46 protein-coding genes, 7 pseudogenes and 1 riboswitch are annotated in these 57671 nt (G+C 58.3%); of the genes and pseudogenes, 15 read left to right on the plus strand and 38 right to left on the minus strand.

Translation table 11 applies throughout. The features are described 5' to 3' along the window. The 3 genes and pseudogenes from NKH54_RS26260 to NKH54_RS26265 all read right to left on the minus strand — a co-directional run. Window positions 1-411 (minus strand): TlpA disulfide reductase family protein (locus tag NKH54_RS26260; protein ID WP_353029286.1); only part of this gene is annotated, 411 nt, incomplete at its 3' end. 629 nt (window positions 412-1040) lie between these two features. Further along, window positions 1041-1170: pseudogene (locus NKH54_RS32550) on the minus strand (IS91 family transposase); the annotation flags it as partial. 377 nt (window positions 1171-1547) lie between these two features. Further along, complete coding sequence (locus tag NKH54_RS26265) at window positions 1548-2084, minus strand: SET domain-containing protein-lysine N-methyltransferase (RefSeq protein WP_353029287.1); 537 nt, start codon at window positions 2082-2084, stop codon at window positions 1548-1550. Window positions 2085-2670: 586 nt separating this feature from the next. Between NKH54_RS26265 and NKH54_RS26270 the strand changes: the two are divergent. Together NKH54_RS26270 and NKH54_RS26275 are read left to right on the plus strand one after the other, a co-directional pair. Next, window positions 2671-3352 (plus strand): annotated as a pseudogene (locus NKH54_RS26270) (IS3 family transposase); the annotation flags it as partial. An 805-nt stretch (window positions 3353-4157) separates the two neighbouring features. After that, window positions 4158-4460 (plus strand): hypothetical protein, encoded by a 303-nt coding sequence (locus tag NKH54_RS26275; RefSeq protein ID WP_353029288.1) that lies wholly within the window; start codon window positions 4158-4160, stop codon window positions 4458-4460. Between the two features lie 387 nt (window positions 4461-4847). On the opposite strand, the gene NKH54_RS26280 is transcribed toward NKH54_RS26275, so the two are convergent. Both NKH54_RS26280 and NKH54_RS26285 read right to left on the minus strand, forming a co-directional pair. After that, entirely contained in the window at window positions 4848-5435 is a 588-nt protein-coding gene (locus tag NKH54_RS26280; RefSeq protein ID WP_353029289.1) for a 4'-phosphopantetheinyl transferase family protein, read from the minus strand. Between the two features lie 997 nt (window positions 5436-6432). Then, a pseudogene (locus NKH54_RS26285) lies at window positions 6433-6577 on the minus strand (transposase domain-containing protein); the annotation flags it as partial. A gap of 124 nt (window positions 6578-6701) precedes the next feature. On the opposite strand from NKH54_RS26285, the gene NKH54_RS26290 reads away from it, so the two are divergent. The 4 genes from NKH54_RS26290 (at window position 6702) to NKH54_RS26305 (ending at window position 10218) form a co-directional block, all read left to right on the plus strand. Beyond that, entirely contained in the window at window positions 6702-7943 is a 1242-nt protein-coding gene (locus NKH54_RS26290) for a site-specific integrase (RefSeq protein WP_353029290.1), read from the plus strand. Beyond that, complete coding sequence (locus NKH54_RS26295; protein WP_353029291.1) at window positions 7940-8857, plus strand: tyrosine-type recombinase/integrase; 918 nt, start codon at window positions 7940-7942, stop codon at window positions 8855-8857. Before NKH54_RS26290 ends, NKH54_RS26295 begins: the two co-directional genes overlap by 4 nt. Beyond that, window positions 8854-9630, plus strand: a complete 777-nt coding sequence (locus NKH54_RS26300) for a tyrosine-type recombinase/integrase (RefSeq protein WP_353029292.1) — start codon at window positions 8854-8856, stop codon at window positions 9628-9630. The genes NKH54_RS26295 and NKH54_RS26300 overlap by 4 nt, the downstream gene beginning before the upstream one ends. A 117-nt stretch (window positions 9631-9747) precedes the next feature. After that, a complete protein-coding gene (locus tag NKH54_RS26305; RefSeq protein ID WP_353029293.1) occupies window positions 9748-10218 on the plus strand; it encodes a hypothetical protein in 471 nt (156 codons plus the stop codon). An 18-nt stretch (window positions 10219-10236) separates the two neighbouring features. On the opposite strand, the pseudogene tnpB reads toward NKH54_RS26305, so the two are convergent. From tnpB to NKH54_RS26320, 3 genes and pseudogenes are all read right to left on the minus strand, one after another. Next, window positions 10237-10404: pseudogene (gene tnpB / locus NKH54_RS26310) on the minus strand (IS66 family insertion sequence element accessory protein TnpB); the annotation flags it as partial. Window positions 10405-10430: 26 nt separating this feature from the next. Further along, window positions 10431-10877: an IS66-like element accessory protein TnpA gene (tnpA, locus tag NKH54_RS26315; RefSeq protein WP_353029295.1), complete on the minus strand. Its 447-nt coding sequence runs from the start codon at window positions 10875-10877 to the stop codon at window positions 10431-10433. A gap of 362 nt (window positions 10878-11239) precedes the next feature. Next, window positions 11240-11920, minus strand: a complete 681-nt coding sequence (locus NKH54_RS26320; protein WP_353029296.1) for an OmpW/AlkL family protein — start codon at window positions 11918-11920, stop codon at window positions 11240-11242. Between the two features lie 1719 nt (window positions 11921-13639). On the opposite strand from NKH54_RS26320, the gene NKH54_RS26325 reads away from it, so the two are divergent. After that, window positions 13640-13762, plus strand: a complete 123-nt coding sequence (locus NKH54_RS26325) for a hypothetical protein (protein WP_352498940.1) — start codon at window positions 13640-13642, stop codon at window positions 13760-13762. A gap of 269 nt (window positions 13763-14031) precedes the next feature. Further along, window positions 14032-15336 (plus strand): lysine N(6)-hydroxylase/L-ornithine N(5)-oxygenase family protein, encoded by a 1305-nt coding sequence (locus NKH54_RS26330; protein ID WP_352498941.1) that lies wholly within the window; start codon window positions 14032-14034, stop codon window positions 15334-15336. A 245-nt stretch (window positions 15337-15581) separates the two neighbouring features. Here the strand turns inward: NKH54_RS26330 and NKH54_RS26335 are convergent, their stop codons facing one another. Continuing rightward, window positions 15582-15740: a hypothetical protein gene (locus NKH54_RS26335; protein ID WP_353029297.1), complete on the minus strand. Its 159-nt coding sequence runs from the start codon at window positions 15738-15740 to the stop codon at window positions 15582-15584. 94 nt (window positions 15741-15834) lie between these two features. Here NKH54_RS26335 and NKH54_RS26340 point away from each other — a divergent pair, with 94 nt between their 5' ends. Next, a complete protein-coding gene (locus NKH54_RS26340; protein WP_353029298.1) occupies window positions 15835-16614 on the plus strand; it encodes a phytanoyl-CoA dioxygenase family protein in 780 nt (259 codons plus the stop codon). Window positions 16615-16938: 324 nt separating this feature from the next. Then, on the plus strand, window positions 16939-18942 hold the full coding sequence (locus NKH54_RS26345; protein WP_353029299.1) for a class I tRNA ligase family protein: 2004 nt from the start codon (window positions 16939-16941) through the stop codon (window positions 18940-18942). 799 nt (window positions 18943-19741) lie between these two features. On the opposite strand, the gene NKH54_RS26350 is transcribed toward NKH54_RS26345, so the two are convergent. The 4 genes from NKH54_RS26350 to NKH54_RS26365 form a co-directional block, all read right to left on the minus strand. Beyond that, entirely contained in the window at window positions 19742-21199 is a 1458-nt protein-coding gene (locus tag NKH54_RS26350; protein WP_023709474.1) for an NAD-dependent succinate-semialdehyde dehydrogenase, read from the minus strand. Between the two features lie 171 nt (window positions 21200-21370). After that, entirely contained in the window at window positions 21371-21664 is a 294-nt protein-coding gene (locus tag NKH54_RS26355) for an insulinase family protein (RefSeq protein WP_245264066.1), read from the minus strand. 87 nt (window positions 21665-21751) lie between these two features. Continuing rightward, window positions 21752-22321, minus strand: coding sequence for a hypothetical protein (locus tag NKH54_RS26360; protein ID WP_023820151.1), 570 nt, complete (start codon window positions 22319-22321; stop codon window positions 21752-21754). 708 nt (window positions 22322-23029) lie between these two features. Continuing rightward, complete coding sequence (locus NKH54_RS26365; protein ID WP_353029300.1) at window positions 23030-23284, minus strand: hypothetical protein; 255 nt, start codon at window positions 23282-23284, stop codon at window positions 23030-23032. 338 nt (window positions 23285-23622) lie between these two features. Here NKH54_RS26365 and NKH54_RS26370 point away from each other — a divergent pair, with 338 nt between their 5' ends. Further along, a complete protein-coding gene (locus NKH54_RS26370; RefSeq protein WP_023679670.1) occupies window positions 23623-23835 on the plus strand; it encodes a cold-shock protein in 213 nt (70 codons plus the stop codon). Between the two features lie 226 nt (window positions 23836-24061). Here the strand turns inward: NKH54_RS26370 and NKH54_RS26375 are convergent, their stop codons facing one another. Both NKH54_RS26375 and NKH54_RS26380 read right to left on the minus strand, forming a co-directional pair. Beyond that, entirely contained in the window at window positions 24062-24535 is a 474-nt protein-coding gene (locus NKH54_RS26375; RefSeq protein WP_023702968.1) for a Ros/MucR family transcriptional regulator, read from the minus strand. A 419-nt stretch (window positions 24536-24954) separates the two neighbouring features. Beyond that, window positions 24955-25143 carry a hypothetical protein gene (locus NKH54_RS26380; protein ID WP_023707827.1) on the minus strand — a complete coding sequence of 63 codons (189 nt, stop codon included), beginning with the start codon at window positions 25141-25143 and terminating at the stop codon, window positions 24955-24957. A 552-nt stretch (window positions 25144-25695) separates the two neighbouring features. On the opposite strand from NKH54_RS26380, the gene NKH54_RS26385 reads away from it, so the two are divergent. Continuing rightward, a complete protein-coding gene (locus tag NKH54_RS26385) occupies window positions 25696-26700 on the plus strand; it encodes a glycosyltransferase family 10 domain-containing protein (protein ID WP_196815046.1) in 1005 nt (334 codons plus the stop codon). A gap of 137 nt (window positions 26701-26837) precedes the next feature. On the opposite strand, the gene NKH54_RS26390 is transcribed toward NKH54_RS26385, so the two are convergent. Further along, on the minus strand, window positions 26838-27191 hold the full coding sequence (locus NKH54_RS26390; RefSeq protein ID WP_353029301.1) for a hypothetical protein: 354 nt from the start codon (window positions 27189-27191) through the stop codon (window positions 26838-26840). A gap of 956 nt (window positions 27192-28147) precedes the next feature. Here NKH54_RS26390 and NKH54_RS26395 point away from each other — a divergent pair. Next, window positions 28148-29203: a cytochrome-c peroxidase gene (locus NKH54_RS26395; RefSeq protein WP_353029302.1), complete on the plus strand. Its 1056-nt coding sequence runs from the start codon at window positions 28148-28150 to the stop codon at window positions 29201-29203. 437 nt (window positions 29204-29640) lie between these two features. Here the strand turns inward: NKH54_RS26395 and metE are convergent. The 17 genes and pseudogenes from metE to NKH54_RS26480 all read right to left on the minus strand — a co-directional run bounded on the left by metE (window position 29641) and on the right by NKH54_RS26480 (window position 51431). Beyond that, window positions 29641-31987, minus strand: a pseudogene (gene metE / locus NKH54_RS26400) (5-methyltetrahydropteroyltriglutamate--homocysteine S-methyltransferase). Between the two features lie 93 nt (window positions 31988-32080). After that, window positions 32081-32282, minus strand: a riboswitch (cobalamin riboswitch). Window positions 32283-32676: 394 nt separating this feature from the next. Continuing rightward, a complete protein-coding gene (locus NKH54_RS26405; protein ID WP_353029303.1) occupies window positions 32677-34587 on the minus strand; it encodes a hypothetical protein in 1911 nt (636 codons plus the stop codon). Beyond that, window positions 34588-36243: a VPA1262 family N-terminal domain-containing protein gene (locus NKH54_RS26410; RefSeq protein WP_353029304.1), complete on the minus strand. Its 1656-nt coding sequence runs from the start codon at window positions 36241-36243 to the stop codon at window positions 34588-34590. A 242-nt stretch (window positions 36244-36485) separates the two neighbouring features. Continuing rightward, window positions 36486-37397, minus strand: coding sequence for a hypothetical protein (locus NKH54_RS26415; RefSeq protein ID WP_353029305.1), 912 nt, complete (start codon window positions 37395-37397; stop codon window positions 36486-36488). A gap of 3 nt (window positions 37398-37400) precedes the next feature. Beyond that, the gene (locus NKH54_RS26420) at window positions 37401-38036 is read right to left on the minus strand and encodes a glucosaminidase domain-containing protein (protein WP_023690628.1); all 636 of its coding nucleotides are present in this window, start codon (window positions 38034-38036) and stop codon (window positions 37401-37403) included. Window positions 38037-38121: 85 nt separating this feature from the next. Next, the gene (locus NKH54_RS26425) at window positions 38122-38697 is read right to left on the minus strand and encodes a hypothetical protein (protein ID WP_353029306.1); all 576 of its coding nucleotides are present in this window, start codon (window positions 38695-38697) and stop codon (window positions 38122-38124) included. 9 nt (window positions 38698-38706) lie between these two features. Continuing rightward, window positions 38707-39342: an A24 family peptidase gene (locus tag NKH54_RS26430; protein WP_353029307.1), complete on the minus strand. Its 636-nt coding sequence runs from the start codon at window positions 39340-39342 to the stop codon at window positions 38707-38709. Next, window positions 39339-40595 (minus strand): glucosaminidase domain-containing protein, encoded by a 1257-nt coding sequence (locus NKH54_RS26435; protein ID WP_353029308.1) that lies wholly within the window; start codon window positions 40593-40595, stop codon window positions 39339-39341. The genes NKH54_RS26430 and NKH54_RS26435 overlap by 4 nt, the downstream gene beginning before the upstream one ends. Window positions 40596-40666: 71 nt before the next feature. Then, window positions 40667-41443: a hypothetical protein gene (locus NKH54_RS26440; protein ID WP_353029309.1), complete on the minus strand. Its 777-nt coding sequence runs from the start codon at window positions 41441-41443 to the stop codon at window positions 40667-40669. A gap of 930 nt (window positions 41444-42373) precedes the next feature. Then, window positions 42374-42685 carry a MucR family transcriptional regulator gene (locus NKH54_RS26445; RefSeq protein WP_353029355.1) on the minus strand — a complete coding sequence of 104 codons (312 nt, stop codon included), beginning with the start codon at window positions 42683-42685 and terminating at the stop codon, window positions 42374-42376. A gap of 188 nt (window positions 42686-42873) precedes the next feature. After that, complete coding sequence (locus tag NKH54_RS26450; RefSeq protein WP_353029310.1) at window positions 42874-43407, minus strand: HEPN domain-containing protein; 534 nt, start codon at window positions 43405-43407, stop codon at window positions 42874-42876. Window positions 43408-43940: 533 nt separating this feature from the next. Then, window positions 43941-46148, minus strand: a complete 2208-nt coding sequence (locus NKH54_RS26455) for a KAP family P-loop NTPase fold protein (RefSeq protein ID WP_353029311.1) — start codon at window positions 46146-46148, stop codon at window positions 43941-43943. 661 nt (window positions 46149-46809) lie between these two features. Further along, window positions 46810-47802: an adenosine kinase gene (locus tag NKH54_RS26460; RefSeq protein WP_353029312.1), complete on the minus strand. Its 993-nt coding sequence runs from the start codon at window positions 47800-47802 to the stop codon at window positions 46810-46812. Between the two features lie 108 nt (window positions 47803-47910). Next, window positions 47911-49086 (minus strand): methionine adenosyltransferase, encoded by a 1176-nt coding sequence (gene metK / locus NKH54_RS26465; RefSeq protein ID WP_353029313.1) that lies wholly within the window; start codon window positions 49084-49086, stop codon window positions 47911-47913. 52 nt (window positions 49087-49138) lie between these two features. After that, window positions 49139-50476, minus strand: coding sequence for a serine hydroxymethyltransferase (gene glyA / locus NKH54_RS26470; protein ID WP_353029314.1), 1338 nt, complete (start codon window positions 50474-50476; stop codon window positions 49139-49141). Window positions 50477-50504: 28 nt separating this feature from the next. After that, complete coding sequence (locus NKH54_RS26475) at window positions 50505-50861, minus strand: ArsR/SmtB family transcription factor (protein WP_084026290.1); 357 nt, start codon at window positions 50859-50861, stop codon at window positions 50505-50507. 237 nt (window positions 50862-51098) lie between these two features. Beyond that, window positions 51099-51431 (minus strand): recombinase family protein, encoded by a 333-nt coding sequence (locus NKH54_RS26480; protein ID WP_353029315.1) that lies wholly within the window; start codon window positions 51429-51431, stop codon window positions 51099-51101. Window positions 51432-51839: 408 nt separating this feature from the next. On the opposite strand from NKH54_RS26480, the gene NKH54_RS26485 reads away from it, so the two are divergent. Together NKH54_RS26485 and NKH54_RS26490 are read left to right on the plus strand one after the other, a co-directional pair. Next, window positions 51840-52142, plus strand: coding sequence for a hypothetical protein (locus NKH54_RS26485; protein ID WP_353029316.1), 303 nt, complete (start codon window positions 51840-51842; stop codon window positions 52140-52142). Beyond that, window positions 52139-52615: a type II toxin-antitoxin system VapC family toxin gene (locus NKH54_RS26490; protein WP_353029317.1), complete on the plus strand. Its 477-nt coding sequence runs from the start codon at window positions 52139-52141 to the stop codon at window positions 52613-52615. The genes NKH54_RS26485 and NKH54_RS26490 overlap by 4 nt, the downstream gene beginning before the upstream one ends. Window positions 52616-53417: 802 nt before the next feature. On the opposite strand, the gene NKH54_RS26495 is transcribed toward NKH54_RS26490, so the two are convergent. From NKH54_RS26495 to NKH54_RS26515, 5 genes and pseudogenes are all read right to left on the minus strand, one after another. Next, window positions 53418-53912, minus strand: coding sequence for a MaoC family dehydratase (locus NKH54_RS26495; RefSeq protein WP_353029318.1), 495 nt, complete (start codon window positions 53910-53912; stop codon window positions 53418-53420). A gap of 474 nt (window positions 53913-54386) precedes the next feature. Beyond that, on the minus strand, window positions 54387-54725 hold the full coding sequence (locus NKH54_RS26500; RefSeq protein ID WP_353029319.1) for a bifunctional hydroxymethylpyrimidine kinase/phosphomethylpyrimidine kinase: 339 nt from the start codon (window positions 54723-54725) through the stop codon (window positions 54387-54389). 64 nt (window positions 54726-54789) lie between these two features. After that, window positions 54790-55359: pseudogene (locus NKH54_RS26505) on the minus strand (thiamine phosphate synthase); the annotation flags it as partial. After that, a pseudogene (locus NKH54_RS26510) lies at window positions 55356-55602 on the minus strand (thiazole synthase); the annotation flags it as partial. The pseudogenes NKH54_RS26505 and NKH54_RS26510, both read right to left, overlap by 4 nt. Window positions 55603-55635: 33 nt before the next feature. Further along, on the minus strand, window positions 55636-56793 hold the full coding sequence (locus tag NKH54_RS26515) for a porin (RefSeq protein WP_353029320.1): 1158 nt from the start codon (window positions 56791-56793) through the stop codon (window positions 55636-55638). Window positions 56794-57671: the final 878 nt, after the last annotated feature.

Raw genomic sequence — 57671 nt, forward strand, 5'->3', positions numbered from 1 at the left:
ATGACCGATAAAGGCGATGTGGCCGTCTCGGTCGACCACGAACGAGGTCGGAAGCCCGGCGGAAAAGCTGGGTTTCATCCAAAGCTTGTTCATTTCGCCTGTGAAGTCGAACGCGATCCGATAGTTCAGGTCAGAGCATTTTTCGGTCAACCACGCCTCCAACCTGGTTCGGGCCTGAACGGCGGTTGGAGCGTCTTCATCAGCCGCGATCCCGACGACCTCAAGTCCGCTGTCGTTGTATGTCTCCTGCAGTTGCACCAGATGGAGCATCTCCGCCACACATCGTCCGCACCAAGTTGCCCAAAATTCGACGATATAGACTTTGCCGGGCTGGAAGTTCGCAAGGGGCTCGCCACGCGGCCAGTGCTCCACTTTGATCGAAGGAGCCGGTGACCCCATCTGCAATACCATGTTGCTCTCCAAAGCTATTGCCAAAGGTTGCGCGACTTTACGCGCGAGCTTGTTTTCCCCCTTAAGACGAGGTACCCGGTTCAAGGAAAGGAGAACATCGCTCGTCTGCGCGTGTGCCTGAGCCCTAACTGGGTATTGCCGAGTTTCGAAAAAGCAAGAGCCGTGCCAAGCGCGCTCGGCGCAGTAGCATGCATTGATTACGCGTCTAAAAACTTCACAGTGCCCCAAGATGGCCGGTCGTAGAACCTGACATTTTTTGCCAATGTGCGTTACGAGCAGATGGCTATCATGATCGGTTGCGTTATCGCCATCCTCGTCGTTATTGTCCTCTCCACGCCACCTGGCTTGACCCTGTTTCCGTTCCGGTCCGTCAGGCAGCGGCGGACTCGCCGCCATCGTCAGTTGATGAGGGTGGCGAAAAGGCCGGGACGAGCCCGGCATGTGCCGGGTAGCAAACTCTCCGGATTCCTGCGTTGCGTTATTTCTCTGTCCCCTGTGCTCAGGCGTGGTTGATCCGCTCCATGATGACGCAGGAAGCGGCTCCAGCAATCGCTTGCGATGCCCGCCCATCCTGGCCAGCGCAACCAAACTCGTCCGATGGCGTTCGCCCGCGCGCTCCGACGCTTGGCGGCAGTCCGGCAGAGTTTGATCGCGCGGACATGACGCGGCGCTCGAGGCGGCCAAGATGGCCATCATGGGCAGCACGATGGGCATGATCATGCGACGGAAGATATAGCCCACCTCCAGCACGGGGCGCATCGCTGGGCTCAGGCGGTTGGCGCCGCCTCCGCGTCAGGCGGTCCAGCGGGCTCTGCGGCCTGGCGATCCTGGTTGTTGCAACATTGTGTGGCGCGCCGTCGTCGAGAGGTTGTTGTGTCCCCGGCAGCACGCTGGATTATTCGGATATCCGTACCTCACTCAAGCATGTGGGTCGCAAACCGTGGCGCAGCGTATGCACGCTCGTCCGCTTGACGGCCTTGGACGCGGAGCGGCAGAGACGGGATTCACGAAACTGTCTGCATCCTTTGAGTCGACAATATCGTGCAAAACGGTGACATTGCTAGCCCGCCCTTTTGGTCCTTCGGTATGGACGGGACAATTCTAAGTCTATGAACCGACAAACTTTGAAAACACCTCTACCTTTCTTGGAAACCCAAGGTTTTCTTCAGGTATGGTGCGTAGAAACCCGACACGAGCATCGGATGATCGCGAGGCAATTTGGAGAAGCCTCCGGCCGAACCCTGGCAATTTTCCGATGAACAAAGACATACCGATACCCCAATGCACTCGAACTCCGAGGTAGCGTAGTTCCAGGTTACTTCGACACCAGAAGATATCTGCTCAATACAAACAAAGTCATAGGCTCCGAAGCGATTGGGCACAATCGCTAAATTTGGATCACAAGAATGATTCACAATGACAGCCGGCTCCTGAAAGAGAGCATGGACATTCCAGTCCAATTGAAACGAGTTCGTCGTTCGACCCTTTTCCATGCGGTCAATCAGCCCAATGACAACAATCTCCCCCGGGAGGAAATCGCGAGCAGCGAAAACGCCACGCCCCCTATCGCCACCCGTGTTGAGCACCCTTACGTTGCGGGCATTGAGTTGCTTTGCGCAGGTGACATCGTCTGTCAGAATAGATAGACTCTTGTTTATGTGTGGAGTCGACATGGCCGGTTTCTTCCTTAAAGGCTGAGTACTGCAGAGCGATGCTTTACTTTGGGAGTGATATACAAAATTTTTTTTTCGCTTTTTTGGAGTTCTCTAAATCCCAAACGGCTCCAAGGCTATTTGCGAGGTGGTGTATTTGCCGATGCTCCCGTGCTGCAGAAAGCGAGCTGCACAAAGCGAGCTGCACAGACATGACATGTAGATTTCCTTCCTTCCCTCGCCGCTGCCGGTCAGCAGTTCTACCCCCTCACACCAAAGGGTTTCAAAAATCGTGCCCATTTCACTGATCGAGCCGAGGAAGAAATTTGTGATTGCGTTTCAGCTATTTGGTCGGAGGCCAAACAGGAGATTGGATAAACAAAGCGTAAGTAGCGGACCCGACAAACCCTACACGGATGTCGAATGGCGCTGCTCGAGACTGTGCGCCATTCGGAGGCTGGAGATGTGGGGGCAACGAGTCTGAGGCGAGTTAATCGGGAGACGCTGCAGGGACGTGGGTCTATGCTCTTTCCAGCCTTCCATTGATCTGGGCGGTTCGCTGTTGGGGGTGGCCGTTGACGATCCTAGTGAGTCGTCGGGGATCAACCGCATCTATCGGCCCTATCGCGAGGAAGGGCTGACGGTTCGCAAGCGACGGTCACGACGACGCGCGGTTGGCACCCGCGCACCGATCCTGGTCGAGGCAAGGCCGAACGCCCGCTGGTCGCTGGATTTCGTCCACGACCAGTTCGCCTGCGGCCGGCGCTTCCGCGTGCTCAACATCGTCGACGACGTGACACGCGAATGCCTGGCGGCGATCCCAGACACCTCGATCTCAGGCCGGCGTGTCGCGCGCGAACTGACGGAACTGGTCGCCCGCCGCGGCAAGCCGGCACGATCGTCTCCGACCATGGCACCGAGTTCACCTCGAACGCCATCTTCGCCTGGCGAAGGATCAGAAGGTGGAATGGCATTACATCGCGCCGGGCAAGCCGATGCAGAACGGCTTCTGCGAGAGCTTCAACGGCCGGATGCGCGACGAACTCTTGAACGAAACCTTGTTCTTCGGCCTCGACCCTGCCCGGACGACGATCGCCGAATGGGCGGACGACTACAACCGATCGCGCCCACATTCGGCGCTCGGCTACATCACGCCCGCGGCTTATTCCGCCAATCTCACCGCAACGGGCGATCAGCTGCACAACCCCGACCAGCTCCGCCGATCGCCCGTTGCTCAACCCGCGCCATACCGCGTACAACCCGCCGAGGCTCTAATTGCCGCTGGATGAAATTCCGTGGCAGGTCACCACAGCTTGCCGAGGGAGGAGTTGTAGTGGGGCAGGATCTATATGCCGTACCCGCCGTAGGCGGTGAGGTGAACCGGGGCATCCCCGTTCCCGTTCGCCGGACCGACCTGCGTATAGGGGATCATCTCCCCATCGGTCGAGACTGCCTCGTGGTGCGTGACCACCAGCCGGGACGCGTCGAAATTCTCCGGGTTGCGCTTCACGATTACTGGAGCGCCGAGAGGCGGCCGGCATTGAGGTCTAATAGGAAAAGCTGCGGCGGCGTGATCGGGTCCTGATCCGAAATGAGAACCTCTCCATTGGTCTCGTGATGTTCCGCATCGAGCGACCGGAGTGAACAGTCACCTCGGTGGGCACGCTGTACAGCGCTCGGCGCGTCCATTCCTGGCGGTCGGGGGTGAACGTCTCGAAACGCGGAACGAGTTGACGAGATAGGAGATAATGAGCTTCCCGTTATTCCAGAAGAATGACTGCAGGGAGCGCCTGTCGCCTGGTTCAAAGAGGGTAGCAAAACTGCGCTCGCCGGCGATGAAGGAGGAAAGCGAGATGCCGATCAGCGCGTCCGCGGGGTGGGGCACCAACCGGGAAATCGTTTCAGAACAACCGATCAGAGCGCTGGGTCTCATGTCCGACATCGTCGATGATCTCACAATGAGAGCAACTGTAGGGCCGCCAAGGCGCCAGATGGCGCACAACCACCGGATTATATGGCGCCGATTTCCGCGGACCAGTCGAGCTGCCAACTCGAGGAATGACTCGAGTTCAAGTTGTGGGGGGCCGGCCGTTGATGCGCGAGGAAGACTTTGAACCGAAGCCCCGCAAAAATGCGCGTCACCCGCGGCCGGAAATACCTCGATCGCTGCCGTCAGCCAATCTTGCTCGTGGTTGGGAAAGTCGCGGCAAGGGAACCTTCCATGGCACCGGGATCGGGCGCGGTGCCGGCGTCTGCAGCGAGCTTGCGTCGCGTGACCGCTTCGCCGCCTTCCAGCCGCGCCTCGTCATCAAGTCCCGTGTCGTCAAGCTGGATGGAAAGGGACTTCAGTCAGCGCGCGCTCATCTGCGCTATATCCAGCGCGCTGGCATTCGATAGCAAGCCAGGGGAACTTTATGATCCGGAAGGATGGCACGACCAGCGACGGTCATCAGTTCAGCTTCATCTTTTCGGCCGAGGGACGGTGACCGATACCGGGATCTGGTCGTTTCGAGCCGAGGCCGGTCGCGACAGCCTCGTCCGCCCGGGCATGGAAATGTTCGAGCAAGTGGCGTGTGTGTCTGAGCAGCGCAGGCGCTGACGACGCGCATAGTCTGCAAAAGCTGACGCCTCACGAGCGCGCGACGAGGATCCGCCGGACGGAACCGGCTGTGAAAGGGCAGACCGCTATATTTTATATGCGGCTCGGGTAATCAGGCTTGCCTCCGTAACCGATGCACGGCTAGCCAAGTCAATACCCAGTCGGCGGTGGTATTAAAGCGGATGTCATAGGATTCGCCCGCAGGTAATTCCCTGCAAAGGGTTTGTGTTAGGTGCAGCCGCAAGCATCCGTTCGCAGGGGCGTCCGTAGTTCAGCACAGTCGAATCCAAAAAGCGCCGCACCACCGGGTAGAGTCCTTTGAAAAGTGTCTCCTTTGCCGAAAAGAGCAGCGTTGCCAGCCGATCCGGAGGGAGCGCCGTCTGTCGTGCAATCAAGGCACGTTCACGCTGGTTAGCCGTCATGCTCAGGATCGATTCCAGCGGGTGGCCGCTGGCTATTGCCTCGATGTCGACACCGGCTTGCCAGCCTGGATCGCCTTTGGCGAAACAGGCGCAATGCCCCCGCGCATGGGTGATTGAACCAACTGAGCCTTTTGGCCAGACTGGGGCGCGGTCGGGACCGATGGGAATCTCAGTAGTAAGTTGGCCCAGCGCCTGCCACGCCGCGTCATCGCGCGACCGGTCAGAAATTCGGCACGGCGTAACGGTAGTGCCGTGCACAAGCTGGGGGGAAGGCCAAGGCGAGCTTATGAAACAGATCTTCCGTGTAGCACTCGAAATCGAACCGGCCATGCACAAGAACCGCATCGACATATCCCGTGTCGTGCAAGGTCACGTCTTAAGAAATCCAAGCGAACGGGCAGAAAGAGCAATAAGGTGCCTGACGGCTGAGGCGCGCATCCTGGAGGCCGCGCTCACCGACACAGGGCCCAGCCTAGACCCCATAGCCGTAGACAAACGCAAGGTTCTCCTTCGGCTCGGGAAAGCTCAGTTTTCGCGGTGGCGACCGCATGTTTGGGGAGCGTGATCATGGATGATTTCTCTTCAGTCTGTGCCGCAGCGCGTTTGGGGATAGCCCGAGCATGGGTCGTGCCAACTAGGACCTTTCAGAACAGTGCGATCATTCCGATGGCACTGTATCATCCGACATCGTCGAAGATCCGACACCGAGTCCTACCGTGACCGCCTGTCGGTTCCCTGTGCGAACTCGGTGTGCGCCGCGGAAAACTCAACTCACCGCGGACTGGTCGAGTTGCATCCGAGGAATGACTCGATTTCAAGGTGTGGGCCGACCGTTGATGTGCGACGACGACTTTGAACCGAAGCCCCTGAAACATGCGCGCCACCCGCAGCCGCAGATACTTGGATCGGGCGCTGCCGTCAGTCAATCTTGCTCGTAAGAGGGCGGTGAGAAAGTCGCGGTACAAGCAACCTTCCATGCATCTGGATTTGGCCCGGCGCCGGCATGTCCGAGTGCGTGCGACCGCCGTTGCGGTCGTGTCGTTCTCGTTGATATACGGCGCTAACCTTGAGAAGTCATTGAAGGGTTGAAACCGCATTGAGGCGGCGATGCTGATCATCTATATCTTCGCGGGTCAATAGTATTTGCTCCAAACGCCAAAACTATGGCGTTTTAAACTCTGTTCATAGGCACGCATGAGTTGAACCTGACCGATAGCGCCGGCCGTTTGTTTCTCCTCAACTCGCAGAGATCTGTCCAGATGGTTGAAGTGACTTGAGCCGACCGCGACAGCACCAGACGTGACGATGATCACCTGCTGCCCGCGTGCGAAAAATGTAAGCGCTGTTCTCAGGCCAGGGCCTTGAGCTCGAGCTTGTCGATGTAGGCCCAGGGCAGGAGATCGTCGATCTGGCTGTTTAGGATGGCCGTTGACGATCCTGGTGAGGACATCGGCGACATAGCCGAGCGGCTCAACGCTGTTGAGCTTGCAGGTTTATGCCGACCGCCAAACTATGCCGAGTGAGCAAGTTTTTACCAACACTTTCCTCAACGTAGCGGTAGCTCAATCGGCATCGCGTAGGCTCTCTCCGTCGCAATTGACGCGAAGGAGAGGACACATGAATGCAAGTGACTACCTGCAACGCAGCACACTGTTTCGGAAGCTGATCCACGGGCCGTATGGCGAGTTTGCACGCGTTTATGCGGGCAGATTGTCGGATGAAGGCTTCGGTCAGCAATGCACATGGCGATCGCTAAGCCTATTTCGTGAGCTGAGAGACTGGCATCTCGGCAACGGGCACGATCTCCAGGATTTAAACGAAGATCATGTCGAGCGGTTTCTTGGGCACCGTTCCAAACACTGGAGCATCGATTCGGGCGACCGCGCTGCGCTCCGGCGCTTGCTTGCCGCGTTACGGCAAGAAGGCTTGATACCAGCCGCCCTTCCGATTGAGCGCACGGAGCACGAGCGGATTGTTGATGTGTTCGCGGCTTACCTCACGAGTGAGAGAGGGCTCGCCGTCTCGACGGTGGAAAGTCACAAGCTGCTCTCACACCGATTTCTGCAGGAGGTCTGTCCGGCTGGCGCAGATGGGTTTGCAGCGCTCACCCCGGAGATCGTCATCGGCTATGTCGAGCGACATGCTCTCGATGGCTCCGCCGACAGCGGCAAAGCGATGTGCGGGGTGGTGCGCACCTTCCTGCGCTATTTGCATCTGAAGGGCTTCACTTCGGTAGCCTTGGCCGATTGTGTGCCGTCGATCCGTCGCTGGCGGCTTGCTGGCCTGCCAACCTTCCTGCCACCACAGAAGGTTCAGTTGGTTCTCGATGCCTGCGATCGGACCACGGCAATGGGGCTTCGCGACTATGCGGTTCTGACGGCGCTGGCCAAGCTGGGCTTGCGCGCCAGCGAGGTTGCGGCACTCAGTCTTGACGATATCGATTGGCAGTCGGGCAGTGTCCTCGTCCATGGCAAGGGACGGCGGCAAGCGATGATGCCACTACGCCACGACGTCGGTGCAGCTGTCGTCGCCTACATCCGGCATGGGCGACCCGCTTCAGCGTGTCGCCGATTATTTCTGCGAATGCTTGCTCCGCACGTCGGCTTTGCCTCCGGCTGCGCCATCACGATGATCGCGAAGGAGGCCCACGAGCGGGCAGGTATTCACGGCTATGCGCACCACGGCGCGCACCTCTTCCGCCACAGCCTTGCGACCGACCTGCTGCGGTCGGGGGCCAGCTTTGCTGAGATCGGCCAGTTGCTTCGTCACCGGAGCATCGACAGCACGAGGATCTATGCCAAGCTCGACATCGAGAAGCTGCGCGAACTGAGCCTGCCGTGGCCGGGAGGTGCCCAATGAGCCGTCTTGGAACAGCGCTCAAGCGCTATGTGGGCATGCGCCAGGGGTTGGGATACAAGTACCACGGGCCCGCTCGACGGTTGTCGGATTTCGTCACCTTCATGGAGGCTCGCGGCGCCGAGACCATCACCACGGCGCTGGCAATGAAGTGGGTGACGTTGATCGGCCGACAACCGAGTTGGTCCATCCGCCTGACCGATGTGCGCTGCTTCGCTCAGCACCATTTCGACCCCATGACGGAAGTGCCACCTCAAGACGCTGTGCCGCCGGCGCGGCGGGCAAAGCCCTACATCTATACCGATGCTGAGATCACGGCGCTTCTGGCGGCGGCACTGGCGCTGCCGCCGGCCAACGCCCTCCGTCCCTGGACATATCATTGCCTGTTCGGATTGATAGCGGTCGCCGGGCTACGCCATTCCGAAGCGCTGGACCTGCGCCGAGACGACGTCGATCTCGACCAAGGTGTCCTCACCATTCGGGAGACGAAGTTCGGCAAGTCGCGGCTGGTCCCGCTCCATGCCACGACGGTCGCCGTGCTGTCGGACTATGCCGCGCGACGCGACGCGCATCTCGTCGCGCCTCGTAGCCCCTATTTCTTTGTCGCCGAGCAGGGCGGCAGATTGTTGCACCAATACGTGCACCGGGTGTTCTGGCAGCTGTCGCGACAGATCGGTCTGCGGCAGCGGGGACAGCGCAATGGTCCGCGGATTCACGATCTTCGTCACCGTTTCGCCGTCCAGGTCCTGACCAACTGGTATCGTGCGGGCGAAGATGTCGAGCGGGAACTGCCGGTCCTCTCGACCTTTCTCGGCCACGCCAATGTTCGCGACACCTACTGGTATCTATCCGCCGCGCCGGAGCTAATGACCCATGCTGCGCCACTGCTGGATGAGCGGTGGGAGGTTCGCTCATGAGCGCCTCGAAGGATCTGGCCGTGCTGATCGAGCGGTGGTTCACCGATCGGCTCATGCGACATCGAGGCGTAAGCTCCAACACCATCGCCTCCTATCGCGACACCTTCCGGCTCCTGTTTGCATTCGCGCAGACACGCCTTGGCAGGTCTCCGACGCAGTTGACACTGCGGGATTTGGACGCGCCTTTCATCGGCGCATTTCTGGAGGACCTCGAGACACTGCGGTCCGCCTCAGTGAGGACCCGGAACCTCCGCCTCACAGCCATTCGGTCTTTCTTCAGATATGCGTCGTTCGAGGAGCCGGCCCATAGCGCTCAGATTCAACGCGTGCTCGCGATCCCGAGCAAGCGATGCGACAAGCGACAACTTCAGTTTCTCACCAGGCCCGAGATTGAAGCGATCCTGGCCTGTCCGGATCGCAGCACGTGGCTGGGACGGCGTGATCACACTCTGCTGTTGCTGGCCGCGCAAACAGGCCTGCGGGTCTCGGAGGTCATCGATCTCAACCGGGACTCGGTCATGCTGGGGCACGGTGCCCACGTGCGATGCGTTGGCAAGGGCCGCAAGGAGCGAAGTACGCCGCTCACCAAGGTTGCACAGCAAGCCCTTCGGGGCTGGCTCAACGAGCCCAGGAAACGGGGCGCAACGGCTCTCTTTCCGAACATGCACGGCGGCAGGCTGAGCGCCGAGCGCTTCTATAACCCTCGGCGAAGGCACTCGACGCTGGGCTATCTAAGCCCCGTCGAGTTCGAGGAACAAGCTATGCTAGCTTAACCTCGTGTCCGAAAAACCGGCAGCAGGCCAGATGTCACTCTCTTAAAGCTGCAGGCGGAAGGAACCACCAAGCTTCACGTTCGCTTCAAGGGCGGCAAAATCCAGACGCTCACCACCATGAACCCAAAAGCTTCCGCTCAGCAGATCAAGACAAAACCCGGTATCGTTGAACTGGTCGATAAGCTTCTCGATGATTACATTTATCCCGAGATCGCCGGGATTCTAAACGAGCAGGGACATCGCCCGGGTGGAACGGCACGTCGCGGCTGCCATAACGCCCGTTTTACACCTCTCAAAGTCGCCTATCTCATCCACGAATATAAGCTGCGATCACGATATGATCGTCTGCGACAGCGGGGAATGCTGACGAGACAGGAGGCGGCAGTGCATCTCAGCATCAGCGAACAAACCGCCGGCAGATGGGCCAAATATGGCATCATCACCAGACATGCCTACAACGGGCACTACAGCCTATACGAAATCTGCGATGGAGACCTGCCGCAAAAGCAATGCAGCCGATGGAATCGACTCGAAGATCGAGCTACCCAGCCAAGAACATCAACTGGCGAGGAAAGAGGTGTAGTATGAATGCCGATCGTTGGCATAGAGGCAGACGCCAGTGCCGTCCCAGAAGATCAGCTTGATCCGGCCCGTCCGCTTGGCGCGGAAGACGTAAACCGCCCCACTGAACGGATCGGCCCCCATCGTCTCGCGCACCAGCGCCGCCAGCCCCTCCGCACCCTTGCGGAAGTCGACTGGCTTTGTCGCCACCATTACCTTGACCGCACCCGTCGGCCCGATCACGTCGTTGCCTTAAGCGCGCGGATTACCGCAGCCACCGTCTTGGTATCGGCGCCACGGCCAACGCGCATGGCGACACCGTCGATCTCAAGCTCGATCAGGCCGGCGTCGCGGACCGTCTTCTGCTTCCGTGGTCGTGCCGGGCGCTGCGCCACCGGTTCCGGCAAGGACGCTGCAACCACCGCAGGAACGAACAGAGATTCTGATGCCGTCGCCTCTGCCGAGGGCTGACGCGCAGCTCGGCGCCAGGCAAACAGTTGCTGCGGGGAAAGCGCATATCGGCGAGCTACAGCACAAACCGTCTCACCAGCGTCGTAGCTCTCCGCAACGATCCGCGCCTTCTCCTCTGGAGGCCACTCGCGTCGCCGGCCGGAGCCCGTGAACACCTCGAACCGGCGCACCGGCTCCAAATCGTTCGACTTAAGCGTAAGCTCTGAAATCGTCATATGTCGAAGCCCTCAAAGGCTCCGAACATCGTCCTTCACGCCGATCCCCGAAAGGTGCCGTCGGAACATCGCTTACCGAAAAATCGGACGACATCCTCTATTAGTGTTTCAAGGCAAGAACCGCGTATTTCTCCGGTTTCTGGATCGCCGATCAGTGCTGAGCCAATCTTCACTATCAACCGGCGAGCCGATACCAATCGGATCGAGCTTGTTGGTGCTGCCGCTGAGTGTTGCTGCACTGGAAGTGAAGACACGTCTCTCCAATCTCACCTGTCCTGAGCGTCACGGCCTTCGAGGGTATAAGGGCGCAAGAGACGCCCTTGATTTCAGATCGGCTGTCAGCAAGCCGCGTCGCCTTGGTATCAGAAACGGTAGGTGACACCTGCGCCTATCAACCAGGGATCGAGCTCCGCCTTCCCTGTCCGCTTCGAGCCGTCGACCGTGACGTCGAAGTCTGGCTTGAGGAAAAGCTTCTTCACATCGAAGTTGACGCCCCAATGCTGATCCACCATGTAGTCGAATCCGACCTGCAGCGCGGTGCCGAACGTGTTCTTAACCTTGAGAGCATCGGCGCTGCCGGCATCCTGGTTATAGAATATCGTGTAGTTCACGCCGGCGCCGACATAGGGCTTGAAAGCGCCGAGATCGGTAAAATGATACTGCAATGTGAGCGTAGGCGGCAGCAGCCAAACCTTGCCGATCTTGCCAAGCCCGCCGATCGTTCCTTGGCCGTCGATGTTGGCGTAGGTGGTGCCGAGTATGAGCTCCGTGGCGATGTTGTCCGTGAAGAAATAGGAGATATCGAGTTCCGGCGTCACCGTGTTTGAATAAGAAAGATCGGAGCCGGGCACTGCATTGACGTAGCCCGAATCCTCAGTGACGACCCCCAACGCACGCAGGCGGATCTGCCAAGGGCTTGGCGCTTCCGTGACCGAGACTCCTGCCTGCAGGACGCTCGCCGCTTGCGCAAGGTCCGCCGCGACGGCCTGCTGTCCCATCCCGATGAGGACAACGGCCGCTGTTACTCCCCGCGCCGCGCGCATTTGGTTTCTCGCCATGATACTCTCTCCTTGCTCTTCAGAAATGTGGACTGAACTACGAAAAGTCTTGTTCGAATTGCGTGATTGGCGGAGCGCTCATGCGCAGTTTGCGTGGGACCGCGCACCCATTATTTGCGCCGTGCTCGCAATCATCGACCTGTACTCACTTAGAAGTAAGCGGGATAACCAAAGGCCTGCAGCTTGCGGCCGTCTTACGCGCGTGACCCGGGTGGGACGCGGTCGTCCCGCTTCGTGGTGGCGAGCAGGATCGGCGGATAGGCGGCAAGGGTGGTCCCGGCGCCATAGTAGTGCGGATTTCCGGCATCTTGCCAGAATTGTAGAAGTACTGACCGCGGCGCGTAATCACGGGAACCTTGTCAGGACGGTCGAAGATCGCTGTCAGGGCCTCGTGGTCGCGATCGAACTGTGTTCCACCGAAGTGCCTCAGGGTCCTGGCAGACTGGCTGGCGGCCCAGGCAAGTGTCTGTTCTCCTTCTACATCTTCGAGCCAAAGATGGGGATCATCGTACGGAGCATTCAGCGTTGGGCGGAAATCGAATACGGTCATGTCCGGATAACGTGAAGAATGATGTCGACTGGAAAACAGCCGCAACGTCCTGTCGGCTCGGAAAGGCCAGTTTTCGCGGCTGCGACCGCATGTTCGGCGAGCTTGATCATAGCATGATTTCTCCTCAGTCCTTGCCGCAGCGCGTTTGGGGATAGCCTTGCACGTGTCGTGCCAAACGTGAAAATCATTTCACAACAACGACATGGCTCTGATTGCGGTGTGTCTCATGTCCGACTTTGTCGAAGACCCGACAACGAGTGCAGCTGTGACCGCCTGATAGAACCTCCTGTGCGACCTCGGTGGGCACGGCGGAATAGCAATGAAGCTCACCGCGAAACTGGCCGAGCTTCGGATCGACATCGGCGACGGGGCGATCGACGACCACTACGTCGCTGGTGTCGTGCGCGGCACAACCTGATGACTCCGCGGCGGCGATCATCGAATAACTGCGTTTACGACGGCTCCATCCTGGCCGACCGGTGGGCGCGCAAAAGACTGCTGTGCGGCCTCATCCCTCCGCCTGGATTGAGTCGCAGGGACGGAATGGGTCGTGCTTTTGGAACCGGCAGAGTGGTCAGAACGCAATTCTCCTTCCCGCAATCTTTGCAGAGATTCGACAATCCAGCTGGTGAAGGTCCCAGATCGCGCAATCATAGATGCGCTCAGGTCTGGGCATGCGCCCATCCGCAACCATGTCATCAAGAGCATCGATCCGACACCAACACAGGCTTCCTCATGAGAGAGGCGTCGCGGCGGACATGAGATTGCGTCACTCTTCATGATCGCCGCCTCCGAGGATGTCGGGATCGAGCCAGAGCAACGGCACGATAGGGCGAAGGATTTGGCAGCTCTTGCAACTGCCGACCTCGAGGGAGACGGCATATCGCGATCTGTCCGGCAGAGACACCAGTTTATGCACTGTGCGTTCATGATGCTGGTCTCCATGAGAACTATTCTGGTGCAGAAGGTGCCCGATTAGCTATTCGGAAAAAGGCGACATCCGAAGTGCAAATCGGGCGCCGCCCTGAAGCGTCCCCCTCAATGTCGGATTTCGGACAGGATCGTAAATCCGCCAACTCATTGTTTAATAAAGTTTCCTTCTCTGGCATGGCCCATGCATGGGACTCTGCGAACCCATCAGCGAGACGTCGTCCATGATCATGCGCACCAAAAATGCCGTCGCCGTAGTGAACACCGCCCTCTCGCCTGCCATCAAGCCGCCGAAAGGCCGGGGCGTCATCGTCGGCCGGCGATTGCGCCGGCTTCAAACACCCTAATCGGCCTGCAAAGCGTCTCGTGTGACGGCGACGCGGGCATCCAGACGAACGGAAAGACATACTTCGTTGCCCCACGTCGCCGGCCTGACCCCTCGATTTCACCGCGCTGGAATGCTCCGGTCTACATTCGACGACGCGAACGCGCTGGACAAATTCTCGCAAACCCCGGTCGGGACCGGTGCTCCGAACGCCCGCGGGGGGCCCAATGACTGTGGCCGATATTCGCCCCGAACAAGCCGCCTAGTGGGAAGACTCTATAGGAGGAAGCAGTGGAATTGTCTTGCGTTGGGATCGGTGCTGGCCCGTCCAATTTGAGCCTTGCGTGTCAGCTACACGAGCAAGTTGGGAAAGGGGCGGTGTTCCTGGATCGGCAGGTCGACTTCCGCTGGCATCCAGGCAGTGCATTCGATTCCTCGCAGCTCCAGGTCAGCCACTTCAAGGACCTGGTCACTCTAGTGAATCCGCGATCAGCCTACACGTTCGTAAACTTCCTGCACGAGAACGGGCGTCTGTATCATTTCCTGAACGCACAGTTCGAAGCCGTGCTCAGAGTGGAGTTCGAACAATACCTGAGCTGGGTCTTCCACAGGAACCCACTTGTGCGTGGCGGCGAGACAGTGCGCGAAATCCGCTTTGACGGCGAGTTTCGGGTGCGGACGGATAAGGCGGTTCTCGCCGCCAGAGACGTCGTGGTCGGCATTGGCAAGCAGGCGCAAATTCCGCCTCAGTTCCAGGGCTGGACTGGACGCAACCTGTTCCACACATCTGTTTTACTGCACATCCACCCTGAGGTGCGGAGAAAGCATGTCTGCGTGGTCGGCGGAGGACAATCGGGAGCCGAGGTGATGTTGCATCTTATCGGCCTGCCGAAAGAACGGCGGCCTGCCTCGATCACTTGGGTCTCGCAGCGCGAAAACTATCTGCCTCTGGACAACAGCCCGTTCACAAACGAGTTGTTCATGCCCTGCTTTTCGGATCGTTTCGCGGCGATGAGCGAGTCGCAGCGTAAGCTGCTGCTGCGGCGTTTCGTGCTTGCCTCAGACGGAATTTCGGAAAGCACGTTGCGCGCGATCTATCAGGCGCTCTACCGCCACGCATTTTTCGAGCCAACCCGATCCGACATCACACTGCGGCCGGGCTGCACCGTCTCGCATTGCATCAACGCCGGCGCGGGTCACAGGCTGACCCTGCAGCACGGCATGGTCGAGCTCGAAGAAGTCGCGGCTGACATCGTCATCCTGGCCACCGGTTACGAGAACGCGATCCCAGACTTCTTGGAACCCATCGCGCACCGGCTGGAGCATATCGACAATGAATTAGCTATTCGCGAGGACTTTTCGGTGAGCTGGGACGGACCGCGTGACAGACGCATCTTCGTACAAAACGCGAGCCTCGGGCAGCGCGGCCTGGCCGATCCGAACCTAAGCCTGCTGGCCTGGCGCGCGCGCCGCATCCTCGATAGCCTTCTTGGGCGCGCGCCATGCGCGAACCCCGAGCATCCTGGCTTCATCAGCCATACCTCGATCGAGAACTGGCCCGCCCCCGTAGCCGAAGAAATGGGCAGCGGGATATGACTCGTAAACTTCTGGTCATCGGCGGTGGCATCCTGGGAATGATGTCCGCCTCCGCTGCGAAGGCCGGAGGCTTGTCCGAAATCATCGAGACCGAACAAGTTCTTGGACCAAGCGGCGCATCGCATTATTCTGGGGGCGTTCATTTCCCCTACGGTTGTCAAGACCGTACCAGGTCGCTCACTCGAAAGAGCGCCGTGGTCTTGCCGGCCATGGCTGGGTCGGCGGTCAGCGGATGGTGCCGGCCTTTAGCGATGCGCGTCGCGGCTGGACCGGGTGAAGCGGTTGATCCGGCCCAGTTTACCGAAGCCCTGGACCCGGCCGAGCATGACATAGGCAGTCTCGCGCCGAGCTTCACCGGACAAAATCCGTCGGAGCGGAACGCACTTAGCATCGCCGTCCCACATGCGTGGGCGTCTCCGTGGACCGCAACTAGCCAGCGCCCGACTGCCCTAATTGGGATGTCCGACCAACCAGTCTTTCCAAAAGGAGGCCTTTCGCATGTTGACTGATACACAACGAGACAAGTGGCAGAAAGACGGATACGTCAGGCTTGAAAGCTTCTTTGCGCCAGCGGCTCAGGAAGATATCTCCAATTTTGTCGAAGATGTGTCATGCTGGGATGTTAGCGATGATAAATGGCTTATGTGGTTCGAGAAGACGACAGACAATCGAAAGATCATATCCAAGATCGAGAATTTTCTCGACTTCCATGATCCATTGCGTCGTTTGCTCTTAGAGGATCAGCGCATAAAGTCAGCAGTCGATGATTTGCTTGGCGAAGATTCGCGCAGGCTCAAGGAATTGCTGATTTTCCACTACCCCGACAGCGGCGGCTATCTCCCGCATCAGGACATTTATCACATTCCACACAAACTCCCCGACCGGATGGTCCATGCGGTGGTTGCCGTAGGCATCGACGACTCCGACCCGGAAAACGGCGGGCTTTTCTTCAGCCCCGGCAACCACAAGAAGGGGGTGTTCCCCATGGATGCCGGTGGGGTGATCGATCCTCAAGTCGCCGAAACGTTCTCCTGGGAACCCGTAGTATGGAAGGCTGGCGACATCTTCATCTTCGACGATTACGCGCCGCACTACTCACGACCGAACAAAAGCAACCGTTCTCGGCGGACACTCTACTTGGTGTTCCAGCGTGCCTCAACCGGTGGGCCGACCCGCGCTGAATATAACGTGCTTAAGCGCGCCCTTAACCCGCCCGAGGGCAAAGTGGCCGATCTCGACAATCTCAAGCCCCCAAATGGCATCTTCTATCGCGATTGAGCTCACGCAGCCAGGCGGAGGCATGCACACGAAACTGATCGACCGCTCAAAAAATGCGCGGACGGTATGGCGGTCTGATTTGCGGGCTCGTGGAGCATCGGACGCTTTGGCACGTGGATTGTGGAGGGGTCACAGGCGGCCTTCTGTGTGCCTACAGCCCGACCTAGCGCCCCCCTTGGTCGCCCGCCTGCCGGCCCAGAGCTGCACTATCCTGGCCGGGCCGCCAACGGGGCGGGCTGCCGTTTCTCTCCATGAAGTGCACTTGAGGCTGTTCGTCGGCAGCCGAAGGTCCGTCCCACTCTTCAACAGCTTAGGTTCGTTGTCATGCGCAAATACACGTTTTCTCGAACGGAGCTGTCGCGAGCGTTCGGAATCGACACAGCCACGCTTGGAACGGGCAGTGCTCGCACGGGGTTTTCGTTCGGAAAGGTTGGACCCGGGGTCACATCCGAGCCCCATCGGCACGACGAAATCGAGGCCTTCGTAGTCCTGTCTGGTGCGGGCAAGGTCACCACCGACCTTGGGGAAATCTCGGTCGGGGCCGGCGACGTCGTTCTGTTCCATCCTTTTGAAGCGCATGTGCTGCGCAATGACGGGAACAAAGACCTGGATTTCGTCGATGTCTACTGGCGGGACGGCGAGGCCGCCCTTGATGCCGCTGCAAAGACCACGGCTCCACGCGGGCCGACCTTCGTCTTCTCCGCGCCGCCAACGCCAAATGGCGATCTGCATCTGGGGCATCTTTCTGGCCCCTATTTCGGCGCTGACGTCTATACCCGTTTCCTGCGCATGAAAGGAGTCGAGGCGTATCACCTGACCGGAAGCGACGATTACCAGAGCTACGTCGCGACACGCGCCGCTACCGATCAATGGACGCCTGCAAACGTGGCGCGCTACTATTCCGACGAGATTCGCGCCACGCTCGCACTTCTCGATTGTGACGTCCACAGCTTCCAAGCCACAATGGGCGATGACGGTTACCGCGAATTTCAAGCCGCGTGTTTCCGAACTCTTCTGAGCAGCACGGCGGTAGATCTGCGCCAGAGCCCCGCGCTTTTCGATGCTGTGACAGGCCACTATCTTTATGAGCCGGATGTTAGAGGCCTCTGCCCCGATTGCGGCGGCTCCGCCGCTGGCAACATCTGCGAGGAATGCGGCGCCCCAAACCTTTGCCACGACTTGGGTGCAGCGCGGTCACGGCAGTCTGCCGAAGCGCCGCTGGTCGGCTCCCTCCGCCGTCCGGAACTTGCCCTGGACCGCTGCTACGACAATATCGACCGGCATCTAAGGGCATCAGGCGTCCCGCTACGCATCTTGGATCTCTTCGCGCGCCTACGCCAACGCGGCGGATTTTCAGTACCCATTACCCACCCCTCGGACTGGGGCCTGCCGGCCGAAGGGTTCCCGGGGCAAGTGATCTGGGTCTGGCCGGAGATGGCCTTCGGTTTTCTTTACAACATCCAGGCGCTCGGCCGCTCGCTGGGTCGCGACTGGAATGCGGAGATGCCCGACAGCGATTGGCAGATTGTCCATTTCTTCGGCTTCGACAATTCGTTCTACCACGCGCTACTCTACCCCGCTCTTTACGCCGAGGTCTTCTCCCACTGGACGCCGCGCATCCACTATCACGTAAACGAGTTCTACCTGCTCGACGGCAAGAAGTTCTCAACCAGCTGCCGCCACGCGGTCTGGGGCAAGGACGTTCTGAGCCCAAAGACAGTCGACGTCGTGCGCCTCCATTTGGGCCTGACACGCCCGGAAGGGGAGCGGACGGATTTCACGCTGGACGGGCTGCGCCGCACCGAGAAGGAGGTCTTCCAAGGGATTTGGCTGAACTGGCTTGATGCGTTGGACCAGGAAATCAAGCAGGATTTTGCCGGCCGTGTACCCGATGCAGGCGACTGGAGCCCAGTCGACCGCGCCTTTTTTGCTCGGATAGAGATCTATCGCGCGGCGATGGAGCGGGCATATTCGGACGAAGGCTTCTCGGTCCGGCGCGCGGCCGCTCAGGCCTGCGATTTCGTGCGCGATTGCGTGATCTACCGTCGGGCGCGAGACTATGCGGCTGCGCGATGTTTCTACCCCGCCCGCAATCGAACTTCGCTAGCCCTTCAGACGACGGCCGCTGCGATCATGGCACCGACAGTCGCTCCGTTAATGCCCCGGTTCGCCAGAACGCTGGCGCGAGGCATCGATGGCGTCTCAACCGAAACATGGCCCCGGTCCGTCCAGCGCCTTGCACCCGGGACGCGCTTTGATCTCAGACCCGTGTTGGTGTTCTACGCCAAGTCCGGCAATCCTCATCTCGATGAGGAGGAAGCACTATGAGCCCGAAGGTGCACCAGTGAGCTGTCCCAATCTCGACCAGATTTGCGCGGCAACCAAAGCCGACCATGCCAAATATGCTGTCACTGGGGCGACCGAAGCCGCTATCAAACGGTAGAGACCAGATTAGCGGCCCTGAACCAGCGCGTCGTCGACAACCCTGGCCCGCGCCTTCGAGGACCGCTCGGCCGATCGCTTCCCAGCCCTTGCTGTTCGTGCCGCAATGCCGTGTGGGTCGACTGCGCTGACAACCTCTGCGGCATCGGCATTCCGTCCTCCAGCCGGTCAAGGCTGTCATGCGATTCGACCCGCTTGGTCAACCTGGCGCCCTGGAACGTGCGCCGATCACCAATGTGAATGCGAATGCCTGCGTGATGCTATCTTCTATTCTGTCCGAGACCGTACCGACGCGGCATTCAGCCGAAGAACAACTGAGCTACTGACAATCGGAATGTAGCAGGTTCAAATTCGGGTCCGAAACAGGATATTGCTCACAACCAGCGTTCAGCATCCGGCATGGTGCACAAGCTTCCAATCAGACCCGCGCAACGCACAGCCCTTCGCCTGAAGTATTCGGCGAGGGCTGCCAAATCGCAAGCGTATCCTCCTTAACATTCACGAGGTCTTCGCCGAAAATGCAGACGCTTGTCGCGGGAGAGATAGATGCCTAAATTATTAGGGTGCTCCTCAGGATTGCGTGTTTGCTCCGGTATGACGGCCCTAATCAAGGAGCGATTCTAAAATTTACATGTTTGGGGATCGCTCGCTAGGTACTCGGCCTGTGACCCTGCAAGCCGATGCTTCAGATGCCGCCCATGCAGAGATATTTCATTTCGAGGTAGTCCTCGAGGCCATGGCGGGAACCCTCCCGCCCGATTCCGGACTGTTTTATCCCACCGAACGGCGCCGCTTCCGAAGACATCCGGCCGGTATTTACCCCCACCATTCCATATTCCAAGGCCTCGGCGACACGCCAGACACGCTTCAGGTTGGACGCATAAAAATAGGCCGCGAGGCCGTAGATCGTTTCATTGGCATCACGCACGACCTGATCGGCATCTTTGAAGTGAATAATCGGTGCGAGCGGCCCGAATGTCTCTTCGCGCGCGACGGTCATCTCGCTGGTGACACCGGTCAGGACCGTTGGTTGGAAAAACGTGCCATTCGTGCCGATGCGTTTGCCCCCGCATCGAATCGCGCCGCCTTTAGCTACGGCATCGGCAATATGGGATTCAATCTTGGCCAAAGCCTTCTTGTCGATGAGGGGTCCTATGTCCACTCCGAGCGCGAAACCGTCACCAACTTGAAGTTGGCGAGCCCGTTCAACGAATTTCTCGACGAACTCGTCATGAACGCCCGACTGGAGGTAAAGTCGGTTCGCTGAGACGCAGGTCTGGCCGGCATTGCGGTACTTCGCCTGGATGGCACCATCCACCGCGGCATCGATATCGGCGTCATCGAAGACGATGAAAGGTGCATTGCCGCCGAGCTCTAGGCTGACTTTTTTGATCTGGTCCGAGCACTGGCGCATGAGTAAGCGCCCGATCTCAGTAGACCCGGTGAAGCTGATCTTGCGGACCTTGGGATTTGTGCAAAGTTCGCGGCCGACCGCGTCACCTTCGGATGCGTAGATCAGGTTGGCGACGCCTTCGGGAAAGCCTGCCTGATGGGCGAGGGCGAACATTGCTCCAGCCACCAGCGGCGTCTGTTCAGCGGGCTTGAGGACGATCGTGCAGCCCGCCGCCAAGGCTGGCGAGATTTTGCGCGCCACCATCGACACCGGGAAATTCCATGGTGTTATCGTGCCCACGACCCCGATGGGCTGCTTGATCACCAGCATTCGGCGGTCGGCCGATGGTGCGGAGATCGTCTCGCCATAGACGCGATTTGCCTCCTCGGCGTACCATTGCAGATACGCCGCAGCATGCGATATCTCCGACTTGGCTTCCGCAAGCGGCTTGCCCATCTCCGCGGTGAGAATTGCAGCGAGATCGTCGGCGTGGTCGATGATCAACTGATGCCATCGCCATAGAACGTCGCTGCGCTCACGTGCGGTAAACCCTGCCCATCCAGGCTGCGCGACATAGGCCTTGTCGATCGCAGCGCATGTCTCCTCGACACCCATATCGGGTAGTTCTGCCAGCACTTCGCCGGTCGACGGGTTGAGAACCTCAAATGTCCGCTCGCCCATCCGCGTGCCAAGTGCCGGCAGGCGATCGATGGGTCCAAACAGGTCAGGGGATCGCAGGTGACGGATCATCGGCAGGCACAGGGGCAATATCCGATTCCTCCTCAACGCGGCAGGTGTCCATAGCAGGTGTGGTGTGTATTCCGGACGTAAAGGTTCCTTATAGGGCCTCGGCCATACAGCTAGCAGACCACGGTACCCAAGTGGGAGGGAGAATACGCTACAAGACGCCTAGCGGTTCTACTAGTCGGGCTCGACCGGTCGGTTGCGCGGTGGCAGGTCCGGCCCGCGCGCAACCTTGCCATAGGTCTTCGCGGCCAGCGCCTTCACCGTCTCAGGCTCTGCGTCGCCGGCCACCACCAGCACGGCGTTGTTCGGTCGGCGGTATTCGTTGCACATCGTGAACCGATCGGTGCCGTTCAGCTTCTCCATCTCCTGCGTCCAGCCGTTCACCGGAATGCGGTAGGGCTGATTCGGCCGCAACGTCGCGTTGACCTCCTCGTCCACCAGACCTGAGGGTCCGTCTCTCTGCGCCAACGGCGCTCCTCCAGGATCACGTTTCGTCGGTCTCGATATCATCGTCGTTGAGAATGAGGTTGAACATGCGATCGGCCTCGAAGCCCATCATCTCGCCCAAAGCGATTTATAGGCAATGAGGGCGGTATTGTAGCCGCTGACTGAGACGGCTCCGTCGAACTCGCTGTCGGGGCGGTTGGGCGTCGCCCTGAAGATCAGACGCTCGAGGGAAGGGGCAAGTTCCGTTTTGCCCGGTGGCTCGTCGGCGCTGCGGACCTTGTGCCAGATCATGTGAGTGACGATTTGCGCGGGGTCATGTCGACCGTTCCATGCCATCATCGAGCAGGAAATCTTGCCGCCGTCGGTGGCGGCCAGAGCCGGAGCGGTCGTCGCTAGGCCAGGGCGGTGGCAGTGAACGGCTTGCGCAGCCAGGGGGTGATCGATGGCTCCGGTTGGAAAGGCAAGTTTCGAGGCAGTGATTTGTTCCTCATTTTCATGAACGGGCTGCGTCTTCGATCCCGTGGGAGGATCGCGGGCAGGCCGAGCCAGATGAATCATGCGGCCAGGGCTCACTCGAGCCTCATCTTGGGATGAGCCCAGGAGACCGGCGGCGGTGTTCTTGGGGGGATGGTCATTGGAGGGATTTTCCTTGATCCGCGACGCCTTGCGGACGACCACGCATGCACCGTGCCAGATCAGAAAACATTCGAGGCATGTGGACAAGTCAGTCTGACATGTTGTGCATCCGACATTGTGGGCCATCGAACAGGGCTGAAGGCGACGCGAGCACGGCTGAGAATATCTTCTTCATTGGAAGACGATTGGGCGCGCTGCTGGGGAAGGGGGACGGGATGCGCTTCGAAGGCCGCTGCACCGACGGTCAGAATTGAAATGTTGTCGCTCCAGCGGACCGATGTCCTCGACAGTCAGACCGGGCGGTGCTGAAGGGTAGAGGCGTGAGCAGCGTAGCTAAGTGGGCGCGGACCCAGCTCGCGCGCGAAGACGGACCTGAAAAAAAACGGCGGGTGGCGACATTCGCGAGGCGCTGGAAAACGAGGTCGTAGGACTGGGCGGGAAAAACGATGCCGTTGCTGTCTTCTGGCGTGATGGCCTGCCGCGAGGCGGTTGAACCGTGATGAGTTGCTGCGGAAAGGGGAGTGTTTTCGCGGGACCTTGGTCAACGTAAGAAACAAACGTCGAGCTCGCCTTGGATGGGGGCATGCAGCACATTTGCCGCTGCAGGACAGCAGCACGGAAGCTGTCCGCGCTTGCCGTCGTCCATGGGAACCAAACAGCAGAATTTAGCGGTCGCGATTGATTTCATGTGCATAAAATACCGCCTGGTGCGCTCGGCTGCAAATGCACCCTGGCGAGTGGTCGCTTAGGTCAAGAGCATCGCGTGAGTAACAGCCTTACCTTGCTCAACCTGATGCCCGCTAACCGCCTCGCCGGATTGTGGAACTGCTCGGGGGTGGCTTCTACCACAAACAGCAAGGTCATGAAATCAAGCAGGAAGTCGTCAATCGCTTGGGCGATTGTTTCTGACTTGCCCTTGAACTGGTCCAGCAAAACGCGCGCGCTATCGATCGCTTCCACGCTGGTCGCATCGATCAACCCCTCGACCCTCTTGAAACAGTCCAACTCGAAACTCCTTAAAGCGCTTCCAAGCCGTTATGCACGAAGGCAGCTCCGTGAACTACCCGGCCTTTTACCTGACGGCACGAGCAGCAGTCGGCCTTACGTCTCGTGCCAAAGCACGAGCTATAGACCTGGGCGCTGAGGAGCGTTGGAAGATCGGCGCTTCCGGCCTCTGAGCGGTAGTGTGGACAGTGCTTGCTGGCGGCTACGCCAACAATGGAGTGCGCCAGCTGATTGGGGCTTAACAATTTTTCGCTTTTTGCTGCGCCCAAGTCTCGGCTATGACTCGGACAGGCCCAATGGCCTGCCCCACGTTGCAATTGTAAAAGAGGAATAATTATATGCCGACTGGAACGGTAAAGTGGTTCAACAGCACCAAAGGGTTTGGATTTATCCAGCCCGACAATGGCGGTCCGGATGTTTTCGTCCACATTTCCGCTGTCGAACGCGCGGGCCTCTCGACCCTCGCTGACGGCCAGAAGATCAACTATGAGATCGAGCAGGACCGCCGCACTGGCAAGTCCTCAGCTGGCAGCCTGAGCAAAGCTGGTTGAAATTTTCTCCTGCGAAGTCGCAAGAGTGGGCGTGTAGGCCCGGAAGTGCTCACTGCCGCTCGATAGGGACGAGCAAAAGTGAGGGCAGCAGATTGCTGCATGGGTCGCGAATTCCTCATGAAACAAGTTGTTGGAAAGGAAGGCGGGGTTGGCCCCGCCTTTTTTATGCGACGCCCAGATTAAGCCGACGGCTGCAACGCTGCAGAAGGAATTTCAATTGCCGCAATCAAGCCGCGACCTTCTTGCGAGTTCGCTTCGTCGGCACCGGCGCTTCCGGCTCTTTCGGCGCTTTCGGTTTGCGGCCGAGCCCCATCGTTTTCGCCAGTGACGAACGCTTCGCGGCGTAGTTCGGCGCCACCATGGGATAATCCACCGGCAGGCCCCATTTGGCCCGATATTCACCCGGCGTCAGCCCATAGTGGGTCGACAGATGGCGCTTTAAAGATTTGAATTTCTTCCCGTCTTCAAGGGAGATGATGTAGTCCGGTGTCACCGACTTCCTGATCGGGACTGCAGGCGTAAGGGCAACCGGCTCTTGTGCAGAGATACCTCCGGCCGTCGCTCTCAGAGCCGCATGCACTTGGCCGATGAGGGCAGGGAGATCCCCCACCGGGATCGGATTGTTGGACACGTAGGCCGACACGACGTCGGCGGCAAGCTCAATGAGGGTGTCGACGTTTTTTCCGGCTTCTTCTGTCATGAAACTCTCCAGGGGTGAAACATAGTCAGCGAAGCGTCGCTTCATAGGGCCGGTTGCCGCTGAAAGCAACAATGTCTCTGACTGCGTTATTGCCAATGCTCGTCCAGAAGCGACATCGATGCGCCATATTTCGCGGCGTGACCGCTGAGCCACTCGTTGTTGGCGACCCTGCCGAGGTGCGTGGCGCGTGCCGCTCTAACTTAGCGCCGAAGTCGCTAGTAGCCTCGAGGCTAAGCGCGCTGTTTTTGTCTCGCTTTGCTTCTTTGGACTGTGAAATCGAGCGATAGTGGTCGCTTGATGGTGGGCGTCAGGGACGATGGAACAAACGTTCATTGGCAATGGCCAAAGTGATGTAAGTTCATCGCCGGTGAGCCGCTCTTGCAAAGGGGCTGGGAACCGCCGCTGATAAACCTAGGACATCAATGTATTTCGAGGCGTTTCTTAGCCGGTCCTGGAGAGGCGGCAATGGCTGCGGATGACACCTGTTCCAGGATATCAAACAGCGCGGCGACCGGCAGCTTCTCGAATCTGGAGCGGCTTCTCGCAAGTTGGCGCCGCGCCGAGAGGCCGGGCAAGGACAGTGAGCCGCCTGCATCAATGATATGCATCAACCAGCCAGCGACGCGTCCTCATACAGAATGCCGCGACCGGCCGTGTGATCTCGCCGGTAGTCGCCGAGGCCCTCTGCATGAAGCCTCGTGATGTGCTGACGATCAACCAGGCCAGAAAGGTCGACGTCCTGAAGCAGGGATGACATGAGTTTGCCACTATGCGCAGGCTTGCCATGCCCTTCCGCGGCATTTTGCGGGGCCTGTGAGTTGGGCAAGCTCGGCACTTCGATCGACTTGGCGTCACCCGGCTCATCGCCAACACGCGTTTCGGTCTGGTCCTACGCCGTGACGTTGACTCGGTTCGCGATGCCATTGAACTGCCGTGGAGAGCGGCCGAGGCGGAAGGGCTGATCAACCGCCTGAAGACGATCAAACGTACCATTAGGCAGCGCCGGCTGCGAACTCCTTAGGCACGCATGCTGCCACTCAGCCGGCCTGATCACCACACGAAGCGAGGAAGAACCTGGTCAAGTGCAAAGCGACAATTGCCTCGACAGCAGGTCCCGGAAGGTTTATGCTGCCCGATGTTACCGCAATCCTGAATGGCGATTGAGTACCTTCACGACTGAAGGGAGTGGAACTGCTTTGTCGGCCAAATTGTTGACGGAACGCCCGGCGCCCATTGTTGCTACATGTCTAGATTCTTGGGGCGTTTTGGATGATGCAATCCACCATCTCACTCCAAAGGGCAGTGGAATCTGGAACAACGTCGCTTTTGTACGCACTACATCCTTCGTGCCCGATTGGCATATTGTCTTTAACTCTGCTTCTCTTTTTGGGCTCCCTGTTGATATCGAGGCGAGCCCAAACAGGACAATCTTTGCAATCGGCGAACCGCCGACGAAAGCTCATCGTGCATTTCATGAAGGGCAGGGGAAGAATACTATCGTCCTGACGTCTGACGAAGAGCTGGCTGCTCGGCAGAATGCAGCGCGCCGATTCGTTTTGTCTCCACCTATCACTCGGTCTTGGTCTGTAAACAAGACATATGACCAACTTCTGGTCAGCGAAGTCGTGGATAAGCCGCTTCGGCTCTCATGGATTACCAGTAACATCGCCCTGCTAAAAGGACATCGATATCGGCTGGCGTTTCTGGAACGGCTGAGAAAGGAGCTCGATTTTGACCTGTTCGGCCGAGGTTTTCGGCTGATTGGAGATAAATGGAACGCACTCGCACCTTACCGTTACAGTATAGCGTTCGAGAATACTCGTGCTGACTACTATTTTACAGAGAAGCTTATGGACTGCTTCGTTGCTGAAACAATGCCGATCTATTACGGCAGCCCAGCAATCACGAGGTTCTTCCCTTCGGACTCTATGGTTCTGATTGACCCAGAGGACAAGAACGTAACCCAAAAAATTCAAGAAATCATCAACTCAGACCTCTGGAAGGAACGTCGCGGCGCAATAAGAGAGGCGAAGCGGCTAGTCCTCGAGAAATACAATACGTTTGCTTATCTCGCGGGCTTCATCGAAAGCGTTCAGGATAAACCCTTACCGCCAGAAATTATACACATCGAATCGCCTGAAGTTGATTTTGCAACAGACGAATGAATTGCTCCAACGCTCGCTTCGCGTGCCCGGCGGTTGGTGGTCTGGCGAGATCGGTGCGGAGCGCTCGGCGGAGAATGCCTGCTGCGCAGACGGGCCGGCACGGGCGCACAAGGTCATGCGCCCCCGGCTGCCGCTGATCAGACGAACTGGGGAAGGCCAGGAACGGAATTGAGGACCTCGTCCACGAGTTCGTCGCCGGCATGTTCCTTGGCGCAGGCGATCGTCTCGTTGGCGAGGGCGGCGATCTTTGCCATGCTGAGACCCTCACCCATCAATTGCTGCCCGAGCCCCATAAGGCCGCCACCCTCTGGGTCGTCGCCATGATACTTCGCTACTAATTCCGAAGCTCCCGGAATGGCCTCGATCATGCGCGCGCCGGGACCGTCGGCCGCGTGGCTCCGCAGGAAACCCAGCATTAACCCAATGGCCTTCTCTGCGAGAGCCGGGCCGATGCCGGCACCAGTGGCGATGCGCGGTAAGATTTCTTCCATGCAGGGTCTCTCTCTCTTTGATTAGGTTTACAAGGGGCCGGTCCGGCGCCCCGCGCCCTTGGCCGAACCACAATGGAACTCCACTAAATAGGCCAGCGGAAGTGCTATTGCGCCTAAAACCGCCTCTGTCAACGCAAGCTGCGTCGGAAGTGCGTGTTTCGCAAACCGAAGATCATTGCAATTCACTTCAGTACGCATTGGCAACCGCACAGTTTGCGTTGGCTCGCTTATGGGCCAATGCCCCCCGCCCGTCAAATGATGACGACAACGTGGTCGGCGCCTAGGATCTGTGGATCAAGGTGAGGCAGTTACAGCGGGTGGACCTGCTCAAGCGCGGCGCCGTCGACACAAAGGGCTAGATTGGCGATACTGCGCGTGTTGGCCATGTCTTTCCTGGCGTGATGGGATGTTCGTAGAAGCGGAGCTATATGCCGGTGTGACGGTCCACAAAGGCGGAACGCCTATTCCGATACGAGATCCATACTGTCGTATAGACCGTCGCTGCTTAGGTGTTGAAACCGCCATCGCTGGTGACATCACAATGTGCAGTCGGCGGGTGTCGACAAGGCCGATTGCGTAATCAGCAGGTCAGGAGGAACGAATGAACCCTGACGTTTCAGAAGCTCACTTTTCGCAAGGCGTGCAGCGCACATCGTGCAAGAGATTGCCAGTCTTGCGGATGCTGTCGACTTTCTCAACCTTGGCTGGAAGATCGCAGTGACCGAATCTACGAAGCCGCCCTCAGGGCGTGCTTTGATGCATACAACCGGTTGCCGACCAGGGATACCCCTCCTCCCTGAAGTCCAATCGAGAAGAGCGATCCTTCCAAGAGGGTCCCAGCTCAGCTGCGAAAACAGGTGTGAGACCCCGTCCTCTCCCTCAAGCTGATCTAGCTCAGGGCGTTCATGAGCCGCAGATCGCATAATGGCTGCGTGGACGACGCAGGAAGACCAATTATGAAAATCCTATTCAGTACGATGGCTGTCACCTTGCTGGCACCCACCGCCTTTGCTGCGGATTCGATCCCCACCGACCTCAGAGATACGGCATTGGCCACCTTCACGGCTTTGCCATCCACCACGCCGACAGTCGCCAACAACCCGATCACCCCGGAAAAGATCGCTCTCGGCAAGGCACTGTTCTTCGATCCACGCGTCTCGGCGTCAGGCGTCTTGTCGTGCAATTCATGCCACAACCTGGCCACCGGCGGCGACGACAATAACGAAACCTCGATTGGCCATGGTTGGCAGAAGGGACAGCGCAACGCGCCGACTGTACTGAACGCTGTCTTCAACATCGCCCAGTTCTGGGATGGTCGTGCCGAAGACCTGAAGGCTCAGGCGAAGGGACCGGTCCAAGCCGGGATCGAAATGGCCAATACACCGGGCCAACTCATCGCCACTCTCAAGTCCATGCCGCAATATGTCGAGTGGTTCGATGCAGCCTTTCCGGCTGAAGCCGATCGGGTCACCTTCGACAACTTCGCCAAGGCGATCGAAGCCTTCGAGGCGACACTGGTCACACCTGCCCCGTTCGACAGCTTCCTGAATGGTGATGAGGTTGCCATGACTTCCGAACAGAAACAGGGCCTGGTGCTTTTCATGGACAAAGGCTGCTCGTCCTGCCATGCCGGCATCAACGTTGGTGGGCAAGCCTATTACCCATTCGGCCTCGTGGAACGGCCCAGCGCCGAAGTCCTGCCGGACAAAGACAAGGGCCGATTTGAGGTCACCAATGCAGCCGACGATTCCTATGTCTTCCGCGTGGCGCCGCTGCGCAACGTTGCACTCACCGCGCCATACTTTCATTCGGGCAAGGTTTGGGATCTGAAACAGGCCGTCGCCATTATGGGGACCACCCAGCTCGGCGTAGTACTGGCGGACGAAGAAGTTGACCTGCTTGTTGCCTTCCTCAACTCGCTGACCGGAGAGGCACCTGACGTCGCCTATCCCATCTTACCCTCAGAAACGGCGACAACGCCCCGGCCTGTAACGCAGATCTCAGGAAAATAAGGGCCAACTGGCTGCGGACTCGCAATCGAAAATGATTGGCGATTTTTACTTGGCGGCACGAATTGCGACGTCCATCTCCGAATTGGCGGGACGCTAGCGATACCCGAACCCTGCCACCTCGCCCGTAGTCTGCGCGATCAACTGGGGGCGGACAGACGCAGCACCATATATTGTCGCTGCCTGAGCGAACGCGCCAAGCAGTCTACTTTGAGAAACGACGCGTGTCCGATTTGTTCGAGGCGCGGGGCCTGTATGTCCCCAAGGAACCGATATTATAGCGTAGTGCCACATTTATATTTCTGCGGGATTAAGACACGTCCGTAGGGAAATTGCACATTTGCGCCGAGTGGCTCATTTCCAAGAGTGTGCCGGTTTGGCATGTTCACGGCCGACAGGAGCCAGCCGGTAGCTCACCACACGGTGAGCAAGGAGAAGCCTCAGGCCACTTTCTCCCGGAGCGCGCGCGCTGCAGCGACCATGTTCATGAGGGCAGGGCGGACCTCCTCCCATTTGCGTGTTTTGAGGCCACAGTCCGGGTTTACCCACAGTTGGCCGTCGGACAGTCGCTCGCGGGCAAGCATGATTAGGTCCGAAATCTCGCAGACCTCCGGCACACGTGGTGAGTGAATGTCATAGACGCCGGGACCGATCTCGTTCGGATATTTGGAGCTCGTGAAGGCGTCCAGCAGTTCCATCTTCGAGCGCGACGTCTCAATCGAAATGACATCCGCATCCATTCCAGCGATCGCGTCGATGATCTCGTTGAACTCCGAATAGCACATGTGGGTATGGATTTGAGTCGCGTCCTTTACACCCGTTGAAGCGATCCGGAAGCATTCGACAGCCCAGTCGAGATAGGCTTTCCAGTCAGATTGGCGCAGTGGCAATCCTTCGCGAAACGCGGCCTCATCGATCTGGATCATCCTTGCGCCGGACCTTTCGAGATCCGTCACTTCGTCGCGGATGGCGAGCGCGATCTGGCGGCAGGCTTCGGAGCGGGGTACGTCGTCGCGAACAAAGGACCAGTTGAGAATGGTGACTGGGCCTGTGAGCATTCCCTTCACGGGCTTTTCCGTAAGCGACTGGGCGAATTGCCACCAGCGCACCGTCATCGGATTGCGCCTCGATACGTCCCCGAAGATGATGGGGGGACGCACGTAGCGCGACCCATAGCTTTGTACCCAGGCATGCTGGGTGAAGGCGAAGCCAGACAGCTGCTCGGCGAAATGCTGAACCATGTCATTTCGTTCGAACTCACCGTGCACCAGCACGTCCAGCCCGATCTCTTCCTGCCAACGAATTGCCGACTCGATCTCCTTCTTCAGGAAGATCTCGTAGTCGACATAGCTGAGCTGGCCCTTCGCATGATCGGCCCGCGCGCGGCGTACCTGCGGCGTCTGCGGGAAGGACCCGATTGTCGTCGTCGGGAACGGCGGCAGCCCGAGCGCGCCGGCCTGGACTCTGGAGCGCTCGCCAAAAGCGCTCTCTCGTCGCTTCATGCTATGGTCAATGCTGGCGATCCGCCCCTCAACAAGCGGGTCATGGATCTTCGTGGACGTCACGCGAGTGGCGGCAGCCTCGGCAGTCGCTTTCAACGCGCCTGCCACCGCATCCCTGCCTTGGGACAGGGCCCGGGCCAGCAAGACCAGCTCGTCGGTCTTCTGGGCCGCGAAGGCGAGCCACGACCTGATGTCGGCCTCGAGTTCCGTCTCCATGCGCAGGTCAATCGGCACATGCAGCATCGAGCAAGAAGGCGCGATTTCGACGCGGTCCAAGGGCCAGCCGGCGACGATCGGTTTGATGCGGTCGAGAATGGCGGGCAGGTTCGCACGCCAGACGTTGCGGCCATCGATCAAGCCGAGCGAGAGCACCAGATCCTTCGGAGCGAGCCGACCCACCGTTTCCAGCTGCTCGGGAGCGCGCACGAGATCAATATGCAGGCCGGCCAGGGGCAGAGAAACCGCGGTTTCGAGATTGTCTCCCAGCGACCCGAAATACGTAGCCAGCATGATCTTCAGCTCGGGCGCGGCTTTCGACAGCTGGCCATAGGCGAATTCGAACGCAGCTCGTTCGTTCGGGTTCAGATCGAGGACAAGCGCTGGCTCATCGATCTGGACCCAGTCGGCTCCCGACAGCTTCAGCCTCTGCAGGAGCTGCTCGTACGGGCAGCAGCTGCGGTAGGAGCGCGATGGGACCGAACCCTTCGGCAGGCGATTTCGCCAGCTTGAGGAAGGTGATGGGTCCAAGGATGACTGGGCGTGTGTGAATGCCGAGAGCTTTAGCCTCGAGGAAGTAATCGACCGGCTTCGTTGACGAGAGGGCGAACGTCTGATCATCATGGAGCTCCGGCACAATGTAGTGGTAGTTGGTGTCAAACCACTTGGTCATTTCCATCGCGGCTACACCAGGTCCATGAGCCGCCTCCTGGTGACCAGCGTGTCCACAATCCTCCGTCTGACCCTGGTTGCCGCGCGCCATTGCGAAGTAGATGTCAAGTGGGACCTCGCCGCTATTCCAACCGTACCGGGATGGAATGGCGCCGACCGTGGCTGCGGTGTCGAGCACATGGTCGTAAAGCGAGAAGTCGTTCGAGGGGATTTTTGACACGCCGCGATCGCGCTGCTCCTCCCAGCTAGCGGCACGGAGTGCCTTCGACGTCCCAAGAAGGTCGCCAGCGGACGATTTTCCGGACCAGTAGCTTTCAAGGGCGAATTTCAGTTCTCGCCGACGACCGAAGCGCGGCACGCCGAGCGTTGCTACAGGAATTTGCTGAGAGACAGTCATGTCATACCCCGATGGTTGGGGCGTCGGTGACAAGGAAGGCGCTAGCAGGCCCGGCACGCCCGGGTTGCAGCGGCCACCGAGACACCCCGCCCGTGGACGTAATTCGTCGTGGCAGGTCTCCTGGCTCGCGGGGTCATAGCCTCTACACGTCTTCCCGAGGGTATTCGCCTCAGTGACATGAGTGGGGTTGGCTCGCCGCTAACAGTTGCGGGGGCAGCGCCGGCATCGCACCGGCTTCCCTCTTAGCTCCGCTGCGGCAGCGCCGGACGCGAGAACCACGACACGCCAGACAATCACAGCAATCCCTTCTCTTGTCAATGACGAATAACGAAATGTTTATGTGGTTATGTCATCGCGCTTTTACGCTTGTCTAACATTTTGCAACAGTGAGTCGTCCATTTGCCGCCGCTGCACCGCTGCCCCCATTGTCCAACTAATGCAGGCCGTGCGGAGCCACAACAACCGGAGGACTCTAACCTCAACCTGAAAAGCGCTACCGCTCAAAGGACGCTGGTGATCCGCGAGCGCCGAGCCAACACCGAGGCTGCGGAAAGTGTGCAGGATGGCCCCAACCGATTTCGCGGTGCGGTAGGCGTCGGTAGTGAAATCTTTCTACCGTGCTTGTCAGTGCTGGTCCGCAACACGAGACGTTCAAGGCGTCATCACCAACTGCGATGGCCAAACTGAGATTAATCGCCCTCAATAATCCGTTCACCAACAAGAGAGCGGACGCGATCCAGCCACGGGAAAGAAAGAATTTTTCTCTCGATGCGTAGGTTTTCTGCAGCGAGATATTGGGCCGCGAGAACCTTCAACGTGAAACTCCATCGTGCGACTGCTGCTTCGATAGATGACCTGTCCACACCGCTGCCTTCAAGCGCGAAGACTAGGTCAAAGAATGTGCCGTTGGCTCTAACGTAGGGCCGCAGTAACTCCGACAGGAATTCCAGACGATCTGCTGGTTCGTCTGGAAGGACATCTTTTGCCGAGAGGCAAAAGCGGCGCAGCGCATCGGGCCAGAAGCGATCAGGTGAGGATGCGTGGTCGGTCTGCATAGCGTCCTCCAAGACTTTCCTCAGGGAAAGCCAAAGTTTGCACTTGAGTTCTCCTGATGCAGCTTCCATCGCGAATATGGCCCAAAGTGCAAGGATCGTGCCGACGTCGTTTCTCGTGTCCCCGTCCTGAAACCTCCAAGCATGCTCTCTCAGCGGGCGAATCTCGTCCCAGAGGGCTTCCAGGTGGTGCACGGGGTTGTTGGCAGACAGTAGGTAGCCGCCTCCAATCCGGCCTACGACACAATCGGGGCTAGAAAGCGCCGACCACGCTAGGGGATAGGATGGCGCGACAGGGATCAGCACATCCGTCAACGTGGGCGTTAGATCGGCGCCCGGGCTCTGCTGTTGACCCGCAACAGCAAGTACGGCGGCGATACGGTTAATCCGCCGAAGGGGTTGTACTTCGTTGATCCATGCAATGTAGTCGGGACGCGAACGAAGCATCGACGAAAGTTGGCCGATCAAGGTCACCAGTGGGTCTAGAACCGCTTCTTCGCGGTCCTGCCCATTATAGCGCCACGATCCTCCGCGTTCGCCCTCGAGAATAAGGTGCTCAAGCCAACACCAGGCTACCAAGGTCCCATCTTGGCGCTTGGAAAGGCCACCAATCAGGGCGTCCACAAAAATCCGCAGCTCGGACGAGGCTGAATCTATATCGATCACCTGACGGTCGTGGGCCGCCGCTTCTTCCCCCCATGCAATCCGGCGGCATTCTACGCTGCAGGCTTTCAGCAGACACAGGATGACCATTCCTTGTGGTTGAAAGGTGCCGGCTTGATCGAAAGCGAGCGGCGCAGCGCGAACCAAATCAGGTAGGTTTCTGCCGTGGTTTTCGGCGACCCATTGCTCGACGAAAACGGGGTGGGGCAATTGTCCAAGGTACTCAAGGTATCGAGCCGGGGAAACCCGCCGTGCGATGTCAAATAAGTATCCGTCGCCGAAAAACACGTGACTGTCCAGATGACTCTCCCATGCCTCCTCGACGTCGGGTTTGGCTTGGTAAGATTGGACGGCTCGGGTTATCGTTTCCTGGTGGGCGGAAAGCCCCGAAGCCTCCGGCTTGCTATTGAGTTGCTTCACCAGTCGCTCAACCGCTCTCCAGAACCCGTCTTGCGCAGTCTGGTCGGATTTGAGGCGCTCACTTAGCTCACTCATAAACGCGTCCGAAGAGCCCTCGTTGTCCATTGTGAGGAGCACCGGAGGTCGAAATTCGTCTTCTATCAAAGCCTGTGCGAAATTGTCAGCAGCGGCTAAGCCAACTAATTTGGCGAGTAGCCAATGCCCTTGTGGGATTTTCCCTTCTCTCTGATGGAGAAGGCGGAGAGCCTCCGCCAACTTTGGAAGATTTCTGCGCTCAAGATCCTCGGCCAGGTCGACCGTCGAAGGATCGGACGTCAGATCCTCGGAGGGCTGGGAGCCTTCGAGCCCAATTCCCGCTATCCAGGATGCGACGATCGCGCGAAGTTCAGCTGTGTCAGACCTCTCGTCGAGGATCCGCTTTGCCGCGGCAATCCCATCGGCTCGCACCGTTTTCCAATCCGCCATTTACGCATCCTCCTCCGCGGAAGGCGGGCTCCCTTGGGACAAAGGCTGCGAAGCAAGCCAAACGCGCGCGATCATCAAGCGGATCTGCATGGGGTTTGGCACTTTGATAATGAGTCCCAACCGTTCGCCCAATTCGTTGAAACTTGGTCCGCAATGCCAAACCTCGTCGTCGATAACGAGATATCGATCGTGGATGATCGATTGGTCCTGGCCTGGCATGATGCGAACGACAGGAGTGCGACGTCCGAGTTGCGTCTCTAATCCCTTCAGATCCGCAATTAACTGCAGGCCCTGTTGCACCTGGAAGCCCTGGACTCCGAAACTCAGAGTCCTGAGTCCAAGTAGCCCCGTCAATATTCGTGGGGTCACATCGTCATGCGGGTTTTGCAACGCAAACAGGCGCACCTCGCGTGGCCCAAAGAACGGATCGACGAAAATGAGGCGCCTGCGCGCGCGGCGAACCAGATCGACTATGTAGTCTTGGGCCTCCTTCCTTGCGGTCTCAATTTGGGATGGGGCTGACGAATTCGACGACGGGAGCAATCCAAACAAGCGCTGCGCGGCCTCTTCTCGCTGCTCGCGGACGCGACGTTGTATAAGCAGACGGCGCAGGCGCTTGCGGGCGCGATCATCAACAGGACCCCCTACCACCGATGTCTGCACAGGGCTGAGGATCGGAGTCTCATATGTTTGAGGCGGCTTACGTCGTCCGCCTGATGGGACCTCGACCTGTTTGGTTCCGCTATTCACAGCCATTCCTATGTTGATCTGGCCCACCCAGGAGTTTGGCTCGTGAATTCGCAACAGACCTCGTTCCTTACAAACGACAGCCCACCCAACCCGATCTGTGAGCTGGGGGGATTGATAGGTGGCAAATCCGTCTTTTGTGACCGGGATCGACGCTATGCTCGTCCAAGCTTCGGAGCGCCGCTCAACTACGTGTACTGTCAGCGAGGTGAGGTCGGCTGTTCGTGCGCACGTGCGTCTGGGAACGAGGTGAAGAGAAAGCGTTTCTCCGGCGTTGGTTCTTGAGCTCGGAAAAACCCGGCATGACGCGCAGACCGGGTCCGTTGCAAGCAGCGCAAGGCCGCAAAGCCATTCCTCCCGAGTGAATGGATCGAAACCTAGATTGTCCTGGAGCCAAGCACGCGCTTCGACATTAGCTCTGAGCTTCCAAATCGGACCGGCGGGCCGTTCCATTGGGACAAGGCGGTGAATACGGGGACCATCGTGCCATCGCATTGCAAAGGGTGCATCAACCGCAGTGGAGAACCTGCCCCAGTTCGGTTCTCGTGCCAACGCGGGCGCTTTTGCGAGGACGGGCTTCGGGGCTGTCAACGCGATGTTGACCCCGCCGGAAGCAGCTTTCACGTACCAACGTAAGGCGTCGGAACTGGACACCCGCTCAGTTGAAAAGCCCAACGTCCATCCGGGAAGCCCCGGCACCGTCCATGGCTTCTTGCCGGCTTTCCAGCCAGACGGGGCGGTCATGTCAAAGGGATAAAATTCGGCCCAGCCGAACAAAAGATATTGTTGTTTTTCAGCCCTCAATGACGCAATGCGAACCAGTGCTTCGGGGTAGTCGGTCGAAAAACCAGCAAAAGCAGCTTCAACCGAGGAGATATCAGTTTCCGAGACCTCGGCTGGACCTTCCATCTATCTAGCTCCGAGCCAATTTTTGTGGTCACCAGGACCGGTGGGCAAAGAAATCGGCGGAAATTTGTTCGTAAGGTCACGGAATGACGCGTGGGTTTCGACGACAATATCCGCCAGAACTGGTTGCCTTGTCGACGGATAATACCGTGCCTTCGCCTTTGAAAGTTGTGGTGAGCGTACGACCTGTCAGGGCTCCGTATCGAAACGCACCATGCTCACCTCCGCCTCATTAACGGGCTTGCTCACGGCTTGGTCCAGCTTCCGTTGGCAAACACAACCGCATTGAAGAGCTCGTTTGAGGAACCCCTGCAAGCGGATTTGTGCACAGCCGCGGCAACCGTGCGCCAGCCGCCCCCATCTACTGTTCCCGTTAGACCGTCCAGCATCTCAGGTTTGCCGACGTGGTGGCGCCAGGCGCGCCACTGCTCGCGTTCGGCGGCGGCGACCCGTGCTACATTGAACGTGTTGCCGAGGTTGGCGTCGGATTTCGAGACGTCAAGGATCGCTTCGAAGGTGGCCTGCGAGTAGACCCTGTCGTCCCAGTGTACCCCTTGGGTGTCTTTATAGTCGACGGCAACGCCATCGCGGAACCACGTGTGCCTTGGGCGTAGCCAAACGCTAGTCTCATCAAGCGTCCCGCAAGCCCCGTACTTGTTGGAAGAGTTGCAGTAGCTTTCGACGACGCTGCCGACGACCGGGAACTGAGCGCCATTGCTCGATTCGATAGAGTTACGGAGCTTTTCCAGGCACTTCGGCATGGCAGCCGCTGGGGCACCATTCGTCCGGCAGGCATTGATGCTCCAAGATGCGAGTTGCTGAGAAGACGGGTTGAGAACGATCACTTCAGCGTTCAGGGGCGGGAACCATCCCTTGCCCGCATCCGCTTCCGCGTAGGTACAGCGTTTTGTGGGAAGGCCCTCATAGCCTGGAACTGCAACGTCCCGACAGGCGTTGCCGCCAGTGCCCTCAGTATAGCGACCCTTCGTGGTGCTCGACCAAGCCGTAGTTTCCGAAGCGAAGAAAGGGTCACTGATGGGTAGGGTCGGTTTGGCCCCCTCGGGAGCACATTGAAACTCGGCGAGCGCTGGTGCCGCAGCGGTGAAAAGTACCGAAACTGCTAGAACCAGCGGATATAGGGAACGGATTGGCTTCATGGGTCAGGGCTCCAGGGACCAAAGGCTGCGGCTACCATCGCCGATCGGGTCATCGGCCATACGTCCGACGTACCGGATGTATTCTTCCGGCTTCCAGTTGTAGAGCGGCGCGATCGCCACACGCCAGTTTTGGCCCGCGGTTTTGCGGCTGAGGCCGGATTTTAGATCGGTGCCATAGGCAAGGGTGGCGGCCCTGTAGTGCTTCGAAAGACTAAGGCGCGATGCCACGAAATCGATCGCCTCCCGACGGCTTTTAAAGGCAGGGTATACGTTACCGGCGTCCTCTTTTGGCTGGCACCAGAGCACAAACTTTCCGTGCCCTGCGGCGATCTTATCGCCCGGCCACTTGAAGGCAAGAATGTTGTTGGACTTTATGGCAATGCGGGTCGTTCCGAACCCGGACTCGACGATTGTCATTGCCGCTAGGGCGGGAGCCGGGACCCCCCATTTTCGCTCAGCTTCTATTGCTGCCGAAGACACGTCATCAACAAAAGCCAGCCTGTCGGCCTTGCTCGGAATGCGAATTGGGTTGTAGCACCAGTAGCCAATGCCAGGTCGATCCAACTCATCACCAATCGCAACCGTGGTATAGATTGCGGCTAGGAGAGCGAAGCTGAACAGCGCCGCAGTTCGCATCATTCCCCCTCTTTGAAACGCCCCGTGAGATCTATTCGAGCGTACTCCGCAGTGAAGCGCCCAGTTTATAGCAACGCCTCCTCTAAAATTAATTTGCAAGAACCCACTTCCCGCCCTGGCCTTGCAGAATGTAGAACTGCCCGGCTTTCAATTTGAAAGAATTGTCGGCGCCGGACGTTGCTACCTTCCCGACAATAGAGTTCGCTCCCGTAACGTCGACAACTTTCACCTCTTCACTCGAAATCGCCAAAAGAGTGTCTGTTCCGTCGACGCTGACTAGCAAATTGAGTGAGGCGTCGGCCGAATTGCAAATGGCAACTCTGTCAGCGATGGGGAAAGTGGACGTCTTCGAAAGCAAGCAAGCACTTAAACCTGATTGGTCAGCTTGGAGGGTTCCTGGGTCCACGCCGTTTAGTTCTCTCTGGAACTGTGCGGAACCGCCAGGTAGAATCAAAATTCCATCCGATCCGCCCAATTCCTGTCCGACACTGTCTGTCACGCCTGGGCCAAACTGTTTCTTGAGGATCAAGGCATCCCTGTTAGTGAGGCGTTCCCCCTTATTCCAAGGAACAACGAACTGACCAATCTCATCGGCATAAAGCGTAGTCGGAATGCCGATCAATGAAATGCACAACAGAGTAAACTGAAACTTCGGCGATGACATTTCGGCACCTCAAAGTGGAGGAGTCTGCTTGGAAGGAACCTTTGCGGGGGCGGGCACATCGCCTGCCTTGGCCTGATCCAGCTGCTTGGCTGCAACAATCTTGTCTGAGAGAATTTGATCTGCGACGTTGACCCTTCCGAAAACGTAGCCAATTATCGCGCCCAGCAAACTGAACACCGGGGCTGTCTGTTGATCGGAATATCCTGCCACAATTAGAAATAGTGCAGCGAATATAACCGTAAGAATAACGAACGATTTTTGAAAATCAGGCGTGAAACCGGTTCTCCAGGCGATCGCAGTCAGGATCAAAGTCATGGATATTAACAAAATGACGGTGCACGCCGTCAAGTAAATTTCCCAAGGGTGTTTCGTCGAGTAGTAGGTCGTCCCATTCGACTTAAATGTCTCAATGACTTTAGGGGGTTGCTGTACGGCCCCTGGCTGATCCGTGACAGTGTTGGCTGGCTTGATATTTTCGGTCTTTTGACTGCCAGGAGGCGGGTTATCCCGGCCTTCGGTCTGAGCTAAAATCCGCTGCGTCTGGAGCGGGGGACTTGCGACGGCATGGACTGTTGGCGAGCCGATGAGAAGGCTGAACGCGAAAAGCGCGACCAGCACCCATTCAATCCGAAAGGGTCTTCTCATGATACGGCCTCCGACGCGGAAGCCCAGTCCCTAACGCCTCGGAGATAGGCTCTTGCGAGCCCTGCCTCTCCGATTGATGCAACCTTCAGGCAGTCGCCTTTGTTCGAACCAAAGAACGGTTCAATCAAGACGCTCGGCACGGTGGCGAGCGCGCTGACGGATCCATAACCTCGATCGCCGGGTTGAAGAGGCTGCAGGCCATTGCCGTTTCGCAATGGGAGTCCGAGAAGGGATTGAATCTGGAGCGCCAAGGGTCGGGCAAGGCCTTGCGCGACACCGTTGCCGGCGCGAAACAAAACCATCGATCCAGTGGCTTCGGGGCTGGCGCTGTTGAAGTGCAATTCGATTGCGCAATCTGCCCCCCAGGCTTGGACCTCGCCGTATACCTGCGCTATCTCGGAGGAGTAGCTGCCTTGACTCACTCGAAGGAATTTCTCTGCAATTACATTGTAGTGGGGCGATTCGGCGACAATCTGATCAGCTACAACGCCGTTAAACGCGAATTCGCTTCTCGAGATTGGCGATACCGCAGATGAGCCGGTACTCACGCTGTTGTGGCCGACAACGACGGCGACTCGGATGTTCTTCGTTCCAGGTGCGATGTCATCAGGTGGGGTTGCTACCGGCTTGGGCGGCACTGGTGTGGCCGGCGCTTGGCTGCCACCAAGAAATGATCGAGCCTCATCGAACAGCGACAGGACCTTGATGACATAGTTGGAATCTGCAGCATAATTTGGTGCGATATGCCTGATGTAGCCTGCGCCGTCGTCATTAAATTGCTTCCATCCGTCGTAGGGGCCGCTCTCGATGAAATGCCAATACCCGGCGATGAAGGCATGGACCGACGAGAACAGGCAATAAACCGCATCCTCGTTGTCGGATCCCGTATAGTCGACGGCGCTCGCGTACCCCTCCATCCGAGCGCGATATTTTATCCCGCCGAAATTGAGGGCCTTCATGGCTAAATCACTGTTCCCGCGGTTTGATTCCAAAATCCACTGCGACAGCGACGCTACCTTAAGTTCGACGGGTACTGCATCGTAGGCATTGTACTCCGCGACGAGATCGTTCCACTTTGCGCCGATGGATTTTTGCGGTACAGGATTGGTGTCAGGTGGGATCGGCGCCGCTTGGGTATCTGTCGCCGGATCGTCTTCGCTAGAGCCGGTCGAAACCTCAGGGTAAGTAACCCTAATCGCGTATGCCCCGTTGTCTTTGACGATTTCAACCGAGGCGCCGTCGTCGGTGAACATTTTCGCTCTGGTCTGAGCTTCAGCCAGAGAAAATCCCTTATAGACCCGAACTGCTCCCACAACAAACTCCTCTACTGTAGTGCAACCGTCTTCGGCTTACACGGAGTGCTTTTCAAATAAAGATTTGCGCAAGAAACAAGCGCCTCTCGCGCCGATCTGTATGAACTAGATTGAATAACCACCATCAGTTCTGCCGGGCTTAAGAACAAGGATTTCAGATATTTCCTTCGATCCTGATCGATCTTTCCGGCCGCTCCGTTTGGGTATAGGAATTTTATCAAGCTCTGGTAGTTCGTGTCGGCCGACGGCGTAGCCTCCAAAACTGTCTGCGCCTTCTCGTCAGACGAAGCTATCGCCCGCTCGCCCACATCATGAGAGATATTGATTTGTGCATTGGCCATTGTCCCAGCTTGATAATATGTTTCCAAGTCAGACAGAGCGAGGTACAGTGAATACTGTGAGGCGGGAAGGCGAAGCCGCTGATAAATTTGCGTCGCTTGGCGATTTCGATCCAGTTCCATTTGGCTTTCGAGAAGCTGAACAGTCTTGCCCAAAAACACCTTTTGTTCATACGCAGCTTGCGTGCCTGTCAGACCGGCAGCAACGCTCGTGAGAATATTCTTGGTTCCCACTGGAGCAATCAGAGTGGAGGTTTGAGTAAGCGCAATGTTCGCGACGGAACCTGCCACATCGAGCTGGCTGCTATCGGCCTGGAGCCTTCGTTCGAATTCGGAAAAGTTGAGGTCAATGGCATACATTCGCGCATAGACATAATTATTTCGGTGTGAAAATTGCTGATCTTCAGAATACGAGAGGTATGATTGGAAATTTGGCGCTCCAAATTCCATCTTAAAATCAGAGACTTCTTCATTTACGGAAAATACACGAGGGGGGCTCCCCGTGTAGATAGGGGAACATCCGCTGCTTGCGAATACCAGGACAACTGTGGAAAACAGACACAAAAGTCTGCGATCTGTAGCTGACCGCATGACGCGTACTCCCCCAAAACCCGAGGGCACATTACGTCGTGTTTAGAATTTCGCAATCTTTTTCTTTTTGGAATTCTTCATTATTTGGATACGGCAGTAGTGACCGTAGAGTCGTTCGCCCCAGCTATTCTCGCGTCGAGCTCCTAGGCGTTAGTCTCTATGCAGGCATTCGGTGCACAGGCCGACTCCATCGGCACGATTCAACACTGTAGCTGTCCGCAGTGAACACACCGCATATCGTTCCGGGGCTCCCGGAAACGTTGGGCTGCACTCCCTGGGTCATGTTCGAGCTGGCTTTGAGCATTCCGGCGACGATTTAGCTCGCTCGCGATCTCTTCAGCGCTAAAGGAAGCCCCAACCTTTTTCATACCTTTGCCTTTCGCCAACCAGCCCACCATGCTTCCCATTCGGAGCAAAATCATCGCTCCCCCACGCGCAGAGCTTACCCGGGTGGCCAAGTAATACTCTTGGCCCGTACGCGATAAATATGCTCGCCGCGTTCGTTAATGTTCCCCTTGATGTCGCAACCTACCTTGCGCACAGTAACCTCGCTCGATGACGCACCAAAGGAGTGAACGACCGGGAGCCGCGGCCGGCTGTCTGCCACGATATAGGCAGTAGATGAAATCCCAAGCAGCGCCAAAACGATTGCAAGACGGGCTTTGAGAGACGTGCGCCACCAACATGCTCGCCGTCTGCGCCATGGCTGAACCGCGTTGCCCATCGCCATCTCCCGGCCGAGAATGCGTCGGCCATAGAAAGAGTCCAGAAGTTGCACGAGCGGGGAGATTAGACCTTCGAGCGCCGCTTTGCCGGAGACTTCTTGAGAGGTGTTTTGACGGCTGCCTTGCGTCCCAGGCCAGCGAATTTCGAAAGGGCAGACCGCTGGGCGGCATAACTGGGCGACCACCATAGGTAGTCACGGACAAGCCCCCATTTGGCTCTATAATCTTTGGGTGTCAGGTCTGGACGCTGAGGTGCCGCCTGAGAGACTTGAATTTTTCCGTCTCCCAAGCAGATAATGTAGTCGGGGAACACCGACCGCCTGGGATTGACCGCCGGAACAAGTTCTGCCGCTGGTGGAGCTGGCGGCTGTTCAATCCCCCCTCAACGCCAAATTAACGCTTGCGATCAAATCCGGAAGACCGGTAACGGCGTGGCGTTTTTCTGGACATAAGCCGCGACAATATCTGCCGTACCGGCCAACAAATCCATAGTGAGATCACCGCAAACGTGTTGCCGATCTCACGAGACGAGGCCGCGTACCTCGTTGATGTATTCTTGTTGCATCACGTTGTCGAATTGGCTGTCGCAGCGGACAACGAGGCCGCCGAATCCCGGCCATGAGCCGCGCCGCCTGCAACCGGGCCTGCCGGCGCTTTTGGCGGTAGGCCGATCAATACCGTGACCTTTACCGCCACCTCTTCGAGCGTGGCGGTAAGGCGCGTTATGTGTGAAGCGGTTGCGGCCATTTCTGGCCCATAGCGAGTTACGAGGTATTCACGGTTCTGACTGAGGGACTGGAGATGCTTGGCGGTCTTCGCGCGGAGTAGCAATCCCGCTGCTAAGGTATGTTCCGTCCGCGCCGACAGGTCGTGCTGCATTTTGCGAAGCTGATTGGGGTTGTGCCCACGGCGGAGCAAAAGCGCCGTCAGGTAGAGTTCGATCGCGTGTATGGCGCACAGTCTAAACGGCGCTCGAGTAAGCGGCTTGCCGGATCGGCCGAGTTTAAGGAGCTCGGTTGCGGCTCTGCGGTACTCTTCAGCCAGTTCATAAATCTGCTCCGGGGAGGCCAGCTCCCCCGGATATTTGCCCTCTGTCATCGCCCCTACGCAATATGGAATGTTACCGTTTGCGGTAGTAAGCATCCCACGCCAACCCGATATCGGCAAATGTCCATTCGCGCCGCCGGCCGTAAGCGGGGGTTTGGCGAGTAAAACACTCGTGCAGGCCGGTTTGCCTCTGGAACTTCATGAACCACGCCGTGGATCTTGGCTTTCCGCGTGAGGTAACCTGAATCCGCGGACCAGCCCGCTGTCTGCCCACTGGTCATGGGGATTGGAAAGGGAAGCCGGTTCGGTCAGGTAGCTTCGGAGCTTCTGTAACGTAGCATCTTCGGGCGACTGGCGAAGATCAGCGTGGAGCTCGGCTACGGCGAGTGCCGCCCCTTGTCTCCCAGCGTCCGTCAGCATGTCAGGCAATTGCGTGCTGGTCAGCACCAGCGCTTGCAGGGCTTCCATAAGCCGTACTTTCTTTTGGTGGGATTTGCAGCCGAAACCGCCGTTGGTGCATTGCGTCACAGTCAAAAAATGACGTTAAGCGCTGATGTCAGAAAAGTCCGGGGTAAAAAGGCGTTTCAGAATTGCTTCCCTTCGTCGATAAGCTTCATGATCTTAGTAGCGGCCTCTTTGAATCTAGGTTTCGACGCGAGTGCCTTTATTCGCCCTGTTGCCTGCTCGTAGTCAAGAAATGGCTCGATATTTTGTCTAGACAGCACCGTCACGATTCCCCTATCACTGCTGTTGATCTGAGAGGTGAGCCCTTCAAGAGTTTGTAAAAGCCCCTCGTCCGATTTGCTGTGAGTGCCCAACAACCGCCGGGGGCCTTCCTCATCGCCGGCTTGCTGCCATGCGAAGAGAAGGCTTAGCGGGCGAGGAGAGTGCAAAATGTGTTTGAGGGTCATTGCATTGTACCGCGAGAGCATGATGCGGATAACGTCATCCACCTGCTGCTCCGTTGCCAATACCCAGTCGCTCTCGTTACGACTCCGATCTCCGAACCGGCCATGGGCAAAAATCTCATGCCGAAACACAAAAGTAAGCCATCCGATTGCAGCGCCCTCTGCGAACATGTCACGGGTTGTGGTACTGCGTTGAGCGGGTTTCAGCCGCGCCAAAAGCAGGGCTACGAGCGGAAGCGTCCTGTCCCACAATGAACTGAAAGCAAACCCGTCGAACGGACGAAGACGGTATGCCTCGTCCATGCTGTTCGCCAAGGCCATAAGAAGGTTTCGACATTGCTTCCCGTTTAACAGTTCGTAGGCGCCACCTTTCATCCGCTCGATCATCAAGTCAGCCTTGGTGAGAGTTCCGGCCGCATTTTGGCTTTGCAACGTCAACAGCACCGCTGTCGTTTTATCGGGACCAACTGTCAGTGCGCCTCGCAAGGCATCGAAATCACTTTGCGTCAGACTGTGGGATGGTATGGCCATCGCGAAGTAGAACCTGTAGTGGTCGGGGCTGGCCAGGCGCCGACCTTGAATCGCCTCATCTCTCGTTCGGTCGTCAACTCTTTCGAAAAGCTGGAATGCAGGTCCGGCTTTTGAGAAGTTCGGGGTAACGCCAGCAAGCTGTTCTGAGAAAGCATGCCGATAGAGATGGTCGTCAAAGACGTTTTTACCGGCTGCGGCCTCAAGTGAATCCACCTGCTGGCTTTTCTCCGCTTCATCCACCCGGGCCGTTCCCAAGGACAGGGCCGCCGCCGTTCCGCAGTATTCTTCGATCCATCGATACAACGCCGGATTGCCGTCTTTAATCAGTTGCAGCCAGACCAGATCCGCCAGATCGGCGCCAATTCCCCGGAGAGGGGGCCAAAAGAAACGAACTGAATCTAATGCCCGAACCACCGATCTGGGAGTCCGCAATTGCCGGCCGCCCTCGTGATCGATGACCTTGCGTAGCCGCTCGCGCTCGTCCTCATCCTTAGCTGTTCCAATTTGTTGTAGTGCCTCGGCAAACCACTGGCGTAATTGGAAAGCTTCCGGCTTGGGCACCATCACGGTCAGTTGGACGATCTTCTCGAGAAAAGCCCCGCCGTTCTGGACACTGGCGGCTTCCTGAATGCTATGTGCCAGCACTTCGCTATCATAGCAGAGCAGATAGATTACGTTCGGAAGATCGACAACAGACCTTACCAGGCGCAGAATTTCCAAAATTTCAGTTGGTTCCAACCGATCCACGTCATCAATGGTGACGACAAAACGGTGACCAAGATCGCGCAACGACGCGACAAGTTGGTCCTTGAGAGTGGCCAACTGAGGATCGGCTTGTTTTCCGGCCATGTCGCCTGCGGCTTTCAGGCCTTTGCCCGCGAGCTTAATCGCGCCAATCCCTGCAAAATCCCCTGCAACTTCAATGAGTCCTCCAGCCTTGCTTAATCCGCCCATGAAGCTGCGCAGGGCTTTGCCGGCGTTTTTAGCCTTTTTGATTGAGATTGGCGTAGCGTCCCCAGCTGCGAGAGCCAGTCGATCCAACTGGTTGGAAAACTCGCCGAAAAGGCCAACGATCAGGGCGTCCCGATTGCCGATCAGCCAAGGTCGAAAATGAATGACTGTCGGCCTTCCCTCGGGAGGTAGGTTGCCGAGCTCATCGCCGACCAAAAATAGCAGGCTCGATTTTCCAGAACCCCAAGCCCCCTCAAGTCCGACGACTAGGCCGTCCTCAGATGCCCGGTCGACCAATGACGTAGCAATACGCTTGGCCACCCCTCGGAAGCCAAGTTTATCTTGATCGCCCGCGCCTAAGGCGCGGTCGCCTCGAACCGGGTAACTTTCAGAAGATGACATGGTATAATCTAGCCTGATATCGATGGAGATTTGTATCTTATTTCATGGGCTAAAGGGTTAAGTATTCGTCGTCGGAGCCTATATGCCGAGCAGGGCGCCGAGTCTTTCGGTGACGGGGCGCAAGGGATCGACGAGACCAAGGTCGTAGATCATGGTCGTTGTTCCAGATTTCCGTTGGGGTCAACGTAGTGGGATACGGCTTCGTGCGACACGCCCTGGCGGGTCAGCATGAGGAGATCGCAATCCGCTTAAGATCGTAGAGCTGGAAATACTCCGGCACACCGGGAGGGCCTTAAACTGCTCCAGCCCCTTACGGAAATTGTCGCGGGGCTTGGTCTGGTCGGTATGGGACGGGAACAGCAGCTTACTTTCGGGCCAGCGGAGGCACTGGGCCTGCACCATGTCGGCAACCCGGGAATGGATCGGCACCGAACGATAGGCATACTCGTAAAGCTGAGCTTCTGGAAAATGCCGGTGGCGATCTCGATGACGGTGATGCCGTCAAGGCAAGCCCGCCTTGCACCGCTCTTCCAGCGAGCTTCACGGCAGCAGGATCAGTCAGTTCTCCGAAGCGAATGGCTTTCGCTATCAGCGAGCTTTGACACAGTTCCGCCACTGCGATGATCGCGTCAGTAGGGCGGCTGGTTAGTTGCCCGTGCATCTACAGCAACCCAGCCCGTTCCGCCTCGCGGCGCAAATTCTGCCTTGGCCTTGGGCCGATCTGCTGGATCACCAGGCCGGCCGCCAGCGAGCCAAGATCGCCGCAATCCTGCAGGCTGCGCCCCGAGGTGTAGCCGTAGAGGAAACCGGCGGCGTAGAGGTCGCCGGCGCCGGTGGTGTCGACCAACTCCGTGATGGCGGTCGCCTCGATGACCACGGTCTCCTCGCCACGCACGATCACCGAGCCTTTTTCGGAGCGGGTGACCGCGGCAATTCTGCAGTCCTTGCGGATCGCCGCGAGCGCCTCGTCGAAAGATTTGGTCTGGTAGAGCGACTTGATCTCGTGACTGTTGGCAAAGACGATGTCGACGGTGCCCGAACGCATGAGGTCGAGGAATTCGTCGCGGTAGCGGTCGACGCAGAACGAATCCGACAGGGTCATGGAGACTTCACGGCCCGCTGCATGGGCCAGCTTGGCTGTCTGCCGGATTGCTTCCTTGGCGCGCGGCGGATCCCACAGATAGCCTTCGAAATAGGTGACCTTGGCGCCAGATGCCTTGTCGTCCTCGACATCCTCCGGTCCGAGCTCGACGCAGGCGCCGAGATAGGTGTTCATCGAACGCTCGCCATCGGGGGTGACGAAGATCATCGAGCGCGCCGTCGGCGGCTGGCCCTTGAGCGGGCTGGTGTCAAAGGCGACGCCCTGGGCATGGATGTCGTGAGCGTAGATTTCGCCCAGCGTATCGTTCGAGACCTTGCCGAAGAAAGCGGCGCGGCCGCCGAAGCTGGCAACGCCGGCCGCCGTATTGCCCGCGCTGCCGCCGGAGGCTTCGACCGCCGGGCCCATGCGGCTGTAGAGCAGTTCGGCGCGGCGCGTGTCGATCAGGTTCATCGCGCCCTTGATGATGCCGTTGATCTCGAGGAATGCCTCGTCGCACTGGGCGATGATGTCGACAATGGCATTGCCGATGCAAAGCACGTCATAATCCGGCATCAATGTCTCCGCCAAAAAACCGGAGCCGGCTTCTCGCCACGCCTGTCAGGCGCGGGTCCGCCCGGTGGAAATGGGCTTTCCGCTTGCCAATCCGTTCGCCGGCGGCTCTCACGGGGCGGCGAGTCCTGCCTCGCGACGCAATTCGTCCGCCCTGTCTGTCTTCTCCCAGGTGAAATCAGGCTCTTCACGGCCGAAATGGCCATAGGTCGCTGTATTGCGGTATATAGGGCGTAAGAGATCAAGCATCTTGATAATGCCTTTCGGTCTGAGATCGAACAACTCAAGAATGAGGCGCTCGATCCTGCTTTCCTCAACCCTGGCTGTCCCGAACGTGTTGACCATCACGGAAACCGGACTGGCCACGCCGATTGCGTAAGCAAGCTGCACCTCGCACACGTCCGCAAGTCCGCTAGCGACGATGTTCTTTGCGACATAGCGGGCTGCATAGGCAGCCGAGCGGTCAACCTTGGACGGGTCCTTGCCCGAGAAGGCGCCGCCGCCATGACGACCCATCCCGCCATAGGAATCGACGATGATCTTGCGTCCAGTGAGACCGCAGTCGCCGCGCGGCCCGCCGACTACGAACCGCCCCGTCGGGTTGACCAGAATTCTGATGCCTTCCGTCTCCAGGTGGGTCGGCAGGACAGGCTTTATGATTTCCTCAATGACGCCCTCGCGGACAGTCTCTTGTGAGACCTGCTCGTCATGTTGCGTCGACACGACGATGGTATCCAGGGCGACCGGGCGCAACCCATCATAGCGCACTGAGACTTGGGATTTCATGTCAGGACGCAACCAGCCAAGCTGTTGTGCCTTCCGGACATACGCCTGCCGTTTCGTCAAGCGATGAGCGAGCTGGATCGGCAAAGGCATCAGGGTATCGGTTTCGCGGCATGCGTAGCCGAACATGAGGCCCTGATCTCCCGCTCCCTGCTGGAGGTCTTGCCCTCTTCCCTCGTCAACGCCTTGGCTGATGTCGGGCGACTGCTCGGTGAGGGCATGAACGACGGAGCAACGCCGGCCGTCAAAGCCGACGGCCTCGTCGTCGTACCCAATGTCGAGAATCGTATCGCGCGCAACTTGGCTGTAATCCACCTGGGCATCGCTGGTGATCTCGCCAGCCAGAACGACTATCCCTGATTTTACCAACGCTTCACAGGCGACGCGCGCCTTGGGATCTGTGCGGAGGATGGCATCGAGGATGGCATCCGAGATGTTGTCGGCCAACTTATCCGGGTGCCCCGCGCCAACCGATTCGGAAGAGAACACGAACTGCCTAGCCATGAATACCTCGCTTCGGATGTTGGTGTGGTATGGGCATTTTGCTTGGCCCACCTTACTTGTCGGAGATGCCCGGGACCTCGAACGCAGCGCACAAGTCGGCAACGTCTCTTCGCACGCAGGCATGGAGATCTTCGTCGTCTGGCCGCTGGAGGACGGAGTCAATGAAGCCAGCAATTTGCACCATTTCCACATCGCGCATGCCCATTGACGTCACTGCTGGCGCCCCCAGGCGAATTCCGCTTGTGACCGCCGGATGCCGCGGGTCGCCAGGCACCATATTAAAGTTTGTGATGATTCCTGCCTTTGCTAGTCGCTCGGCATAGGCCTTGCCCGATAGTGGCCGATCGCGAAGATCAAGGATCAGCATGTGATTGTCCGTCCCCCCGGTAACCAGGTCATAACCTCGCTCAAGCAGTGCATGTGCCAGAGCCTTGGCATTCTTGACCGTCTGTTGGCCGTAGCTTCGGAAGGACGGGTTCGCGGCTTCGTGCAAGGCAACCGCTAGCGCAGCGATGGCATTCATGTGAGGCCCGCCTTGCAGGTGAGGGAAGACCGCCCGGTCTATTCGTCCGGCGAGATTGTATTTGCTCTTTGTATGATACAGGGCCTGATAGCGATCTTCGTTCCTTGACAAAATGAAGCCACCGCGGGGACCGCGGATCGACTTGTGGGACGTGCTGCTGACCACGTCGCAATGGCCCACGGGATTCGGGTGCGCTCCCGCGGCAATCAGGCCGCTGATGTGCGCAATGTCGGCTACGAGATAGGAGTTCGCTTCCAGGGCAATTTCTGCCATTGCCGCGTAGTCAAAGACACGCGGGTAAGCGGTTCCGCCGACCCAAATGAGCCGCGGCCGTTCCCGCTTGGCTGTCTCGCGCAAGCGGTCATAGTCAATCTGCTGTGTCTTTTCATCTAGTCGATAGGGCACGGGTTGATAGTCAGTTCCGGAAAAGTTGATGGCCCAACCATGAGTCAGATGGCCCCCTTCCGGAAGGGGCAAGCCCATGACTTTGTCACCGGGACTCAAAAGCGCACGATAGACAGCCTGGTTGGCCGGCGAGCCGGAATAAGGCTGGACGTTGGCATGCTCGCTGCCAAATAGTGTTTTCAGGCGCTCAATGGCCAGCTTCTCAAGCTCATCGACGATCTCGTTTCCAGCGTAGTAGCGCGCACCGGGGTAGCCCTCGGCGTACTTGTTCGTGAAAATCGAGCCGTTCGCTTCCAGCACGGCCGAGGACGCAAAGTTCTCTGAGGCGATGAGCTTGAGGGTCGTCCGCTCCTGCCGCTCCTGTCTCAGAAGCAGCTCGTGAACGCGGCAATCAACCGCGGCCAAGGAAGACCGCCCGTGGGTGTCGGGCTGTGCGATCGCACCGTCTGCGGAGTTGTCCATGGTAGCTTCGCGCTCCAATTGGATTGACCTATTTCACGATCAAGCACGCGGTCCCCTTCGGCCGCGTGTCTCGTACCGCTTCGAGCCGCTGCAGGTCCTGTTTATGATAGCCGTCGCGATGGGGCAGGAGATCAACCAATAATTGAACCAGCCCGCCGTCGTTGGATCCTGCGTTGAGATGGTACGAGCGCCACGGAGGCTGTTCGTTGCAGCAAAGAAAGTCGGCTCTGGCGAGCAGCCGGACGTGTCGCGCAACCCGCTCTCGACACACGCCCAGAATCTCCGCTAGCTCGCAGACAGTTAGGTCCGCATGCGCACAAAGGCCCAGGATTCGAAGGCGGTCTGGATGCGCTGCCATGCGTAGGCGACTAACCAGTGTCATCATGGCTCAGGACCACGTCCTACCGAATTTCTCATTTCGCGTTCTCCACAGAAGTTGCAGATTTCTAAGGTTGTCCAACGACCGGACAAATCTCGGTGGCCGTGACGACCGTCGATATCCTGTGTCGAACAAACAAATGGGCGCTCTTCTTGCCTTTAGCCGAAATTGCAAGCAGTTCGGCCAGTCCAAGATAAGGGGGGCCACGGTTTGGAACCACTGACCTCAGACGTTGCAATAAGCCTACCATTCACAGCGAGCCGAAGTTGCTAAGAGTCTATGAATTTCCTTGAAGGATCTGTTGCAACGTTTGCCCAGCCTGGCCTGCTCCCGGTTTGCAGCGGTCATGGTCAGGCGATCCATCGCCTCTGCGAGCACGATCAGGAATTTGCCCTGCATCGCATCGCTGATCAGCTCCTGAAGGCCGGGACGCAACAGCGACGCGCCGCAGATCGCGCGGTGGGTATTGCTGTGGACGACTGTCCAGCCTTGCTTTTTCAGCACGCAAGCAGCAGAGCCGCAACTGATCCTCGATCGAGGCGTCTCGGTGATTGTCAGTTGAGTAGCGAGCGCCAAGCGACCTTCATGAGGCGGCCCCTTACTCCGGGACGCGGTCTCGCGTTTGGCTATCCGTTTCGGCTTGAACGAAATCCCGTGCGGCCTGTCGCGCCAGCAGCCGGACCAGATTGACGAAGCGTCGATCGGGCTTCGGCGACGCAGACACAGCCCATTCGCGGCCGCGCCTGCGACCACACGAAGCTATTCGGCTGTTGCACGTTTCGGTCGCGCTATGATCGCGTTCCTGTCCTGACGTGAAATACTCCGTTTCGCGACAATGATGCCAATCACAGTGCTTCGACAAGATGGAAATTCTTTGTGATCAATAACGCGCGTCGCGCAGGAGCCAGTGCTGGCCGATGACGGGGCACCTTGTGCTCCGGAGAAGCCATGGCTATATATCCGGATAGAGAACGGAGGCACGCGATGGGCAACACTGCACAGAAGAGAGCCATCGAGAATTATCGGTCTCGCCTGGCTGAGCGCGGCATCGCGCGGTTCGAGATCCTGGCCTTCGACGCAGACCGCGATCTACTGCGAACTCTTGCCCGAAAATTAACGGAGAGCGGGCCGGATGCCCGACAGCTTCGTCGGACCATACAGCAAGCCGTGGCGGGTGAGCCACCGAAAGTGGGCAGCATTCTCGCCGCGTTGCGTCGCTCCCCTCTGGTTGGCTCCAATCTCGACCTCAGCCGGCCGTGCGAAGAGGGGCGCAAGACCGACCTGTGACGCGCTACCTTCTTGATACCAATATCATCAGCAACGTCATAAAACCGGAGCCTTCGGGCTCGTTGCTGGCCTGGATGGGCGCGCAGAAGGACGAAGACCTCTTCATTGCTTCGCTTACTGTCGCCGAAATTCGCCAAGGCATCCTAGAAAAGCCGAAGGGGAAGAAGCGCAGTAGCCTTGAAACTTGGTTCGAAGGCTCCGAAGGCCCGCAAGCGCTGTTCGCTGGCCGCGTGCTATCGTTCGACGAGAAAGCTGGCCTCGTGTGGGCGCGGCTGATGGCCAACGGCAAAGCCAGAGGCCGTTTGCGGAGCGCCCTAGACACAATCATTGCCGCTGTAGCCGAAGTCAACGAGTGTGTCGTAGTGACCGACAATGAAAAGGACTTCGAGGACGTTCAGATAATCAACCCGCTCCGTAGCTCTGGAAGCCAAGCGGGTGATGATAGCTCCAACGGTCCGGCCGTTTCAATTTGAGGATTTCAGCGGCACGGAGTCCGAACGTCTCGTGTTCGCCTACCTTTAGCGATGGCTGGATTGATCTTACTTAGTTCGGCCAGGGACGTCTCTTCCAGTTCCGCTTTAATGCCATCCCGGTTCATCTAGTCAGCTCGATCTACCAACAGTTCGCACGCACGAGCGCCGCGAACAAGGCGCGATCGCAGGGACTGCGCGATACGCGTGTCGAGCTCGTCCATCTTACACTCGATCTCGTCTTCGAAGGCCCTCTCGCCAAACGCCACTGTAGTCCATCCCGGGTGCGCCTCGGGGGCCTTCTCATCGAGGGTTTCTCGCCACTGGTTTGGCGCGCTACCAATGGCAAGTTCGCCCGCTGGGAACTCGTCGGTCTGCACTCCCAGCTCTGGGCATCCACATCAACTGCGGAGCTCTTCATAGCCGTGTTCTTCCTTTAGCTGGCAGCTCTCGAGCTCGACGAGCAGCCGATCAGCGACACCCGCGACCTCAAGTTCGACCCGGTTGACTCCATAACACCCTATTGGCAGATTCAGTCGGGGAGGATCTGCCCACTCCGATCACAAGCCGATCTTTCGACCCCGTGGTCGGGAATTCTCACATGGACCTTCGTGAAGAAGGAATGCAGCGCCGAAACCCGAAGCCCTTCCGATACATCGAAGCCCCTTCCGAGTCGGAGCCCCGATTAGGCATTCCTGCCACTCTATCTAGCCGACCCCGTGGCCGCGTTGCCGATCGGTGCGCACTAGTCGCCTACATCGCCCCGGCACGTGAAGATCGTCTCTGCTGACGCTCGTTGAGCAATTCAGGCCGCCTCCGGCTGGCGCTTGATCAGCGTCAGCGTCAACCAGCGGGCGGTCAGCGCCGGCTTTTTCGAGCCCTCGATGTCAATCGTCACGCCCAGCGCCGTCTGCACCCAGCCCGACGGCCTGACCTTGACGTCGGCCAGTACGAAACGGGTGCGGATGCGAGATCCGGTTTTCACCGGCGCCAAGAAGCGCAGCGATTCGAAGCCATAGTTGACACCCATCTTGCAGTTTTCGAGCGGCCGCATGGTCTCGAAAGTCATCGCCGACAAAAGCGAAAGCGACAGGAAGCCATGTGCGATGGTGCCGCCGAACGGCGTCTCGCGCTTGGCGCGCTCCGGATCGCAGTGGATGAACTGGTGGTCATCGGTGGCCTCGGCGAACTGGTCGATCATCCGCTGCGAGACCACCCGCCACGGCGACACGCCGACTTCCTTGCCGACGCTGGCCAGAAGCTCGTCGAGACTGATCGGTTCCAAGCTAATGTCCTCCATTTCAACCGTCCGAAGCGCGAGCGGCTTCATTCCGTCAACAGTGTCAGCCCATGCTGCACCGACTGCCGGCCATCCATCGGCAGGATGGCGCCAGTGAGAGACTGCCGTCATGACTGCACGAACAGAACGTTCCGCCGGCAATCTCATTCGGCACACCGATGCGGCGCCGAACATGGCCGCAGACGGGCTGGCTTGTACCTCGGTCGCGGTGCGCGTCCTACAGGCCACCGAAAGCAGCTCGTCTTGCTACGGATGATCATTCCGCCGGCGCCGCTATGCGGTATTGTCGCAGATTGATAAAATCAATTGTCTGGATAGGAACCATCCGTGTTTCGAATTTGGAGGAGTCCGGCAGACGGGGTGGCTTGGGGTCCTTGTTGAAGCGCGCCGGCCTCATTCACCGGTAGCACTGAGCCGGCAAGAAGCGCCAGTTCAATGACATTGGGTGTCGACACGGCAAAGCGGCATCAGATGCTACTTCATGATGCGGGATGGCGCTTGCTTCAAGAAGCGCTCGGCCTGACGTGGAAGCCAGCACCGGATCTGGACTGTCGATATGCGCCGATATTCGCGCAGCACAGCGGCAACCGCAGCGACGATGATCTCAGCCGTTGCGAGCATGCCAACCTTGGTGCCGGCCACTCTGTTAGCTTGAAGCGCAGCGCGCATTTGATCCGTCACCAGACCGGGTTGAGTAAATTGGATTTCCAAGGCGTCTTCCTGGGTTTGCACCGTCAGCGCGCTGACAGCAAAGGCAGGTGCGCACGTCAAGGCAAGCGATCGTCTCGATCTCGCGGGCAATTCCAGCCCCACCGCCGGGGTCAGACCCTACAACAACGAGCACATGCGGTTCTCGCCCCAGCGCTATTGTTCTGTCTTCGATCCATTCTCGCGTGCGCGCTTTTGGGGCGTCGTTCAGCGCAAGGTCGGTGACCACGGCTGCGCTTTCGGCGCCAGCCTCGAAAAACGCCTTCGAGCCGGTCAGGTTGAGGCCGCCGATGGAGACCAATGGGATCGGCGCGACCTGGTGCTTCCACTCGCTGATCCGCTCGAGCCCTTGCGACGCCCATTCATCTTCTTGAGGCTAGTTGGATAGACTGGGCCGAGCGCCACATACTCCGGCTCGGCCACTGGCGCAGTTCGGTGTGATCGTGGATCGAAAGGCCGAGCTTCAATCCGGCGTATTTCATCATCAGCATCGGCGGCAGCCAAATCCTTTTGACCAAGATGGACGAGTCGCAGCCTTCCTCATTGCCGTGCGCCAGAGTCGTTGACGCCCACTTGGCAACCATGGACCGTCAGGCGTCGTTCGCGCGGCGGATTTCCGTCTGCAGTCCTTTCTCGTCCATATCCTTTATCCGGAGCTGCAGCAGACTCACGCCGAGCGGCGCCAGCCGGTCAACCCAGCCGGCACGTCGAAATTCAGATAGAAGGGATCGAGCTTCATGAGAAGACAGCCCTGCCGACCTTCGGTGAGTAGCGCGGTTCGAGCATTCCAGTGCTAGCTTCACGAATGGCATCGACCGCCCTTGCCGAACGCACGCGCCATCCCGACCGGATCGGCCGCCCTCGGGACCGCCGTGTTCAGGAGCACGGCGTCAAACCCGAGCTCCATGACGTCGCCGCGTACGACGGCCGTCCGAGCCACGCATCCACAATCAAACGGAATGTAGGGGAAATGTCCGCGCATCAACTGCACCTCGGAGCTCAACGCTTCATCGCATTAGAATGAGCGTTCGAAACGCAGGATACCGCAGACACTGCTCTTCTTGTTGGCATTGGCCCAGTTCACTTCGGAAGCTTTCACCTTTCCGACGGCGGAGCCTCCGTAGCGGTCGTAGTCGAGTTCAGCCGTAACTGTGAAATCTGGAAGAAGCGCATAGGCGACGTTCGCAGCGACACCATAGTTCTTGAGCTGATCACCCGAGAGCTGAAGGTTGAACGAAGTTGTCTCGTTGACCTCGTAAGCGGCGCCAGCCCAGAAAGCCCAGTTCCCGCCCCAAATCTTATAGAAGCCGCGACCATGAGCGTCGATCGCGTTCATGGAGTCGTCGTTGAGCTTGCCATTGGAACCGTAGCCGAACATTCCGAACAGCAACAGTTCGTTGGTGACATTGATGTCGACACGGACCTTGGCGGCTACCGATTCGTAGTTGCTATCATAACCAGCAACGCCGGTGATCGCTCCCCAGCCATGTGTGTATTTCAAGCCGCCGACCATGTGCGGAGCGTAGTTGTCGATTGTGCCCACCACGCCTGAGCCTTCTTCGAGCGAAACCACGGCGGAAAAGCCGTTCGCGGCGTCGAAGTAGTACTGGACCACATTGGTATCCAAAGCGCCGTACGGAACCGGCGTCTGGTTGAGTACGTCACCCGCGCCACCAATAAACATGTCGAAGGCCGACCAGTCCTTACCAACTCGGAGGCCACCAAGCTGAATCCAGGCGAAAGTCAAGATGCTGTCTCCGTTGAAGGCATAGGACCGAGAACTGTCCGAAACCGAAGTGTGGCGGTTACCGAAATTCACGCGGGTTTCGGTGTAGGTCTTCAACGTGCCGAGTTCGGTCTCCTGGCCGGTCCAAGCTTTCAGTGTGAAGCGCGTATTGTTTTGCCATGTACCCTGATCCTCACCAGTCCTCACATCTGAGGTTCTTGCGTGGTCAAACAATCCGACATGGCCCAAGCCGACGTCGTAACTGACATAGCCGCCGATGCGCAGGCAGGACTCGGTGCCTGAAATGTAGATGTAGCCCGAGCCGTAGACGTCGCAGATCTTGAGGTACTCAGTCGGATCAGGCTCGGGGACGATGATCACGGCGCGAGCGTCGGAAACGGCGACCAGTGCCGCAGTTGAGCCGAGGAGGAGGCTCCCAATGGTCATTGTTGATCTCCGTCTAAATAGTAAAAGGAATCGAGACCGATAAATGATTTTTGCTAAGCAAACGGTTGCTAGCGCATCAAGCTTAATTCTAGGAGTGTTGCTGCACCTGTCGTGCTAATGCTCAGGAGAATTTAGAATGTGATTGAGACTTGTTGTCACATATATTAAGTAGTTATCACTCCCAGACGGTCATACAACATTTTTGTACAATCACCCTTTTCACCTCCGCGGCGGGCCTCACAAAGGGTACTACTGCAAATGACGTGCCACCCTGACGACCCAGCTGCGGCTTGAAGCTCAAATGTGCGGGCGGACCTTGGTTCGCGCTTCCGTTCTTTTTGCCTTGCGGATCCACCCAAGCACGAACGGCAAACGTTTCGGCTACGGTTCGTCTGTTCGCTTCGCGACAGTTTGGCTTAATGGCGACGGCATTGTTTGCTGTGAGCCCCGCCGTTGAGGCATCATGCGGCGGCCACCGCTCGGTACGACGCCGTCACTTTGGCGAGCTGATGGTCGACGCGCCGCAGCCTTGCACCACTGAGTCGGTAGGCGCCAGCCTTGGCATTGCGGCGGACCTGACGGTCGCGTCGAGCAGGTTTTCGTGCTGAAAGCGGCGCGGCACAGCTAATGCTTCTGCCAGCAATTCACACAACGAGCTCATCGAGACGGCAGAGATCATTATGGGGGCGGTAGCTGGCGTGCAAAGTCTGGACCCAACACCGTATATTGTCTCATCGGATGCTTCATCTGCGCTCAGAAGAGTCTCCCACGCGCAGATGAAGGGAAGGGACGGTGAACAAAACGGTGCGCGTGAGGGTTTCGGCGGGAACACCATCGTCAGTCGCTGACCGAGTGCGCTCAGACCATCGCTGTCCAGC

The sequence above is a fragment of the Mesorhizobium sp. M1004 genome, from assembly GCF_040318795.1.
Taxonomy (GTDB): domain Bacteria; phylum Pseudomonadota; class Alphaproteobacteria; order Rhizobiales; family Rhizobiaceae; genus Mesorhizobium.

What these genes read in the sequence shown, in the direction of transcription:
- NKH54_RS26295 (WP_353029291.1), top strand. Translation starts at nt 7,940, where the DNA reads ATGAGCCGTCTTGGAACAGCGCTCAAGCGCTATGTGGGCATGCGCCAG.
- NKH54_RS26395 (WP_353029302.1), top strand. Translation starts at nt 28,148, where the DNA reads ATGAAAATCCTATTCAGTACGATGGCTGTCACCTTGCTGGCACCCACC.
- NKH54_RS26415 (WP_353029305.1), bottom strand. Translation starts at nt 37,397, where the DNA reads ATGAAGCCAATCCGTTCCCTATATCCGCTGGTTCTAGCAGTTTCGGTA.
- NKH54_RS26455 (WP_353029311.1), bottom strand. Translation starts at nt 46,148, where the DNA reads ATGTCATCTTCTGAAAGTTACCCGGTTCGAGGCGACCGCGCCTTAGGC.
- NKH54_RS26325 (WP_352498940.1), top strand. Translation starts at nt 13,640, where the DNA reads ATGATCATGCGCACCAAAAATGCCGTCGCCGTAGTGAACACCGCCCTC.
- NKH54_RS26370 (WP_023679670.1), top strand. Translation starts at nt 23,623, where the DNA reads ATGCCGACTGGAACGGTAAAGTGGTTCAACAGCACCAAAGGGTTTGGA.
- NKH54_RS26305 (WP_353029293.1), top strand. Translation starts at nt 9,748, where the DNA reads ATGAACCCAAAAGCTTCCGCTCAGCAGATCAAGACAAAACCCGGTATC.
- NKH54_RS26380 (WP_023707827.1), bottom strand. Translation starts at nt 25,143, where the DNA reads ATGCATATCATTGATGCAGGCGGCTCACTGTCCTTGCCCGGCCTCTCG.
- NKH54_RS26440 (WP_353029309.1), bottom strand. Translation starts at nt 41,443, where the DNA reads ATGGAATTTGGAGCGCCAAATTTCCAATCATACCTCTCGTATTCTGAA.
- NKH54_RS26375 (WP_023702968.1), bottom strand. Translation starts at nt 24,535, where the DNA reads ATGACAGAAGAAGCCGGAAAAAACGTCGACACCCTCATTGAGCTTGCC.
- NKH54_RS26280 (WP_353029289.1), bottom strand. Translation starts at nt 5,435, where the DNA reads ATGTCGATGCGGTTCTTGTGCATGGCCGGTTCGATTTCGAGTGCTACA.
- NKH54_RS26350 (WP_023709474.1), bottom strand. Translation starts at nt 21,199, where the DNA reads ATGATCCGTCACCTGCGATCCCCTGACCTGTTTGGACCCATCGATCGC.
- NKH54_RS26320 (WP_353029296.1), bottom strand. Translation starts at nt 11,920, where the DNA reads ATGCGCGCGGCGCGGGGAGTAACAGCGGCCGTTGTCCTCATCGGGATG.
- NKH54_RS26290 (WP_353029290.1), top strand. Translation starts at nt 6,702, where the DNA reads ATGAATGCAAGTGACTACCTGCAACGCAGCACACTGTTTCGGAAGCTG.
- metK (WP_353029313.1), bottom strand. Translation starts at nt 49,086, where the DNA reads ATGGCTAGGCAGTTCGTGTTCTCTTCCGAATCGGTTGGCGCGGGGCAC.
- NKH54_RS26410 (WP_353029304.1), bottom strand. Translation starts at nt 36,243, where the DNA reads ATGGAAGGTCCAGCCGAGGTCTCGGAAACTGATATCTCCTCGGTTGAA.
- NKH54_RS26515 (WP_353029320.1), bottom strand. Translation starts at nt 56,793, where the DNA reads ATGACCATTGGGAGCCTCCTCCTCGGCTCAACTGCGGCACTGGTCGCC.
- NKH54_RS26300 (WP_353029292.1), top strand. Translation starts at nt 8,854, where the DNA reads ATGAGCGCCTCGAAGGATCTGGCCGTGCTGATCGAGCGGTGGTTCACC.
- NKH54_RS26495 (WP_353029318.1), bottom strand. Translation starts at nt 53,912, where the DNA reads ATGGAGGACATTAGCTTGGAACCGATCAGTCTCGACGAGCTTCTGGCC.
- NKH54_RS26450 (WP_353029310.1), bottom strand. Translation starts at nt 43,407, where the DNA reads ATGACAGAGGGCAAATATCCGGGGGAGCTGGCCTCCCCGGAGCAGATT.
- NKH54_RS26275 (WP_353029288.1), top strand. Translation starts at nt 4,158, where the DNA reads ATGCGCGAGGAAGACTTTGAACCGAAGCCCCGCAAAAATGCGCGTCAC.
- NKH54_RS26485 (WP_353029316.1), top strand. Translation starts at nt 51,840, where the DNA reads ATGGGCAACACTGCACAGAAGAGAGCCATCGAGAATTATCGGTCTCGC.
- NKH54_RS26425 (WP_353029306.1), bottom strand. Translation starts at nt 38,697, where the DNA reads ATGTCATCGCCGAAGTTTCAGTTTACTCTGTTGTGCATTTCATTGATC.
- NKH54_RS26420 (WP_023690628.1), bottom strand. Translation starts at nt 38,036, where the DNA reads ATGATGCGAACTGCGGCGCTGTTCAGCTTCGCTCTCCTAGCCGCAATC.
- NKH54_RS26265 (WP_353029287.1), bottom strand. Translation starts at nt 2,084, where the DNA reads ATGTCGACTCCACACATAAACAAGAGTCTATCTATTCTGACAGACGAT.
- NKH54_RS26405 (WP_353029303.1), bottom strand. Translation starts at nt 34,587, where the DNA reads ATGGCGGATTGGAAAACGGTGCGAGCCGATGGGATTGCCGCGGCAAAG.
- NKH54_RS26335 (WP_353029297.1), bottom strand. Translation starts at nt 15,740, where the DNA reads ATGTGGGACGGCGATGCTAAGTGCGTTCCGCTCCGACGGATTTTGTCC.
- NKH54_RS26460 (WP_353029312.1), bottom strand. Translation starts at nt 47,802, where the DNA reads ATGCCGGATTATGACGTGCTTTGCATCGGCAATGCCATTGTCGACATC.
- NKH54_RS26435 (WP_353029308.1), bottom strand. Translation starts at nt 40,595, where the DNA reads ATGTTCACCGACGACGGCGCCTCGGTTGAAATCGTCAAAGACAACGGG.
- NKH54_RS26430 (WP_353029307.1), bottom strand. Translation starts at nt 39,342, where the DNA reads ATGAGAAGACCCTTTCGGATTGAATGGGTGCTGGTCGCGCTTTTCGCG.
- glyA (WP_353029314.1), bottom strand. Translation starts at nt 50,476, where the DNA reads ATGGACAACTCCGCAGACGGTGCGATCGCACAGCCCGACACCCACGGG.
- NKH54_RS26345 (WP_353029299.1), top strand. Translation starts at nt 16,939, where the DNA reads ATGCGCAAATACACGTTTTCTCGAACGGAGCTGTCGCGAGCGTTCGGA.
- tnpA (WP_353029295.1), bottom strand. Translation starts at nt 10,877, where the DNA reads ATGACGATTTCAGAGCTTACGCTTAAGTCGAACGATTTGGAGCCGGTG.
- NKH54_RS26340 (WP_353029298.1), top strand. Translation starts at nt 15,835, where the DNA reads ATGTTGACTGATACACAACGAGACAAGTGGCAGAAAGACGGATACGTC.
- NKH54_RS26390 (WP_353029301.1), bottom strand. Translation starts at nt 27,191, where the DNA reads ATGGAAGAAATCTTACCGCGCATCGCCACTGGTGCCGGCATCGGCCCG.
- NKH54_RS26475 (WP_084026290.1), bottom strand. Translation starts at nt 50,861, where the DNA reads ATGATGACACTGGTTAGTCGCCTACGCATGGCAGCGCATCCAGACCGC.